The sequence below is a fragment of the Vibrio sp. Of14-4 genome, assembly GCF_022347625.1.
Lineage (GTDB): Bacteria > Pseudomonadota > Gammaproteobacteria > Enterobacterales > Vibrionaceae > Vibrio > Vibrio pristinus.
Genome location: NZ_JAKRGI010000016.1, coordinates 1 through 57671 on the forward strand (window position 1 = coordinate 1; position 57671 = coordinate 57671).

General features: G+C 41.6%; 46 protein-coding genes (1 of these 46 running past the window's edge). 33 read left to right on the top strand and 13 right to left on the bottom strand.

Annotated features, from left to right (window positions below; genetic code table 11):
• Nucleotides 1-536: 536 nt before the first annotated feature.
• The gene (locus MHN79_RS15130; protein WP_239173566.1) at nt 537-1718 is read left to right on the top strand and encodes a hypothetical protein; all 1182 of its coding nucleotides are present in this window, start codon (nt 537-539) and stop codon (nt 1716-1718) included.
• A gap of 75 nt (nt 1719-1793) precedes the next feature.
• Nucleotides 1794-3284, top strand: a complete 1491-nt coding sequence (locus MHN79_RS15135; protein WP_239173567.1) for a hypothetical protein — start codon at nt 1794-1796, stop codon at nt 3282-3284.
• 31 nt (nt 3285-3315) lie between these two features.
• Here the strand turns inward: MHN79_RS15135 and MHN79_RS15140 are convergent, their stop codons facing one another.
• The 3 genes from MHN79_RS15140 to tssH form a co-directional block, all read right to left on the bottom strand.
• The gene (locus MHN79_RS15140; protein WP_239173568.1) at nt 3316-4077 is read right to left on the bottom strand and encodes a rhodanese-like domain-containing protein; all 762 of its coding nucleotides are present in this window, start codon (nt 4075-4077) and stop codon (nt 3316-3318) included.
• Nucleotides 4078-4267: 190 nt separating this feature from the next.
• Nucleotides 4268-5926, bottom strand: a complete 1659-nt coding sequence (locus MHN79_RS15145) for a sigma-54-dependent Fis family transcriptional regulator (protein ID WP_239173569.1) — start codon at nt 5924-5926, stop codon at nt 4268-4270.
• Nucleotides 5913-8567 (bottom strand): type VI secretion system ATPase TssH, encoded by a 2655-nt coding sequence (gene tssH, locus MHN79_RS15150; RefSeq protein ID WP_239173570.1) that lies wholly within the window; start codon nt 8565-8567, stop codon nt 5913-5915. Before tssH ends, MHN79_RS15145 begins: the two co-directional genes overlap by 14 nt.
• Before the next feature lie 457 nt (nt 8568-9024).
• On the opposite strand from tssH, the gene MHN79_RS15155 reads away from it, so the two are divergent.
• The 13 genes from MHN79_RS15155 (at nt 9025) to tssG (ending at nt 24509) form a co-directional block, all read left to right on the top strand.
• The gene (locus MHN79_RS15155) at nt 9025-9543 is read left to right on the top strand and encodes an Hcp family type VI secretion system effector (RefSeq protein WP_239173571.1); all 519 of its coding nucleotides are present in this window, start codon (nt 9025-9027) and stop codon (nt 9541-9543) included.
• Between the two features lie 71 nt (nt 9544-9614).
• Complete coding sequence (gene tssI / locus MHN79_RS15160; RefSeq protein ID WP_239173572.1) at nt 9615-11693, top strand: type VI secretion system tip protein TssI/VgrG; 2079 nt, start codon at nt 9615-9617, stop codon at nt 11691-11693.
• Between the two features lie 60 nt (nt 11694-11753).
• Nucleotides 11754-12239 carry a hypothetical protein gene (locus tag MHN79_RS15165; RefSeq protein WP_239173573.1) on the top strand — a complete coding sequence of 162 codons (486 nt, stop codon included), beginning with the start codon at nt 11754-11756 and terminating at the stop codon, nt 12237-12239.
• 19 nt (nt 12240-12258) lie between these two features.
• Entirely contained in the window at nt 12259-13581 is a 1323-nt protein-coding gene (locus MHN79_RS15170; RefSeq protein WP_239173574.1) for a hypothetical protein, read from the top strand.
• Entirely contained in the window at nt 13562-14545 is a 984-nt protein-coding gene (locus tag MHN79_RS15175) for a DUF2169 domain-containing protein (RefSeq protein ID WP_239173575.1), read from the top strand. Before MHN79_RS15170 ends, MHN79_RS15175 begins: the two co-directional genes overlap by 20 nt.
• Nucleotides 14542-15516 carry a hypothetical protein gene (locus tag MHN79_RS15180; protein ID WP_239173576.1) on the top strand — a complete coding sequence of 325 codons (975 nt, stop codon included), beginning with the start codon at nt 14542-14544 and terminating at the stop codon, nt 15514-15516. Before MHN79_RS15175 ends, MHN79_RS15180 begins: the two co-directional genes overlap by 4 nt.
• 175 nt (nt 15517-15691) lie before the next feature.
• The gene (locus tag MHN79_RS15185; RefSeq protein ID WP_239173577.1) at nt 15692-17686 is read left to right on the top strand and encodes a protein kinase; all 1995 of its coding nucleotides are present in this window, start codon (nt 15692-15694) and stop codon (nt 17684-17686) included.
• A 2-nt stretch (nt 17687-17688) separates the two neighbouring features.
• Complete coding sequence (gene tssA / locus MHN79_RS15190; protein ID WP_239173578.1) at nt 17689-19254, top strand: type VI secretion system protein TssA; 1566 nt, start codon at nt 17689-17691, stop codon at nt 19252-19254.
• Between the two features lie 26 nt (nt 19255-19280).
• Complete coding sequence (gene tssB, locus MHN79_RS15195; RefSeq protein WP_152432683.1) at nt 19281-19790, top strand: type VI secretion system contractile sheath small subunit; 510 nt, start codon at nt 19281-19283, stop codon at nt 19788-19790.
• 9 nt (nt 19791-19799) lie between these two features.
• Complete coding sequence (gene tssC / locus MHN79_RS15200; protein WP_160928291.1) at nt 19800-21275, top strand: type VI secretion system contractile sheath large subunit; 1476 nt, start codon at nt 19800-19802, stop codon at nt 21273-21275.
• Between the two features lie 61 nt (nt 21276-21336).
• Entirely contained in the window at nt 21337-21747 is a 411-nt protein-coding gene (tssE, locus tag MHN79_RS15205; protein WP_160928289.1) for a type VI secretion system baseplate subunit TssE, read from the top strand.
• 18 nt (nt 21748-21765) lie between these two features.
• Nucleotides 21766-23514 (top strand): type VI secretion system baseplate subunit TssF, encoded by a 1749-nt coding sequence (tssF, locus tag MHN79_RS15210; RefSeq protein WP_239173579.1) that lies wholly within the window; start codon nt 21766-21768, stop codon nt 23512-23514.
• Nucleotides 23511-24509: a type VI secretion system baseplate subunit TssG gene (gene tssG / locus MHN79_RS15215; RefSeq protein ID WP_239173580.1), complete on the top strand. Its 999-nt coding sequence runs from the start codon at nt 23511-23513 to the stop codon at nt 24507-24509. Before tssF ends, tssG begins: the two co-directional genes overlap by 4 nt.
• An 8-nt stretch (nt 24510-24517) precedes the next feature.
• On the opposite strand, the gene MHN79_RS15220 is transcribed toward tssG, so the two are convergent.
• The 4 genes from MHN79_RS15220 to MHN79_RS15235 all read right to left on the bottom strand — a co-directional run bounded on the left by MHN79_RS15220 (nt 24518) and on the right by MHN79_RS15235 (nt 30444).
• Nucleotides 24518-25000 (bottom strand): GNAT family N-acetyltransferase, encoded by a 483-nt coding sequence (locus tag MHN79_RS15220; RefSeq protein ID WP_239173581.1) that lies wholly within the window; start codon nt 24998-25000, stop codon nt 24518-24520.
• 225 nt (nt 25001-25225) lie between these two features.
• Nucleotides 25226-25678 (bottom strand): Lrp/AsnC family transcriptional regulator, encoded by a 453-nt coding sequence (locus tag MHN79_RS15225; protein WP_114783690.1) that lies wholly within the window; start codon nt 25676-25678, stop codon nt 25226-25228.
• A 33-nt stretch (nt 25679-25711) separates the two neighbouring features.
• Nucleotides 25712-29107, bottom strand: coding sequence for a type VI secretion system membrane subunit TssM (tssM, locus tag MHN79_RS15230; protein WP_239173582.1), 3396 nt, complete (start codon nt 29105-29107; stop codon nt 25712-25714).
• 2 nt (nt 29108-29109) lie between these two features.
• Nucleotides 29110-30444, bottom strand: coding sequence for a type VI secretion system ImpA family N-terminal domain-containing protein (locus tag MHN79_RS15235; protein WP_239173583.1), 1335 nt, complete (start codon nt 30442-30444; stop codon nt 29110-29112).
• A gap of 484 nt (nt 30445-30928) precedes the next feature.
• Between MHN79_RS15235 and MHN79_RS15240 the strand changes: the two genes are divergently transcribed.
• The 11 genes from MHN79_RS15240 to MHN79_RS15290 all read left to right on the top strand — a co-directional run bounded on the left by MHN79_RS15240 (nt 30929) and on the right by MHN79_RS15290 (nt 41952).
• Complete coding sequence (locus MHN79_RS15240) at nt 30929-31531, top strand: hypothetical protein (RefSeq protein WP_160928275.1); 603 nt, start codon at nt 30929-30931, stop codon at nt 31529-31531.
• Nucleotides 31532-31543: 12 nt separating this feature from the next.
• On the top strand, nt 31544-32875 hold the full coding sequence (gene tagH, locus MHN79_RS15245) for a type VI secretion system-associated FHA domain protein TagH (RefSeq protein WP_239173584.1): 1332 nt from the start codon (nt 31544-31546) through the stop codon (nt 32873-32875).
• Nucleotides 32868-33368 carry a type VI secretion system lipoprotein TssJ gene (gene tssJ, locus MHN79_RS15250; RefSeq protein ID WP_239173585.1) on the top strand — a complete coding sequence of 167 codons (501 nt, stop codon included), beginning with the start codon at nt 32868-32870 and terminating at the stop codon, nt 33366-33368. Before tagH ends, tssJ begins: the two co-directional genes overlap by 8 nt.
• Nucleotides 33369-33378: 10 nt before the next feature.
• On the top strand, nt 33379-34704 hold the full coding sequence (tssK, locus tag MHN79_RS15255; RefSeq protein WP_239173586.1) for a type VI secretion system baseplate subunit TssK: 1326 nt from the start codon (nt 33379-33381) through the stop codon (nt 34702-34704).
• Nucleotides 34701-35492: a type IVB secretion system protein IcmH/DotU gene (gene icmH / locus MHN79_RS15260; protein ID WP_160928258.1), complete on the top strand. Its 792-nt coding sequence runs from the start codon at nt 34701-34703 to the stop codon at nt 35490-35492. The genes tssK and icmH overlap by 4 nt, the downstream gene beginning before the upstream one ends.
• Nucleotides 35493-36204: 712 nt before the next feature.
• Entirely contained in the window at nt 36205-36945 is a 741-nt protein-coding gene (locus MHN79_RS15265) for an SDR family oxidoreductase (RefSeq protein ID WP_152432697.1), read from the top strand.
• A 12-nt stretch (nt 36946-36957) separates the two neighbouring features.
• Complete coding sequence (locus MHN79_RS15270; RefSeq protein ID WP_239173587.1) at nt 36958-38166, top strand: acetyl-CoA C-acetyltransferase; 1209 nt, start codon at nt 36958-36960, stop codon at nt 38164-38166.
• A 54-nt stretch (nt 38167-38220) separates the two neighbouring features.
• Nucleotides 38221-38568, top strand: coding sequence for a phasin family protein (locus MHN79_RS15275; RefSeq protein ID WP_114783670.1), 348 nt, complete (start codon nt 38221-38223; stop codon nt 38566-38568).
• A gap of 74 nt (nt 38569-38642) precedes the next feature.
• Nucleotides 38643-40424: a class I poly(R)-hydroxyalkanoic acid synthase gene (phaC, locus tag MHN79_RS15280; protein WP_239173588.1), complete on the top strand. Its 1782-nt coding sequence runs from the start codon at nt 38643-38645 to the stop codon at nt 40422-40424.
• 237 nt (nt 40425-40661) lie between these two features.
• On the top strand, nt 40662-41363 hold the full coding sequence (locus MHN79_RS15285) for an aspartate/glutamate racemase family protein (protein WP_239173589.1): 702 nt from the start codon (nt 40662-40664) through the stop codon (nt 41361-41363).
• 124 nt (nt 41364-41487) lie between these two features.
• Nucleotides 41488-41952 carry a TrmO family methyltransferase gene (locus MHN79_RS15290; protein ID WP_160928250.1) on the top strand — a complete coding sequence of 155 codons (465 nt, stop codon included), beginning with the start codon at nt 41488-41490 and terminating at the stop codon, nt 41950-41952.
• Nucleotides 41953-42057: 105 nt separating this feature from the next.
• Here the strand turns inward: MHN79_RS15290 and MHN79_RS15295 are convergent, their stop codons facing one another.
• The 3 genes from MHN79_RS15295 to trpS form a co-directional block, all read right to left on the bottom strand.
• A complete protein-coding gene (locus tag MHN79_RS15295) occupies nt 42058-43299 on the bottom strand; it encodes an SGNH/GDSL hydrolase family protein (RefSeq protein ID WP_239173590.1) in 1242 nt (413 codons plus the stop codon).
• Nucleotides 43300-43607: 308 nt separating this feature from the next.
• On the bottom strand, nt 43608-46364 hold the full coding sequence (locus tag MHN79_RS15300) for an immune inhibitor A domain-containing protein (RefSeq protein ID WP_239173591.1): 2757 nt from the start codon (nt 46362-46364) through the stop codon (nt 43608-43610).
• Between the two features lie 567 nt (nt 46365-46931).
• Nucleotides 46932-47963, bottom strand: a complete 1032-nt coding sequence (trpS, locus tag MHN79_RS15305; protein WP_239173592.1) for a tryptophan--tRNA ligase — start codon at nt 47961-47963, stop codon at nt 46932-46934.
• A 448-nt stretch (nt 47964-48411) separates the two neighbouring features.
• Here trpS and MHN79_RS15310 point away from each other — a divergent pair, with 448 nt between their 5' ends.
• On the top strand, nt 48412-49335 hold the full coding sequence (locus MHN79_RS15310; protein ID WP_239173593.1) for a DMT family transporter: 924 nt from the start codon (nt 48412-48414) through the stop codon (nt 49333-49335).
• Nucleotides 49336-49517: 182 nt separating this feature from the next.
• On the opposite strand, the gene MHN79_RS15315 is transcribed toward MHN79_RS15310, so the two are convergent.
• On the bottom strand, nt 49518-50462 hold the full coding sequence (locus tag MHN79_RS15315; RefSeq protein WP_239173594.1) for a LysR family transcriptional regulator: 945 nt from the start codon (nt 50460-50462) through the stop codon (nt 49518-49520).
• 273 nt (nt 50463-50735) lie between these two features.
• On the opposite strand from MHN79_RS15315, the gene MHN79_RS15320 reads away from it, so the two are divergent.
• The 3 genes from MHN79_RS15320 to MHN79_RS15330 all read left to right on the top strand — a co-directional run bounded on the left by MHN79_RS15320 (nt 50736) and on the right by MHN79_RS15330 (nt 53948).
• Nucleotides 50736-51932 (top strand): glycine C-acetyltransferase, encoded by a 1197-nt coding sequence (locus MHN79_RS15320; protein WP_160928244.1) that lies wholly within the window; start codon nt 50736-50738, stop codon nt 51930-51932.
• The gene (gene tdh, locus MHN79_RS15325) at nt 51932-52963 is read left to right on the top strand and encodes an L-threonine 3-dehydrogenase (protein ID WP_239173595.1); all 1032 of its coding nucleotides are present in this window, start codon (nt 51932-51934) and stop codon (nt 52961-52963) included. Before MHN79_RS15320 ends, tdh begins: the two co-directional genes overlap by 1 nt.
• 262 nt (nt 52964-53225) lie before the next feature.
• Nucleotides 53226-53948, top strand: a complete 723-nt coding sequence (locus MHN79_RS15330) for a carbonic anhydrase family protein (RefSeq protein WP_239173637.1) — start codon at nt 53226-53228, stop codon at nt 53946-53948.
• A gap of 69 nt (nt 53949-54017) precedes the next feature.
• Here MHN79_RS15330 and MHN79_RS15335 read toward each other — a convergent pair whose 3' ends face one another.
• Complete coding sequence (locus tag MHN79_RS15335) at nt 54018-54467, bottom strand: exoribonuclease R (protein ID WP_239173596.1); 450 nt, start codon at nt 54465-54467, stop codon at nt 54018-54020.
• Nucleotides 54468-55001: 534 nt separating this feature from the next.
• Between MHN79_RS15335 and MHN79_RS15340 the strand changes: the two genes are divergently transcribed.
• The 3 genes from MHN79_RS15340 to MHN79_RS15350 all read left to right on the top strand — a co-directional run bounded on the left by MHN79_RS15340 (nt 55002) and on the right by MHN79_RS15350 (nt 56730).
• The gene (locus tag MHN79_RS15340) at nt 55002-55469 is read left to right on the top strand and encodes a DM13 domain-containing protein (RefSeq protein ID WP_239173597.1); all 468 of its coding nucleotides are present in this window, start codon (nt 55002-55004) and stop codon (nt 55467-55469) included.
• A 124-nt stretch (nt 55470-55593) separates the two neighbouring features.
• The gene (locus MHN79_RS15345; RefSeq protein WP_239173598.1) at nt 55594-56448 is read left to right on the top strand and encodes a mechanosensitive ion channel family protein; all 855 of its coding nucleotides are present in this window, start codon (nt 55594-55596) and stop codon (nt 56446-56448) included.
• Between the two features lie 93 nt (nt 56449-56541).
• Entirely contained in the window at nt 56542-56730 is a 189-nt protein-coding gene (locus MHN79_RS15350; RefSeq protein ID WP_239173599.1) for a DUF1289 domain-containing protein, read from the top strand.
• Nucleotides 56731-57009: 279 nt separating this feature from the next.
• Here MHN79_RS15350 and MHN79_RS15355 read toward each other — a convergent pair whose 3' ends face one another.
• On the bottom strand, nt 57010-57671 hold the 3' portion of the coding sequence (locus tag MHN79_RS15355) for a cation diffusion facilitator family transporter (RefSeq protein ID WP_239173600.1). 232 nt of this gene lie beyond the right edge of the window; only the last 662 of its 894 coding nucleotides appear in the window; its start codon lies beyond the right edge, outside the window; the stop codon is at nt 57010-57012.

The following is a 57671-nucleotide window of genomic DNA, read 5'->3' on the forward strand; positions in this document are numbered from 1 at the left end:
TGTATATTGGCTTTTTAACCCACATTCTATTCGTATTGATTAAGTTTCTTTGGCTCGATAAAGATACCAATCAGCATGATTAAAGTGTATCGCCAGTCTAGGAAGTAACCAATTGATTCAGCGTATAAAAACCATCTTAGCCACACTAAGCATAAGCTTAGTGCTGGCCGGGCAAGCCTCGATTCTCCCTTCGCTTGATTTATTTTAGGCTTTTTGACCTTTTTTACTGCGCGTTCAAGCACATCTCTAATGTCGAAAAATCATCCAATAAATGGCAGTTATTAACGATATGATTCATATGATTAATATTTTTTAAGCTATTTTTTACTCTACTTGCCTGCTTTTTGACCGAAAAAATCGTTTTATATCAAACTATCAATTAATTTGGCAAAGTCTGAAAGCACATGGACTTACTAGGATAATCCCTTATTAAAAGTGGGTTATCATGAAACCATATTGTGCCGCTGAAATATTAGGATTAAGTTGAAAAACACGTCAGTTTAATGATGCCATCCTAATAATATACAGAGGTAATTATGGTTAACGTATCGAGCCACTCCGGTGTGAACTCTTCTTCTTTATCGTCTCAGTCGAGTGATTCGGCCTGTTCTGACAGCAAGCCGCTGCAAGTAAAACAGGTGCACCAATCTGCTGATTTACAAGCTAGCCCAGCAGTGCCTAGCATGGAAAAAGTGGATCCCGCCATTCGCTCACAACAAGATAAGGCGACCGCCGAGCTTGCGAAGAAGCAGTCTACCGATGCACGAGCTTTACTCAGACAGCCAAACGCGATTGCCAAAAGTCAGTTAACCCAAGCATCCAAGTCACTGCTAGCCATAATCAACCAATTAAGTGACGAAGGAAAAGCGCATTTCTTTGCTAGAGCCAAGCGAGGGGTGTTAAAAGAAGTTGGCATCGACAAGGGCTTAGTGGGCATTGATAGACTCGCACACCACAGTCACTTATCTACCGCAGATGACCATAACCTAGTGATTTCTTTATGTGGAGATTTAGGTGCATTGATATCCGATAATTTGGGGTCTGCAAGTAATCCGGCACCCGCGGCGAAAGAGATCATTGATAAGACCAATCAACAATTTCCTCTAATGCAACCTTCGCTTGAAAAAAGTAAACAAATAGCGGGTTCGCAGAAAATTGGGCCATACAAAAAACAACAACGTGAAGGGGTGAAAGATGGCCAACCCAGAGTAGGCATTCACAATACGGGTAAGGCGACAGACTTAACAGCAGGTATGTCTGGTCTTGGTTTTGGTCACCGAGATTATCTTTCTCCCGTTTACCCCATGAAAGCATTGATCACTAAAAACCGAGTCGATGCCACTCAGGAACCGCTAGTCGGTCATATCTCGGGTTCGTTGAACGAAATCGTCACGACTATGCTGGTGCTTAATGGTGAGAGCCTGTCCGAAGAGGTTGTAAGAACCGAGGATCAGATGGCACGGATCGCTCTTGCGAACGGGTTTTTAATTGGCAATGGTCTTCACTCTGCCGTGGAAACCTTGGAGGCCAGTTTGAATTTAAGCAACAGCGATGTATTTAAACAAGGTCAGGGCAGAAATGAAGACTTCTTCCTAGAAACTCGCCAAGGCATGAGCCAAGCAAAAGATATGGCGGTCATTGCTCACGCCGGCGCCGCAACCAACCTTATTAGCGAAAGTATGCGCCATTATACCGCCACGCCAGCTTCGCAACGCTAATCAAAAAGCCACGGAGAGAGGCCTCTTCGTGGCGTTAACTGACAAATCCATTCATCAACTTAGATAGGAATACGTATGACTTTAGCCGCGCAATCTATCGCTCCCAGCACGGGCGCTTCCATTATTAATTCCTCTAACAGTAAGAACAATCCACCTTTAGAGGTGCGTTCGGTTAGTCATCCAACCCCCCATGATTTAACGACTGATGATGGTAAGAAAATACAACTGGAAGATCTGGAATCAAAGTTTGGTTCTCCTGTTAATGGCAAAATAGCGATTAAAGTGACTGAAAAGCATTCAAAGGAAACCATTGAGCCAGGCAGAGCGACGCTAAAAGATGGGGCATTGAGCCTAGGTAACCCGCGTTTTAGACAGCCTGACGGTCAGCGGACCAAAACTCAGGAGATCCTACGTTCGGGCCAAGATTTGACGACTCTGATTACTAATACTGATAACGAGCTTGGTCAGTTGGATAAGGATGCAAAATTTCGAATGATCAATGATCCGGCTCGACGTGTGTTTGAAAGTTACTATGCCAAATTTGCTATTGAGGACATGTTTAGCAATAAAAATAGTCTGATGGCCGAGCGTTTATTAAAACATTCACAAGATCAGGCAAGCTATATCAAAACGCTTCTACCCAAAGACGTGTTAGAGGTTTTCGAGCAAGCCTTTAGCGGCAACTATGACAATATCATCAAAGATGGCAAAGAGGTCTTTGTTGGCGCAAGACAACTTGCGGGTTTCAATCAACGGGTTGATAAGATGATAAGTGAGTTAGACGTGCCTAAGGAGAGGCGAGCTCAAATCAAAGAGATATATCAAAACCGTTACTTAGATTACACATTAAAAAATGATACAAATGTGTCAAAGCTTCTCGCTCAAGACCATTGGGATGATATGTTCGATTCTGTCAAAGCGCCCGGAAAAGGAAGGATTGAGCTCAGTGTAAAAGAAGGTAATTTATTCCGCGTTCAAGACAGCTATGCGATGGGTATTTTACGAAGTCATGACGCTTCTCCTAGTGATCTTAGGGCTCAATATGATATTGAATATAAGACAGACTATGACGGATTACTTGGTGCAGGTGAGAACACACGTTGTCCTGACCGATTAGAAATACAGGACCCAGAACATAAAGATGCGCAGCAGGCCGATTCTTTTATGAGCGCGTTATTTCGCTCAGGCACTGGAACCTATGTCAATGGGCCATCTGGCTCCATCATGATTCAGCATGGGGCCGCCAGAGCGTGTAAAAAGGTTCACGAAGGGCGCTCTGCTGATGATATCAGCCGTTATATTGAGTTGCAGGGGTTAATGTTCATACTCTTTGATGGTGGGCATTCAATGGATGAAATTCGATACCCGCTGAACACAGACACTGCTCAGCAGCGTATGAAGAAAGATTTTGATGATAGACCAGGCTTTGATGCAATTGGTGAACGCTTTTTCACCAATGAAAATATTCTAAATAAGTCCAGAGAAGCTACATCGGCGTTTTCAGAAGCGCTTGTCAACAAAGACGCGGTTCATAACGAGTTGTTGTCTCCAAGAAAGAGCAAATAAATGATGGTAGGGAGCGTTACGCTCCCTTTGATTACTGACTCTTCATGTACCCTTCGACACCACCTTTCAAAAACTGATAGTTAGTGTAGTTTTGTCCATCGAGGATATATTGAAGCCACTGTACTTGTTTTCCTACCGCATCAAATACCATGATCTTGGTGGAAGGTTTCTGCTGTTTTAAAAAGGTCTCAAACCGCTCGACGGGGACGTTACGCACAGGCTTACCTTTAAAAAGTTGTTTTTCCCTTTGGTTTGGGTCTCGCACATCGACAATCACCACATTGGCACCGCCTAACATGGCTTCAAATTCTTTGGGAGCCAACACGTGCGCATTAAAATCTTCTTTACTGATCAACTGCGAGCTGTCTTGCATGACTTTACCCAACAACACACTGTTTGCGGGGTAGTCTGATGCCCAAAGAAAAATACCGGCATCATAGGCAACGACATTACTGACACCTGCTTTCATTGCTCGCTGCGCCGCTTTGTACGACTTTTTACATGTGATGCCGTTACAGTAAAACGCGATGGTTTTGCCATCTTTAGACAAATCTTTAACTTTATTCTCAAAGCCCTTGTTGGCAAGGGTAATATGTTTGGCACCATCTATATGCAGTACATCAAATTCAAGTTTTGAGCGGACATCAACGATGTTGAATGTGTCCATAGTTTGTTTTAAGTCGGCGAGTTCTATGGTCTTCACATCGGAATAGTCGCCTCGATAGGGGAAATCGATACTGAAAGCCGAAAAAGAGACGCAAAAAAGCAATAAAGTGGAGAGTCTAGGTAACATGGTACTTATCCTTGTTCATTCTCATGTAAACAGAAGTCTAGTACCTATTGATAATATTGCTTATAGCCTTTGTTGTATAAGAATATTATTGAATTCTTATATAACAGTTAAAAGCAAAGACAAACTGTTTATTTGCCGATAGTTGGTAGTCTTTGCTTTAAATAACTTGCTTGATAAAGGGTTAAACTCATTAAGCATTTTGACTGAGCTTACTTGATTCACCTGCGGCGGAAATATCGTATTTTTTCATTTTGTGGCTGAGCGTACTAACAGGCAAAGAAAGCTGCTCTGCGACACGTTTAATTTGCCAATTGGCGGCGTGCAGGCAATCGAGGATGACGGTCTTTTCATACTCACTTACCGCCTCTTTAAGCCCTTTTGAATAGTCAGTCGTTTCTTGGCTGGGCTGCTGATTGTGTACGTTGGGTTGTGCCATCTGCACGGGCTTTGATTCTGATAGTACTGGTTCATTGACCAGACTGGTTTCACCAAGTTCAATGTGAGTGATGGTTTCAAAATCTGACAGCAATAAGGCGCGTTCCACGATATTTTTTAACTCGCGTACATTACCTGGGTAGGAATATAAGCTTAATTGTTTTTGTACATTCGCACTCAGTCCTGGTGCTTGAGCAAGCCCGAGGTTTGCAGCGCTGTGTTTGACGAAGTGCTCAGCCAGCGGAAGAATATCCGCTTGTCGTTCTCTAAGCGGGGGTAGGGTGATGGGGAACACATTCAGTCGATAGTAAAGATCGGCACGAAATTCACCGTTTTTGATCTTCTCCATTAAATTGCAGTGAGTGGCGGCGACGACGCGCACATCGACTTCTACCTCTTTACTGGCTCCGACTGGGCGTACTTTACGCTCTTGCAAAACGCGCAGTAATTTAGCTTGAAGCAAAAGTGGCATATCGCCGATTTCGTCAAGAAACAAAGTACCGCCGTGAGCCGCTTCAAAAAGGCCGATTTTGTCTTTATCCGCACCAGTGAAAGCGCCTTTTTTATGACCAAACAACTCGGACTCTAACAGTTGCTCGGGAATAGCGGCACAGTTTTGTACTATCAGGGGCTGGTCGGCACGATTTGAATTTTGGTGAATGTACTTGGCAATCACCTCTTTACCCGCGCCTGTTTCGCCTCGCAGTAGCACATCGACTGGTAGAGCCAATACTTTGTCTAAACGCTTCAGTACTTCAAGCATTTGTTCACTTTCTGCAATGGGGCCTTGATAGTGGCTTTGCTTGCGCCGTTTAAGGTGTTGGTTTTCTCGAACCAACGCCGCATTATCTGCGCTGAGGTTTTTGATCATATGACCATATTCTTCCAGCCACACGGCTTGGCGAATACTGTTTGCCGCCATTTGGCAAAAAGCGGTCAGGGCCGATTCATTGTCGATCACACTGAGGTCGAACAGCGCGAGTAAGCCAATGGTTTTACTGCTGTCGTCAACTAAAGGCCAAGCGAGAAGATTTGCGCTCTTACTGCCCAGCACAAGCTCAGTTTCATAAATGGCTTCACAATCGTAACCGTTGTATTGATATAGCTCATTCAGCAGTACGACCTCGCCATTTTGGATGGCATAGTTAAATGGGTCGGTTGGACTTGTGTGATCAAAGGCTAATGCAGACCATGGATGTGACGAAAGCGGCTTCTCATTATGATGGACGATACTGGGTATCAGCGCTTGCCCTGTTTGGTCTAGGACATAGATAATGCCGTGTTTAGAGAAGGTCATTTGACGCGCTGCTGTGAGCACCGCGTCGAGAGTTTGTGCCATTTGAGAGCGATCAGCCAAAGACTGGCTGATCGCAAGCAAAGCATTACTCAAATCACTGGAGTTAGCTGAACGCATAAGACAGCGTTCCTTGCTCATCGACGCAAACAGTGATTTGGCTATGCGAATCATCCTTGTCATGAACTAATAGCTGAGTCGAAAGTTGCGGCAGTAATTGACGGTTAATCACCGCATCAATGTTACGTGCGCCGGTTTCGGCTAATCGGCAGTTACCCAGAATAAATTCAACCAGATTATCATCGTAGCTTAATGTCAGTTTGTGATGATTTTGTAGGCGCTCTGACACTTTGCCAAGTTTATGGTGAATGATCTCTGTCATTGCCTCATCAGATAGTGGAACAAAGGGCAGCACCGACATCCGAGCCAGCAGTGCTGGTTTGAAATGCTGATTTAATGTCGGACGAATGGCCTCAGCAATGGTGCTCGCATCAATATCTTTAGATTGTTGTACCAAAGACTCAATCTCGTGTGTCGCTAAGTTGCTGGTCATAATGATGAGTGTGTTCTTAAAGTCGATGGCACGACCTTCCCCATCATTGAGTGTCCCTTTATCAAAAACTTGATAGAAAAGGTTAAGTACTTCAGGATCAGCTTTTTCGACTTCATCAAGTAAGACGACAGAGTAAGGACGTTGGCGAACGGCCTCTGTGAGCATACCGCCTTCACCATAACCAACATAACCCGGAGGCGAACCGATAAGTCGAGACACGGTATGTTTCTCTTGAAACTCTGACATGTTTATTGTGGTCATAAAGCGTTCGCCGCCAAACAGCTGATCAGCAATAGCACGCGCCGTCTCGGTTTTACCGACACCGCTTGGCCCAACGAGTAGGAAAACGCCCGTTGGAGCATCTGGATTACCTAAACCCGCTTTGGCGGTTTGAATACCTTCGGCCAGTGCGTCAATGGCATACTCTTGACCTTTGATGTTGCTGGTTAAGCTGTCTTTTAGGTTAAGCGTTGTTTCTGCTTCATCTTGTAGCATTTTACCCATGGGAATACCTGTCCAATCAGAAATGACATGGCTTATCTCATCAGGACCGACTTCAAAATGAACCAATGGGTTATTACCGCGAATAGCGTCTAATTGCTCTTGACAGGCAGAAATGGCAATACGCACCGCTTCTTCATCCAGTTCCAAATAAGGGGAGTCGCTCTGTTCGTCCTCTTGCTCCTCTTCTGCATGACTGACTAATTGGTGCAACCTGCTACGAAGGGCGATCATTTCTTCAATTTGCTGCTTCTCTTGTTGCCATTGAGCCTCTTGCACTTCAAGTTCAGCTTGGGTTTCTTCCATTCGTAACTTGAGTTCGGGAATGGATGCAAGACTGTGTTTATCGCCGGTTTGTTGCAGTGCATCACGCTCAAGTGCTTCAAGCTCACGGGTTTGCGCGGCAAGTTGCTGCTGAAGTGTTTCAACCGATGCTGGAATGGCGTTCAAGCTAATATTAACTCGTGCACAAGCCGTATCGAGCACATCAATGGCTTTGTCGGGCAGTTGTCGGCCTGAAATATAGCGAGCTGAAAGTGCCGCTGCGGCAGTAATGGCATCATCGCGTACATAAACATTATGAGACTTTTCATAAGCAGGACGAAGACCACGAATAATAAGCGCTGCCTGCTCTGGAGAAGGCTCATCCAGTTTGACGAGTTGGAAACGACGTGCAAGCGCTGGATCTTTCTCAAAGTACTTTTTGTACTCTGACCATGTGGTTGCGGCAATGGTTTTCACTTCACCGCGAGCAAGCGCTGGCTTGAGCAAGTTTGCTGCATCACTACCGCCTGCTTGATTACCTCCTCCAACGAGCGTATGTGCTTCATCAATAAACAAAATGATAGGGGTAGGAGAGTTCTTTACTTCGTCTAATACCGCATTAAGGCGTTTTTCAAACTCTCCTTTGACGCTTGCTCCGGCTTGAAGCAGTCCCATATCTAAACCATACAGCTCGACACCTTTTAAGTTATCGGGCACTTCACCTTGAACGATCTTAAGCGCAAGTCCTTCAACAACAGCAGTTTTACCTACACCTGGTTCACCGACTGCAATAGGGTTGTTTTTACGCCTTCTTGCCAAAATATCAACGATTTGGCGAATTTCTTGATCGCGACAAAATACAGGGTCAATCTCTCCTTTACGCGCTTTCCCCGTAAAGTCAGTGGTGAATTTACTCAGGGCTGAACCTTCTTCACGTGCCTGCGTCTTTTCAGAGTTTGCCACTTGAGCTTCAAGAGACTGACTGGTGAGCTCGGCAAAATTTCGTTTAAGGCTGTCTTGATTGACACTCTCTAGTAACGCAGCGTAAGCGTGCTGACCATATCTCAGAGGATTACTCACAAGCGTTAATAATAGAGCCCCTGAGCGAATTTGAGATTGGGAAAGATCCAGTGATGAGACTAACCAACTTTCCTGTAGCCATTCGATTAGCAGTGCAGAGAAAACAGGTTTCCCACCATTGCCTTTGGGGCTGGTGTCTAATGTTGAGCGAATTGATTGGCGTAGAATATTTTCCGAGCAGTCAAAATGTGCGAGAAGAACATCAAAGTCACTATTTGGTCTTTCAAGTAAGCTAAGCAAATAGTGCTCAATTTGTACTTCATTGGCCTTTTCGGAGACAGCCAGAGCTGCTGCGTCTTCTAGCGCGACCTTGGCGATAGGATGCAGACGCTGAATTAAGGAGGATAGATTGATGTTTATCATTGTCTTTATCGAGCTTATCAGTTGTTTGGAATTGGCCAGAATTATACTAAATAATATCGAGGCGTTTTTTTTATCGGCTATTTTTATCGGTCTTTTGTAGTTATTTTGATGGTGGTAATGACTGTATCGAAACCATAATTATTAGTCTTATTAGACAGTATGATTATTGTTTTAGTTAATTTGACTTCAATGCCCGTTAATAACGCTTTTTTTGCATATATGTGAGCCATTGTTTTATCAATTAATATGAGTGACAATTAATTGTAATTGCTCAACAAAAACTTGTTTAATTTTTCAATTTATTGAAGTGTTAAGATTATAAATATAAGCCCATTTCCGCATAACTTATTGTTATTTATGGGTTTTAAAAGTTGGCATGGTGTTTGTATTAATGGTTTGGGTCGCGGTAATAAGCGATTTGGTGAATTTAAATAAAAAAGTTTAGAAGGAATATAAGATGCCAACTCCAGCGTATATGTCTATCACAGGTGAAACACAAGGCAATATCACAGAAAGCGCGTTCACAGCTGAATCAGTAGGTAACACATGGCAAGAAGGTCATGAAGATGAGTTTCTAGTACAGGAACTTGATCACGTATTGACTATTCCACGTGATCCACAAAGTGGTCAGCCAACAGGTCAACGTGTACACAAGCCAGTCGTGGTAACTAAAGCGCAAGATTGTTGTTCACCACTACTGTTTAACGCTCTTGTTTCAGGCGAGAAACTACCTGAGTGTAACATCAACTTCTACCGTACTTCTGTTCAAGGTAAGCAAGAGCACTACTACACGATCAAACTTATTGATGCTCTATTGGTTGATATGCAAACTCGTATGGCTCACTGTCAAGATGCACACACATCTGACCGTGTAACTGAAGAAGTTCTTAGCTTCACTTACCGTGCAATCGAAGTGACTCACGAAGTTATGGGCAAAGGCGGTAACGACGACTGGCGTGCTCCACGCGAAGCGTAATCGTCAACACGTTAGCGTTATGGGCCAGCTTATGTTGGCCCTAATTTTATTATTTGTATCAGGTAAAAGGTATGACAACTGACGTAGAATTTAAATTTGAAATTCAGGGCACTGGTCATGAGTTTCGCGTTGAAAGCTTTCAAGTAACAGAAGAAGTGTCTAAACCATTCCAAGTTAGCCTTTCATTACTTTCACTTGATGCTGATATTACATTTGATGAACTGATTCGCAAACCAGCCTTGCTTACCCTTTATGGACAGGGAATGGGATCGGCGCGTGTGTTTCATGGCATGGTGAATGAAGTGCGCTTTGCTGGTCAGGGACGACGTTTTGCTCGATATCAATTAGTGTTGGTGCCGCAAACTTGGTTTATGACTCAAAGGCAAGATTGTCGAATATTTCAGAACCTTTCGGCTCCTGACATTATTTCTCAAGTATTAGATGACGCATCTGTTACCGATTATAGACTCGATATTACCGGTACTTACCCAGAAAAAGAGTATGTACTTCAGTACCGAGAAAGTGACAGTAACTTTGTCCAACGTATGCTTGCCGAGCATGGTATGTGGTATTATTTTGAACATACTGACGCAAGCCATACTATGGTGATAGTAGACAGTAATGATGCGATACCCGAACTGCTGAGTACACCGCTCAATGCCTCTCATCTTGGGCCTCTTGTGTACCACTCTGAAGCGGGTGGTGTCGCCGATCGTGAGCATATCTTCGATCTCGCGGCGATTAATCGGGTGAGAACAGGCAGTACCACATACAGTGATTACAATTACGAGCAGCCGAAAATTCCGCAAGAGATGGGGAGCGATGGCCCACTTGACCAAGATCTTAAGCAGTTTGACTACCCAGGACGCTATGTTGACCCTGCTATGGGACAAATCAGAGCGTCTGAATGGATAGCAGACCATCAGGTTGATAACCAACAAATAGAAGCCAGCTCAAACATTATGCGCATCATTCCTGGTTATAGCTTTAGTATTAGTGAACACCCACGCAGAGCGATCAATCGTGACTATACCATGCTATCTGTGGTTCATAGTGGCCATAATCCTCAAGTCCATGAAGATGAAACCAATGGTCTGCCAACGACCTATGAGAATCAGTTTGTTTGTATTCCACGTGACGTGATTTACAAGGCGCCTAAGCTGCCTGCACCTATGGTTGATGGTCCGCAAACTGCGGTTGTCGTTGGTCCTGATGGGGAAGAAATATACACGGATGCATTAGGTAGAATTAAGGTTCAGTTTCATTGGGACCGCTACGGTAACAATGACGAGCACGCGAGCTGTTGGATCCGAGTCAGCCAATCGATGGCAGCACCCACATGGGGAGCAGTGTATCTGCCTCGTATCGGGCATGAAGTTGTGGTGACTTTTTTAGAAGGGGATCCTGATCGTCCACTGGTTACCGGCGCTGTATATAATGGCTTGCATTACCCTCCTTATGCTTTACCGGAGAATAAAACTCGAACCACTTTTCGTACTCAAACCCACAAAGGCACTGGGTACAACGAGCTTAGTTTTGAAGACGAAGCCAATCAGGAAGAAATTTATATCCATGCGCAGAAGGATATGTCGACCAAAGTTCTCAATGATCGTTTCCGAGATATTGGCCAGGACGAATTTTTGAAAGTAGGCCGACATCAAACCAATGAAGTTCACGGCGATCATCAAGAAACGATTGACGGTCACAAAACTACGCAGGTCAATAGCACCTTCACGGAAACCGTCGAGCAAGATGTAACCGTGACATACAATGCCAATGAAACTCAAACGGTTAAGAACGATTCTACGCTTTCGATTAACGACAATCGGACCACTAAAATTGGTTTAAATGACGATCTGGATGTGGGTGAAAATAGCAACCTTACAGTAGGTGCTTCTCGCTCGGCCGATGTTGGCGCTGATGATAACCTCAGTGTTGGCGGTAATTTAACCGTTGCGGTTAAAGGAAACACTTCCTACAAAGCAGATGCGGCAACTCAGGTTATTAGTGGGGATAAAATAGTGTTGAAGACTGGAGGCTCATCTTTAGTCATGAACAGCGATGGGACGATTAAACTCTCTGGGAGCTCGATTACGGTTGAAGGGAGTGACAAAGTCATTATCAAAGGTGGTAATGTGGCGATTAACTAAGGCCTGTTTACCTATTACCTCAAACGCAATGTATGTATATAACCATAGTTCGCAGGCCCTATGAAGCAACAAACTTATATAGAGTTATTTGAGCATGAAACGCAGCAAGTCGACCAACCGGCTTGCTTTTCCCGTTTTGGTCGAGTGGTGGATTTTAACCAAGTAACCAATAGTGTAAGAATTAACTTTGCCGACAATCCGCTTGAACAACCTATCTGGGCAAGATTAGAACGTCACTTTGAAGCATCGGAACTTAAATTGTCCGTCGACAGTCAAGCGCGCTGCTGGGTAGAGTTTGTTAACCATGACCTAACCTTGCCCGTTGTTACAGAAATCTATTTCGGAGTATCTGGTGACGGTAAAGAATTGATACTCAGTGCTGATCAGTTGACAGTAGAAACTTCGAATGAACTAGCCATTATCAGTGGCAATGCTGAGACTCATTATCGGGGCAAGGAAGGGAGTGTCACGACCGATGCTGAGCATGTAACGTCAAAAGCCTGCATGGCTCAGAAAATTTTGGGTGGCACGATCGCGATAAATTAGTGATGGTAGATGTTTAACCATGAGACAAAGAATAACCCCAGAACAACTCGAACAGGAGTTCAGTCAAGAAGATGTTGATAAAACGATTGAATCCTTAAGTAAAATTATTGCAGATTTACAGCATATTAAACCTAGTTGGCTGTCATTTTGTCGCGAAAAATCACAGCTTGCTAGCGACTCTTTTTCATTTCTATTTAAGCAATGGGTGCGCCTGCACCGTAACGGTTATCCAAGCGTTAAACAAGACTACTTGAGATTAGTTGAACGTCAAATGATGGAGCTAAAGCAAGTCTATATTGCTTTGTTTAACCTCCATCCAGGGTTGATTTACGAGCAAAGAGACGCTTCACCAGAGCTTTTTGTATGGCTGATGCTTGAGCCTGAGTTTTCCGATGATCCGTTTCACCTTGATGCGGCTTTATCTTCAGTGCAAGATATGCACTCAGATATCGCCATGCTAATGTTTGTGCAAGCAAAAGTAGCCAATTTAGATAAAGTGGTCGCTCAGTACATAGAAGGCGGAGTGGATAATAAGCAATGGTGCTTTGAGCTACTAAAATGGCGCCAAACATTGAGCATTGGTCTTACCAAGTATTGGCTAAAAAACAATACCCTCAATGAATCGACGTTACATGAAACCTTAACTAGATTTGATGTTTCGGAAAGTACGGAGTGGTTGAGCCAACAAAACAGAGATGAAGATTATCTGTTTGAATTGTTGCTAGCCAAGCACGACAGAGGTTCTTGGTTTAGAAAACGTTTTGGTACGCAAGAATCTGCTCTCTCCAGCAGTAAGCTGATCATTTACGCAAAATTACTCGATCTTAAGGAGTTCGATCAGTTCGACCCCACCAGCCATAAGGCGCCAATTCAATTGTTTTTGTCAGCTCATCCTAAATGGATAGATATCACGATCAACCATTTAATTTGTTTAGACGATGAAGATGAAGCGACCGAGTGGTTGTTTTCACTCTACACCATTTATGGTGATGCTTTTCCTTTAAAACCGAACGAACTGGACATCGAGTATGACTTGGAAGAGGCAAAAAAAATCATACAAGATTGGTATGAAACGCAAAGTCACTTACCGAACAAGCAATTACGATGTGGTGAGGTCATGAGTTATCAAACGAGCATACGAGCGATGCAAGATCCCTTAGTTCCCAAAGACTATCGAGAGTGGATATGGCGTCAGCTTTGCATTAATGGTCGAGTCTATATGCCTTGGCATTGGATTATGCCTTGTTACCAGCAAGATTGGGTGTTTGACAAAATGCAGCAGCAGACGGCTGCTTCAGAAAGATTTGACTTAAGGGATCAGAATGCAACTGTGGGATATTGAGCAGACTGAAGGTGTGCTTGTCAAAGGGCGATTTCAACGAGATGAAAATGGACATGAGGTATGGGTCCTAACGGCAAAGCGCCAATGGAATTTTGTTGACACCCAATGGCAAGAAGTAGAGGCGGAAGAAATCTATGACGATCCTGTACAGCTTGCCGAGCCTAATTCTTCAGTAATGAAAATAGATCATGAGTTTGCCGTTACTAAGCAAAATACCGATGTACTCGTCTATGGTAAAGCGCGAAGCTACGCAAAACGTCCAGTGACCTATCATGAATGCCGAGTTCTCATTGATGGTCACATTGATAAAACCATCTCGGTTCACGGAGAGCGCCAATGGATTCGCCACGGTGGTGCGATAACCGTTTCAAACCCTAAGCCTTTTATTGAAGCAGATATCCACTATGGTCATGCGTTAGGAGGGGATGAACGCAACCGTGTTGGATGCGGCATTGCTTCAAGCACCGAACAGTTATTGGAAAAACCGGTTCCTAGCGTATTTTTTCCGAGGGAAAATTGGGCACCAAACAGCAAAAATGTTCGAGTAGCAGGACTTGGGCCGATCGCACCTTTTTTTGCTGAAAGGGCTCAGTATGCAGGCACGTTTGATGAGCATTGGCTTGAGCATCGCCGTCCTCTATTACCCGAAGATTTTGACCAGAAGTTTTATCAATCTGCCCCTTCTGATCAGCAGTGTTGTGGCTTCCTAGAAGGCTCTGAACGACTAATGATGAGTGGTTTCAATCACGATGATGTGATTACATTTCGTCTACCGACAGAAAAATATGTCGCGCAAGTGCTTATAGGAGAGGATAGCCTGATAGCTCCAATGCAGATATACACTTTGTATGTTGATACTGAGCAAATGACACTGACATTGAGCTATGGTACGTCGTTTCCATGCCAAGGGAAAGAGCACTTATTAGTCTCGTCCAAGGTGTCCCAGTCAAAGGAGAAAGCATGAGTCAGTTATTTGGTCGGTATGTGTTAGATACGGAAGTCGTCACTCCTATGGGAATGAATCTTGAGCTGTCATTGGCTATCGCTAAGGCCGATTTATCACGATTCAATCAGCATCAAACCGATACTGGAGAGAAATATATCTTTTCTAAGATAGATTTTCTGGATGCAGAAGATAGATTTGAGCGTTTCATAGAAATGATTGATTTATTGATAAATTCACTGCTGAACAAACTTCCTAAAATGCTCAAACCTATCCCTGTCATAGTGTCGGTACCCGAATCGGTCGACGACAAGAAAGTGATGGCTTGGTTAGAAGAATGTGAACACTCTAAGTGGTTGTCAAAATTTGAAATAGTGCACTCTAGTGGACCTAGGTTTATTGAGCAGTCTTTACAACTGCTCGAGCACCATGACGCTATCATTAGCGTTGCTGCCGATTCATTGTTCGACCAGCTTGAAGCCTTTATTTCTCAATCTAAAGTAATGGGAGATAAAAACCCTTGGGGAATGATTCCCAGCGAAGGTGGCGCGGGTGTCATTTTAACTAGAAAAAACATCATTGAGACACTTAAACTCAAACCTCTCGCTATGCTCGAATACTTTATTTCTGAAAAGGACTGCAATGATAGACGAGGTATGATGAAGTTAGTGCGAAACGCAGCGCTCACCTACCAACATTTAGGCCGTGTTTATACGGATATGCAGAACTCTCGAGACCACACTGAAGACTATGGTTTTGCACTGGGAGCAAAAGCAGAGAAATTTGATAACCCTCAGCAACCGTTTTTAATTAATGACCTCTGGGGTACTTTGGGACAAGCATCATCTTTGGCCTTACTTGCTGCTTTCACTCAGGTCCACTCAAGTTCTGACAGTGCTTCATTGCTGATGTTTGGTAATAATGGTGACCGAGGTTTATTAACAGTCTCCCTTTGTACAGACAATAAAGTTAATTCTTTAAACTTTAAATAATAACTATATCCATAAAAAAGCGTCAAAAGAATCATGTATTTTACCTAGTTCACCGTCATTCTGACTAAATTACTAGATATAGTGGGCTTTTTATTTTTACCTAGTTGAAAAGTAATATTCAAAATAATTAATATGCCCATCTAGTAAATATTATCAGCTGGCTAAAGAGTAGAACGTGTCTGATCAAAATGGGTCAAGTGATAGCTATATCAATCAACTAGTGCATAAAGCGATTGAGAGAAAAAAACACTTAGAGCATCAGGAAGCACAGCGCAATAAGCCTAAGTTAGAATATGTTTTATTCTCCCAATTTGATGTTCTGGAATCATTTCCATCAAAGAATGGCAATACAACGCTTTATCATCTAGCAAAACAGGGTGAACCTGAGAAGCAGGTTTGCTGTAAGGTGGCGAATGAAGGGACGTCTAGTCACGAACAGTCACTCTTGATTGGTGAAGCAAGTAAACTGGAGATATCTCAGCACCCTAGTGTTGCTGACTTTATTAAAGTCGGTAATGAATTTGATCGCCCATATATCATGTATGAGTGGATACATGGCGAATCGCTAGCGGAAAAAATTGAAAGGCACAATAAAAAGGGTTTTCGACACGATCATATTGCTTGGCTCATCTACCAATTAGCTGGCGCGCTTGAATATATGCATACTCGTGGTGTTTGCCACCTTGATATTAAGCCTGCAAATATTCTGGTGGCCGAAGACGATAGCATCAAGTTGATCGACTTTGGTGCTGCTCGCTATTCAGATGAGGAACAGAGCCCTACTGAAGTTAGCATGAATTATGCGTCTCCAATGTATGTAGAAAGCGGCATCGCCAAACCTCAAGATGACGTTTATTCGTTAGCATTGCTAACGGGGCACTTATTTTTAGGTTCTACTTTTGGCGACGTTTGGCGTCACCTTTTGGGGCAAAAAAAGCGCTGTCGTTTGATTCCCAAGCATGTCTGGCTGTTAATTAAAAGTGTAATTAACAAGCCTCGATCGCATGGCTATACCGCAATTTCATTTGCTCAGGCACTGGCGAGAATCGATACACAAGCGCTCAAAACAGACAATAGTGCTCCTTTGTTTTCTAACCTGAGGAATGCTGATCTTGTTCTTACAAAGCATAGTGCTGCCGACAAGTTTTCATTTGGCCGTTTTAAATATCTAGAGGCTGCACTAGTCGCGTCAGTGCTTTTGGCGAGCGGAACCTATACCTATGATTATTTGCAGCCCGAGTGGAAACCTTCTCCCAAATCAGGCTTTACCGAATCAGTGACATTGGCGAAAACGATTAAACCTGCTCAAACGGCCTCATTTCTTGCTCAGCCACCATGGAAAATTGAATATGCGCTAGAGAATATGTCAGATGACCTTGTGTTGATGGCGCCATATCAAGAAGCTTATCAGGTTCAGCAGGGTAAGTTGCTCGATGTATACCAAGATAATCAAGACAATCTGATTGAGAGAAGAAATGTTGCTTCTGCCTTGCCCCAAAACTTACAGGAAATTCGTTCCGACTTGGTTACCTTACAGGCCAATTTAAATAATGACGGCGTTCTGTTTGCGAAAGCTCAACGCTCACTGAATAAAGTGATGGCGAATCTCAACCGTCTCAACGTTCAAGCGCAGGAAATGGCTAATTTTATGGGGCGCCAGGACAACGAATTAGTGGATCTGATCCTGAGCGGGCAAGCGAGAGCTGTTGATGACTACATGAAAGCAGCATGGGCTAACCATCAGGCTGAATCTTACTACTATAGCCAAGTTCTTCCCGGTGCTTTACTGGACAAAGTGTATGCGGCGATCGATACCAATGCCGAGCAACATTACTATTCGCGTGCTATTGAGCAAGCGCAAGTGGCGAAGCAGTTTTACGGAAATACGCCTGAATTGGCCGCTAAAATTAGAGCGCTTAAAGTCGCGAGAAGTGAATATATCCTATTTAGTACAGTGACGGAACAATCCATATTTGGCAATGCAAAGTTGAATGCTTCGCTGCTGGAACTTGAAAAGAACGCACCGAAAAAGTTCGGTGAAGTCACAGAGTTGCTCAACAGTATGGCCAAGGATGCCATTCGTAAAAGTCATCAACAATCCAAGCCTGCCCGAGGTGCGCTAGCTGTTCAGAGGGCAATCAGTGATTATCATCCTGATGTAAGGAGCTAACTTTGGTCCAAGATATTCAAGTACTTCTCAAGCCTATCAACGCCACGTCTCCTGTTGGAGAAGATGCGCGCTATGAGTTTAGCTATGAAATGATGGAATCTGAAGTAAAAAAGTTCGGTTCATTGTTTGGTGAAACTGTGGATTGGAAAGTTGTGGAAGATCATGCGACTCAAGTTTTAACTGGGTATAGTAAAGACTTCAAAGCTATGTGTTACCTGACTCGCGCTATGGTGGAAGCGGATGGATTAGAGGGATTAGACAAAGGGCTTAACCTAATTGGTGAGTCGCTTATTTGTTTTGGCTCTGATCTATACCCACGTCGTAAACGAGGCAGAGATGGCGCTATTGAGTGGCTCAATCATCAGATGAAACTTGTGCTGCCTAAGTTGGAAGCCAAACAGCTAAGATGGGAAAGTGTCTCCGCTTGCATTGATAGTGTTGAGAATATACAACGGCATTTTGACGAGATTTTTCAGGATTCAGAGGCTGATTTTTTCGAACTCAAGAACGAATTAACTCGGTTATCACAAACTCTTTCTTCGGACGAAAAACATTCGGCAAATTCTAATGGGCATGAGCCGCCATGCTACAATCAAAGCTCTCAGGTAGAAGAGAAAAATCAGACCAAAACTGCATCAGTAGCGACTTTAGCTGAGCCTTTGAACCAAGAAATATCTGAACCTATTGTTCATGAGAAGAAAGAGCTGGACATTGATACCGACTTTTCGTCTCCCACGGCCTCCAAAAGGACGTTGAAAAAAGTCGCGGAAACTATTCTTAGCGCAGAGCCAGAGCTGCCTTTGTCTTATCGTATTCATCGCCATCTTACTTGGTCTGATATCACAGAATTGCCAAGTCATCAGAATCAAGAAACACCGTTAATTCTTGCTGTATCGCAAGATAAACAGGCTGAATATAGTGATAAAGCTAAGCAAGAAAGTGATATAGACACAATAAAGCGCCTTGAGCGTACCTTAACCGATGCCCCTTTTTGGCTCACTGGGCATTTCTATGTTTATCAAATGTTGAAAAACCTCAACTTGGAAGAGGCAGCGCAAGCGGTTCATGAAGAAGTGAATCAGTTTGTTCAGACGCTGTCGGGTATAGAACAGCTTTCATTTAAAAATTCGATACCGTTTGCTAATGAAGCGACGGTGGAGTGGCTCAGTAAATTTGGTCGCTCTAATAAAGGTTCAGATCAGCAAACCATGCCTCAGGTTGTGATTGCTGAAGATGACCTCGTATCGATGGACGATGTAACTCTCGAAAATTTGGGAGAGCGCGTAGCAGAAGTGGCTCAAAACCTAGCGCTAGATAGCTCTGGGAGAGGGCAATTTATGCTGCATTTACAAATCGTAAAAGCTTACCAAGCTGTTGGTCTTTACGCTCTATGTTTACCTTATCTTGAAAAGTTATGGTCAGTTAGAGATGAAATGAACCTGTTCAGCTGGGAACCACACCTCTCTTTGCAATTAGATGATTTTTCCCAAAAGATTCTTAAGCAGCTTTATCCATCCAGGGAGCAGCTGCCAGAAAAGTTTGAGGCGTGGGAGTCAATCTACAACTAACAATACAATTAGATAAGGAACTAATTATGTCACGCGATGGCTCGGTAGCTCCTAAAGAGCGAATTAATATCCGTTATGTTCCAGCGACAGGTGATGCGCAAGAAGACGTTGAACTGCCGCTGAATATGATGGTTGTCGGTGATTTCACCGCTCGCTCTGACGACACGCCAATTGAAGAACGTACGCCGATCAACATTGATAAAGACAATTTTAACGAAGTTCTCGAAGGTTATGCTCCTAACCTTAAAGTTAACGTTGAAAACCGTCTGACTGATGAAGAAGGCGCACAGCTTGCCGTTGACCTAACGTTCAAGGACATGAAGGACTTTTCACCAGAGTCCATCGCTAAAAGTGTCCCTGAATTAAACAGCCTTCTTGAACTGAGAGAAGCTCTGGTTGCGTTAAAAGGTCCGTTAGGCAATGTACCTGCTTTCCGCAAGAAGATCGCTGCGGTTCTTCAGGACGAAGAAGCTCGCAAGAAACTACTCGAAGAACTCAGCATTGGTGAAGATCAAGACGCTGAAAAGGCTGAATAAGAGGATAATATGACAGCAGAAGCACAAGCTCCGGAACAAGAAGCGGCCTTAGCTGACTCTGGCTCCCTTCTGGACAGTATTCTAACTGAAACAAGATTAAAGCCAAGTGATGAAGGTTTTGACGTTGCCAAACGTGGCGTTGAAGCATTTATCGGTGAGCTACTGAGCAGCAGCACGACTGAAAAAGTTGATCAGTCATTAGTCGATCTTATGATCAGTGAGATTGATCAAAAGCTTTCTAAACAAGTTGATGCCATCCTTCATAACGAAGAAGTTCAAGCGATTGAATCAACATGGCGTGGATTGAAATATCTTGTTGATCATACTGATTTCCGTGAAAACATTCTGATTGAATTGATTTCGGCGAAAAAAGATGAAGTTCTCGACGACTTTGAAGACGCGCCTGAAGTGGTTAAGTCTGGTCTTTACAAGCAGATTTACACTCGTGAATACGGTCAATTCGGTGGTAAACCTGTTGCCGCTGTAGTGTGTGACTATCAGTTAACGTCTTCTAGCCCAGACATCAAACTGATGGAATATATGGCTAATGTTGGTGCCATGTCTCATGCGCCATTTATTACCTCAGCATCTTCTCAGTTCTTTGGCTTAGATAGCTACGAAGAGCTACCTAACATGAAAGATCTTAAGTCTGTATTTGAAGGTCCTCAATATACTAAGTGGCGTGGTTTGCGTGAACATGAAGACTCTCGCTACCTTGGCTTATGTACTTCTCGTTTTATGCTTCGCAACCCTTATTCTGTTGAAGATAATCCGATCAAGGCCTTTGACTATGATGAGTCAGTTGCTGATGACCACAACAACTTTTTGTGGGGTAACTCAGCGTATGCAATGGCGTCAAAGATCAGTGAGTCGTTCGCTAAGTATCGTTGGTGTCCAAACATTATAGGTCCTCAAAGTGGCGGTGCAGTTTTCGATCTACCTGTCTACAACTTTGAGTCTATGGGACAGATCGAAACTAAAATTCCAACTGAAATTTTGGTTTCTGACCGCCGCGAGTTTGAACTTGCTGAAGAGGGCTTCATTGCTCTAACCATGCGTAAAGGGTCTGATAATGCGGCCTTCTTTTCCGCAAACTCAATCCAAAAGCCTAAGGTTTTCCCGAACACGCCGGAAGGGAAGAACGCGGAGATGAACTACAAGTTAGGGACTCAACTGCCTTATATGTTCATCATCAACCGTTTAGCCCACTACATCAAGGTGTTGCAACGTGAGCAAATTGGTTCATGGAAAGAGCGCACGGACCTTGAAATTGAGCTGAACAAATGGATTCGTCAATACGTTTCTGATCAAGAGAATCCACCAGCAGAAGTACGTGGTCGTCGTCCTCTACGTGCTGCTAAGGTTGAAGTATCGGATGTTGAGGGTGACCCAGGCTGGTACAAAGTATCAATGTCTGTGCGTCCTCACTTCAAATATATGGGTGCTAGCTTCGATCTTTCTTTGGTTGGTAAACTAGACCAGTAATCTAAGTACGTTACTAATAGCGAACGGCCAGTTTTTCTGGCCGTTCTTTTTGAGGTTAAACATGGAAAAAGGTTACCGCTTACTTGAACGTATCGAATTAGGTGAGCCCAAGAGTTGTTATGAAAAGGTGGTATCTCATAAACACTTGGTTGACTCAATTCATATTCATCTTGCAGATCTGCTCAATACCCATGCGGGGAATGCAATGATAGACAATGATTATGGCCTTCCTGATTTTAATGATGTACTGGCCAGTCAATCAAACTTGATACGCCATATTCAGCAGAATATACGCACGACAATAAACAAGTTTGAACCTAGGCTTGGCAATATTGAAGTGACTTATCGTCAGGACTTTCATAATCCCTTACAACTGAGTTTTGGTATTACAGGTGAAGTAAACCATAACGGTGGTCAGGTTCCAATGTCTATCAATGTGTTTATGGGCGTTGATGGTCAATTCAACGTCTAAAGTCAGGAGTAATACTTAGTGAGCAGCAGTAAATATTTTCAAGATGAACTTTCTTACCTTCGAGAAGCCGGAAGTGAGTTTGCTAAATATCATCCTAAATTGACAAACTTCCTAGGTGAAGGGGTTCATGATCCTGACGTAGAGCGCTTGCTTGAAGGGTTTGCATTTCTAACAGGTAGAATTCGAGAGAAAATCGATGACGAATTGCCAGAGCTGACTCAGTCACTAATGACCCTGCTTTGGCCTCATTATATGCGTTCGATACCTTCTATGTGCATTTCTGAGCTCACGCCACATGTAGGAAGCCTGACAGAAAAAACCATAGTCGAACGTGGGATTGAAATGGCGAGTGAACAGGTAGAAGGGACCCAGTGCCTATTTAGAACTTGTTATGATGTCGCTTTATATCCCATCAATATTACTAAGGTTGAACAGTCTAATAGCCGAACCAGCTCTAGTGTCGATGTATCTATTGCGGCTGAGTTTGGTCAAGATTTATCAAGGTTGAAGATGGATTCATTACGTTTCCACCTTCATGGAGAGCTGCATATTACTCGTAGTGTTTATCTGTGGTTGTTTCGCTATCTAGACTACGTCGAACTTGATCTTGGAGGCGGTTTTACACATAGGCTACCCGCTTCTTGTATTAAACCTGTTGGTTTTGGTGATGACGAGGCTATCCTTCCATACAGTAGTAACTCTTTTGCTGGCTACCGTTTATTACAGGAATATTTCTCTTTGCCAGAGAAGTTTATGTTTTTTGATGTCACAGAGTTAGGTTGGCTGTCTGGGGTTCCGCAGCGCTCAACAATGAAAATATCTTTTGTGTTTAAGCGTGCTTTACCTTCGGAAGTTATCCTTAAAGATAAACACCTGAGATTGCACTGTACACCAGCCGTTAATTTGTTTAGTAAAGACTCAGACCCTATTCGTTTAGAACACCGTCGAAGTGAATACAAAGTCAGACCCCAGAGCAGTAACCAAGATCACTATGAAGTGTATTCGATCGGCAAAGTAGAAACATGGAGCAAAAATGAGCGTAGCCGAAAGAGGCTGATTGAGTTTGAGTCTTTCGAACATCAAATTAACCAGCGTGATAAACGAGAATTTTTTAAAACAAAAGTGTCAAGTCGCATCAGTGGGAGAGGCCTTGAGCGCTACATTTCATTCCATACTCACAACAGTGATATTGCTGAACTTGGGTCTGAAACGGTATTAATGAAGCTTACCTGCAGTAATGGTGACTTGGCTGAAAGGTTATCAGTAGGCGACATTACATACACATCGAGTAATTCACCGACGTACGCTAATTTTACCAATATCACCAAGCCAACCCAGTCTGTTAGCCCACAAGTTAATGGTGAATTGCAATGGCAACTGATTGCCAACATGTCACTGAACTATTTATCCTTGGCAAACATTGATGTGCTTAAAGTACTCCTCTCGACTTATGACTTCCATTCGCGCGTAGATCGCCAAGCCCATCGTGCCTCGATACATAGGTTAGATGGGATCAAGAAAAGTGAAATGCAGCCCGCCGATAGAGTATTTCGTGGTACAGCAGTCAGAGGAACTCAGTTTAATCTCACCGTAGACTCCTCCTACTTTGTTAATGAGGGTGATATGTTTTTATTAGTCAGTGTGTTGAATGAGTTTATACGTTTATATTCGAGTTTGAACTCTTTCACCGAGCTTGAAGTCTTTGATGAAAAAACGGGTGAAAACTATCACTGGCCGAGTCTTGTAGGGCAGCAGACAGTATTATGATTGAGCAGATTGAGAAACGGACGCATGAGTTTGGTTTTTTCCAAGCAGTTTCACTACTGGAGAAATATTATCAGGCTGAAACGGACTTTAGTTATAAAGGGATTGGCCTAAATAAATATATTTCTGATGAACATATACGTTTTAGTGTTTCCCCAAGCCTCGCTTTTCCGAAAAGTGATATTGATTACGTTGCTCATTTTGAGATGGAGGGAAACGCTTATACTCGAGTGGAGGTTAGCTTTCTTGGGTTACATGGTTCTAGCTCTCCTCTTCCATCATCGTATACAGAGAAGCTGACTGGTCGTGACGATGAAGACAACCCAGTAAAACTGTTCTTTGACTTTTTCCACAATCGGCATTTGTCTTTAATTTATCGTGTTTGGAAAAAGTACCGATACCATATTCAATATCAAAGTGAAGCGAAAGATCCATTTTCTGCTCGTATGTTGCATCTTCTTGGTTTGTCGTCAGTTATGCAAGATGCGAAAGTCAGCGAACTAGATAGAGCCAAACTGCTATCTTACGTGAGTCAACTTTCCACAAGGACACGCTCCCCTAAACTGATATCTGGCATTGTCGCGCATTATTTCAGTTTAGAAAGAGTGTTTGTTGATGAGTGGGTTTATCGGCGAGTTGAAATACATTACTCTCAGCGAAATCAGTTGAACCAAAGTAACTGTGTACTAGGTCATGATCTTCATTTGGGTAAATCCCTGCCAGATTTAGTGGGCAAGTTTAATTTACGTATAGAAGATATAGACTTCTCAACCTATCAAACATTCTTACCTGGCAGAAGCAACTATAAAACGCTGGTGGGCTTAATGCAGTTTATTTTACGTGACCCTTTAGCTTGGGACATGATCATGAAAGTAAGGCTTGAAACTATTCCGAAAAATACCTTAGGGAAGGGAGAGGGAAATTTACTTGGACAAACGTTGTGGCTAGGCGCCCCCGCGAGAAAAGATGTGTCGATAAAACAAATTGGGCAGTTGTGATGCTGTAGTTATAACCGGATTTCCATTCTGGTTGCTGGATAAGTGTAAAAATACTCCTTGCCAATTATATGGCCACCAAGATTTTCGTAGTATGCATTCATTGAGGCTTCTAACGTTGTCAACTGCATAAAATCAGCCTTATAGGTGCGACAAATTTGTTTCGCTAGTTCTACTGTTTTGGTGCCTATGCTTGCTGAGCGATATTTGGGTGCAATATACAGATAATTCAAAAATAGCGTATTGTCTTGAGACTCACAATGTTCAATTGCAAACATACCAACAGGGGAGTCCTGTATGAATAAACCGTACATTTCAGGGATACCATCAGACTCTATGTATTGCTTAAATAACTCTGTGCGAAACTCGACGCCTTTATTTCTTACATAGCCCCATTCGCTCTCTGCCCATTGAGCAAAAAGAGAGAGATATTCTGGATAATGGACTAAATTAATCGCAGAAACTTCGCCATGTTTTTCGCTGATAAACTTCATGATTTAATGGATTGTGTTGAAGATTGCATAGACAGAAAATATAAGCAATCATAGCATTTAAATAAAGAAAATTTCGTGGATTTATACAGTTAAACGCATTGCTATTGCCTTAGTAATACCTAAACTATATTCTATAGAGAAAGCAAAAAGCCACATAAAAATATGTGGCTTTAAATTTATATTTACGCCCAAGGTTAGAAAGTGTCGTAATTGTGTGTATGGGCCTTATCGTCGAATCGGTTCGTGCAATACCACAGTGTTATTTAAGGATTCAATACCATTAAATGACTCTATTTCATTGCACAGGGTATGTATCGACTGAAGATCGGGTGCCTCAATGAGAACAATAATATCGTACGCGCCACCGACGATACTGGTTACTCTCACCTCTGGAAGCTCTTTTAGCGCTTCCGTGACATTATTCTTCTTACCTTTTTCACAAGAAATCAGTAGGTAGCTAGACGCCGGCCTATCATCTTTCTCTACTCGGATTTGAGCGGTATAGCCTTTTATAATACCGGTTTTTTCCAGTCGACTGATTCGCTCAGCGACTGCGGTACGTGATAAGCCAATATTTCGCGAAAGATTCGCTATTGACTCTCGGCCATTTGACAAAAGACTCGAAAGTATTTTCCTATCTAATTTGTCTAATCCTTGAAGGTTAGTAGTTGACATTATATCCTGCCTTACGTTGTTTTTATTAGTCTGCTTTTATAAATTGATGGTTTCGGGTAGTGAGAAGTTATACAGCTCAGCTAAAGTAAATGGGTTCTTTTGCGCGAGCGGCTTTATTCTCAGTTTCAAGTCTCGACCTGAAACAGTTATATCACTAACAAAGCTACCATCATGCTGATTTGTTAGTGTTGATTGGCCCAACAGTCGGTAGATTGCCCACTGACCATCCTTGCTCAATACATATTGTTTACCTTCATCGGTAACGTCTTGAATTGTTATACTTACGTTGAACTCACCACTTTTTGGTGGCCATTCCAATTCTTGAATTCGACTCGGCCCATGGTAATAGCTCATTTGTGAATCCGCGACTGACACGGTCGCGCGTATTGCACTTGAGTCTAAGTCAAGCACTTTGGTCGTAAATGGAATAGACACACGGTTGGTACTCTTATTAATTAAGGTGTCTCGTATTACATTATAATTTTTAAGTTGTACCAAAAGCTGCGGTGTAAGAGGCATAGTTTCACCTTCAACACGCTTTGGAGTCCAAAGGTTAGTATCGTAAAACGAAGCTAGATTTTGTTGGACAAAAGTATCAATGATCCCACCTTTTGCAAACAGTAGCTCAAAGTCTTCTAACGTGATTTCTTCTTCAGCGTTTAGGTCGAAAGGATATTTGTTAAGCGCTAACTCTGTATATTTGGTATATACCTCGCTATACCATTGGTCTTGCACACCTTTTGCTGACTCTGCGATCATGACAGACCAACTTTGTTGAACCAAGCCTGATAGCCAACTGCGCACAGGTTCAGGTGACTTCTGAGCGATTTGTTTTAGACGTATGATGGGATCGGCTTCAGAGCTTTGCATACGTTTTCGCGCAGCAAGTAAAGAGGCCATTTTCGGGTCTGGTGAGTCGGCAATGTCCTTCATGTATGTGCGTAGCTGACTCAATGCTGTTACGATTTCATCCCATGGAGTAGGGGAGTTTGGCGTTTCGTTAATTTGCAATTGATTCAGTTGATAGAAAGCTTGTTCTACTCGCTGCATGAGCAAGTAGTCTGGTTGTACAAACTCTTCTGCTGAATCGGCAGCCTTGTCGATGGCTTCTGTTGCTAGTTTTGGCAGTTTATTAGCAAACAGTTGTTTATCACCTGTTGGTGAGAAATGTGTATTCGAGTATACCTGCTTCAGCACGGTGGTAAGGGGTGATGATGGTCCTGATACGAGATCAATCGCGTTAGTAAGGTCACCAATGGAGTCATACTTTTTAACTTTTAACTCACTCAGTGCGTTGCGCCAATAACTGACATAATCATCAGCATATCGCTTACGGATTTTGTCTTTAAAGGCAGCGAGCTCCTTTTTACTTGGAATCACATTTTTAGACAGTCCTAATACCCAGTTATTGGCGATTACATCTTTAGACATAAGATCAACTCGTGGACGATAAAAAGTGCTGAACCCAGTCGCAGTGTAGACTTTACTGATATCAATTAATTGCTGATCAACTTTGTCATTGAAGACATTATTGAAGTCAAAGCCCACGGCACGCTCTAAATTAAGAGTTCCAAGATCAATAGCTTCAGCCTGATGAATTAATTGAGCATAGACAAGATCGATATTCGATTGTGCGAGCAATGTTCGGCGTGTAGCTCGTACAATTCCCATATTAATATCGACGGGAGGGAAGTCAGTTCTGAAATATGCCTTCAGGTATTTCATGGTAGTGCTGACTTGGTCTGACTCGCCAATTACCTTAGATAAGGTTGAGTTGGTTTGTGCAGTCATATAAGCCAAATCACGTTTATTTGGCTCTTTTAACATCAGGTAGCCTTTCAAAACGGGTAGAGCTTTAAGTGGCTGATCTTGATATTTGGTTAACTGCACACGATATGTTTGCTCGATAACCGGTACTAACTCTTTTTGTATTGAGTCAATGAGGACTTGATACGCCATCTTAGTTGTCGGCTCTAATCGGCTTACATGAAGCGAAAGTATCTCTTCATCCATGGCCTTGCTGCCTTCTAACCAAGCATCGTATATGGGGTTAATCTTCTTAATCGCATTTGCCAAGCTTTCGTCTAATTGTCGACTGGAGCTCAGCTCAACAGTTTCTGCTTCAATATCTAGCAATTGGTATATGACCTTTAAATTGCTATCAAGAGTTGTTCCTAAAAGGTAAGCACCTCCGGAAAGAAACAGAATAGAAGCAGCCATGGCTAATCGGCTTTGCCTAAGTATACGCTTAAGGTAATTCTTGTTTTCGCCTGCAAAATCGGCTTCAGGCAGTATCTGAGATTCGACTAAGAAACGAGTAAAATACGATGTCTCAGAGAGTTGAGTATGTTCTGAAGCAATGATTGGCAAATTAAAGTAACTGCTGCAACTTTTAGCAAGTAAGTTGTACTTGCGTCCACCCTGAAGGCATGAAGCGAAAAATAGTTCTCGAAGATCGAGGTAATATGCTCCACGATTGACGTCACACAGACGTTGTACGACATACTCAATTTCCTTTTGGCATATCTCTAGCTGTTTAGGAAAAGACAGAATAGCCTGTTTTTCTTTTGTGTCGTTTGAGGCAGAGGTAGAGTCCAGTGCGTTACTTTCGATCACTCGAATAAGGTTTTTAAAACTATCGCGATAGTAATCGACAAGAACACCTTTAGAGTCTTTTAGAGCAATTGATAAGTACTCGATGTTATGCTTAAGAGGACTCTGCTGAACATATTCTTTGAAGCCTTGAAGCTTGTCTAATTTAGAAATCACCATATAGATGGGAAGCGCTGTACTTGTTCTATCACAAATAGATGAAATACGTTCGATAAGCGCGGTAAGAGTATAATCGATCTGCTCTTCTTCAGAAATAATCAAAAACTCGAGATCGGTGAAAAACATGCAACCTGCAAATGGTTTACGTGGCCGACTTTTTAGTATTTCTGCAATAAGTGTTGTCCATAGTGACGAGTCGGAAGCTGACACTTCTTGAAAGACTAAACGCTGATCAGGTTTTAAATAGACGGCATCATCAGATTCATACCACTCAAAGAAGTCATTTTTCTTCGTCTTTGAATTGTCTAAGGCTTTAATTGCATTTGAACTAAACAGGAATTGTTTTTTGCCAGCCGCTCGGTTGCCCAACATCAAATATATCGGTTTAGCTTTAGAGTTATTAAGCAGAGGTCTAATGACCAGGCTTAATGCCTCCTCTTCTGTTTCAAGCTGCTGGTCTTTATTCTGCTTTCTTTTTCTAACAAAAAGAATGGCTTGATAGGCTAGAAAAATGAGTGCTATAACACCAATGCCGATAAACCAAATAGTCTTTGTTACAGTATCGGGTGCCCAAAAGTGTGCTGCTGAGAGTCCACCAATAAACACTATAGCGAGTACAGTGGATAGAAATATAGGATGACGTATGATATTTTTTAACATGATTATTCAGCCACAACTTTATCGAGTGATGTTTGGGTTTGTGTCGCTTTGAGTTGAGCGATTTTATGTAAATAGACGTTGATTAAATTCAACGAGCGATCGAGTTCTTCTGGGTCATTGGTTTTTTCTGCATATTCAATTCTGCCCAATAAAGGGAATAAAGAGTTGCTGTATTGATATGCGAGTTCGGTTTCGGAATCGTTGGTATCAAGCTTTAAGTTCGCTATCGCGGTACGAGCACGTGCAAAGCGACGACTTATTTCTCTAAAATCCCTTTGCATTTGCTCGTCATAGCGAGCCAGTTCTGCTGATAAAACTTGCACTGAAGAGGAATCTGAATAAATTGTTGCAAGATTTTCAATGATTTCTTTTAATGTTTTAAGCTTGGTTACTTTTTCTGGGGATTTATTCAAATCGAACACCATGGCATCAATCACCCCAATGAGAGGTTGTTTTAACCTTTCGATAGTATCTTTATTTTCAGTGCTAAGATCATGAGTGACTTGCAACAATATGGAGACGTTGTTTGATGCTATTTTTTGTTCGTAACCTGCAAGTAGCAGGCTTTTTTGCAGATAAAAAGCACTTAAAGCTAAGATAAATACGCTTACGGCAATAGAAACAGCCCATACGGCAGAGTGACTTTTTTCAGGTTCAGTATCGGCTACAGGCTGCGTTTGTTTGGCTGGGGGATTTACTTTTACTGTGATTGCCCCAGCCACTTTATCATTATGTGCTTTGACCTTTTCTCTTTGCTGTCGAGCCTTTTTTTGTGCTTGTTCTCGCTTATCTTCTAACTCTTTTACATCGTCAATGAACTGACTAAAAATACGTCTTATCCCTCCTAGAGAGGGCGCTTTATGTCCATAGTGAAGTCTCAGTTCTTCCTCTATTCTCAGACATACTCTGTGTCCCGCTTCTAGAACAGCCATGTCATCGACGGTGACATTGAATAGCTTGACTCTCTTTTCGCCATGTTCGACTAGCCACTCCAACGCGCCCATACGAGCACTCGATTTGGACACTTCTGGGTAACATGATGACCAATAAACCACACATAAATCTAAAATAACATTTAATGCGTCTACAAACCCGTTAAGACCATCGTTATGAGCAGACGCAACAGCATAGTAGCAGCCACAGCGTAAGTCTTTACTTTCATTCTTTAGTATATCTTTGGAGAGTTGTTGTACTTTTTTCCATGAGACGCGCCCTGTTACCTTATTGATATTGTTTATCTGTCGCTTTATCTCCTCAAAGTCTTCGAGGTTATTCGGGTTGACACCGCAAGGAGTCTGCTCGTTTATTGGTCGTCGAGCGAAGTCTGAAAAGTACATTAAATCCTACCCAAGTGACGCTAGTTACAAAGACTCAATCAATTTTATAAAAATTCTTAATTAAGACGTTTCATTATCAAGGGAGGATTTTACGTGGGAGAAAAGTAATTTGTAGATAGAATATTAATTAAACTTGATTAAAAATCATTAAATGTGAGCGCCACCTGTTACTACTAAAGTTTAATTGATAAAACTATAAATTAAAAATCGAATGACATAGGTAATATGGTTAAATATACACCATGCTATAAATCTGGTTGATTATAAAAATATTTACACATGATGGTGTGCTATCTAAACATCCTGTTTGAAATTTAATCGGCCAGTCGAAATGTTCATTTTTATAGGGAAAAAGAAGGTAATACTAGGAAAAAGGAAATATTTATGTGGGTTTTTTTTTTCGCTATTGAATTTGTAACCTACCCTGCTATTTTGCTCTCTCTTTCATTTGTATTTTTACTTTAGACCTTTTGAGGATAAAAGGATGAGTAAGTTAAGTCAGTGGAGCTTATTGGCTCTAGCATTTACCGTATCCGCAGTGGCCAATGCGAAAGGAGAGCGCTACGGTGGCTCTGTCAGTATGCTGAGCATCGATAACATAGAATATGAGCAGGGAGAGAGTGGTACTGCAGATGCTATCCGTTATGGCTTAGTGCATACTCGGCCGATCGATGAGGACAATAATCGTTGGCGATGGTGGTTAGGTTTTAACTATTTAAGTGAGGCTGTTGATGCTCCGTCAAATGGTATATATCAGGAAGTGACCAACTATGAAATAAGGGTTGTCCCGCAATATGCATTAGGAAGTTGGTCTATCTTTACTCCTTATATTGGTGCCGGCATTTCTGCTGCTTATAGTCAATATTCGAACCGTTGGCCTGTCGACGGTGAAGGCGTTAAGTATGGTTCACAGCTTGATGATATTGATCAGTTTGAAGCAGGAGCTGTGGCGACTATAGGTACGGTCATTAAGTTAGGAAGTGACCCAGATGCGCATATTCAGATCATCCCTCAAGCTTCATATATTTTACCTGTCTACAACGATGGTTTAGGTGGGCTTGAACTTACCGTGTCACTTCTGTTTTAGAGGGCAATAGCTTTGTTGGAACGATTAGTAATAGTTATATCAAAGCACCCTGAAGAGTATACGGGGGCTAAATTTATTGAGCTGCCAGAAAATGGCGGCTCCATTGGCCGTAATCCAGGTTGCTCAGTACCTTTGATTGATCACAATCGTTATATATCGAGTACACATTGCCTTGTTAGTATTTATGGCGATGCTTACTACATTAGTGATGTTAGTACTAATGGACTAATTGTAAATGGTAATAAGCTACTAAAAAACCAGCCTATTCCCATTCATGAAGGGGACTGCATTTCGCTTGGTCAGTATGAACTATCGGTGAGTGTTGAACGAGAATCAAGCCGTTTAGATATTGCCTGCGATATTACTCCAGATAGGGATAATAAAGATCCATTGGCCAATTTAGATGAGATAGAGTTTGAGTTGGAGCAAGAGGGGCCTTTAGAGGAAATTTTCCTAGAAACTCAGTTAGAAGACTCTGACATGTCTGATCCTATGGCACATCTTGAGTTCTCGTTAGACAAAGATGATGATCATCTAATTAGGTCTGAAACAAGTGAGATTGAAAAAGCCCCTTCAATCGAAAAGTCTATGCGCCAGCTTGTAGATGATAGCTTAAATGTATATTCAGAATTTGATGCACCTAGTTTAATTCCAGAAGATTGGATGTCAGGTGATGAAACTAGGACTGTTGAGAAATCAATAGCCAAAGAGCCGATTTTAAAAGAGTCAAACGACCGCACGATTGTGCAGCCCGCCTCCACTAAGCTTTCGACTCAAGAATGGGAAGAAGTCGCTCCTAGACAACAAACAACAGAAATAGAAGCCGCAGTTCCCTCAGATACAGTAAATATTATCGATGCTTTTAGAAAAGGGTTGGGCATATCAGATGATTCACTGTTGAAAGAGGATCCGCGCCTTTTCGAACAAATGGGCATGTGTTTACGTTTGTGTATGACTAAATTGCAGCACGAGTTAGTTGAAATTGAAGAGTTGAAACAATCCCACGCAGCGACAGATACTGACTTAATAAGTTTAATGTTGGATCTCAACAAACAGAGCATGCTTTCGCCGAATGAACTAGTGGAACAAATGCTTGATGAAATCAGCGAACATAAATCACTCTATGAACAAGCTCTCAATAGTTATGTTCAGCAAAGTATTAGTCAATATGATCCCATAGTGTTCGAACAAAAACATGAAAATAAGGGTTTTTTGATCAAACAGAAGTTGTGGGATTCATACAAGTTACACTATCTAGAGAGCTTGAAGGGTGTACATGGTGTTGGCACAAAGAAACTCGTACAAGAAAACTACAATAGGTTATTAAAAGAAAAGCATGCGTAAACTTACCTATCTGCTAATCCTGCTATCCTTGTCAGGTTGCTCAATGTGGGAGCAATTTAAAGAATCAAGTGGCATTACGCCAGAAACCTCTTCGATTGAACTCGTTATTGAGGCATCTCCCCAGCTTAATGTACGTAAAATGGGCCAGCCTTCACCTGTTATTTTGCGAATTCATGAGCTTTCATCTCCTGTACTGTTTCGCAACTTAGACTTTTTTGCATTATTTGACAACGACAAGGCATCCCTTGGCGATGAGTATATTAAGCGCTATGAGTACCAACTAAAGCCTGGTGAGCAAATTCATCAAGTATTGGAACTTGATCCTGCAACAAGAGCGCTAGGTTTTTCGGCTGCTTTTCGTGACATCAATGGTTCATCATGGAGAAAAATCGAGCTAATTGAAGAAAAATCAGAGTATTTCCTAAAATTGAAGCTAGATGAGAACGAGCTATCGTTCGATTCGACGCGTGGAATTGAGCAAACCTATTTTTAAGGGGCACGAGATGTCGCTATATAATCCAGTTGTGTGGCAAGATGGTATGTTCATGAAGCCACAACACTTCCAACAGCTAGACCGCTCTCAGTCTAAGCGGAGTAGTATGCTGTTCTCGAATAGTTCTCCATTAATGTGGGGAGTTAATCGAATAAAGATTAATACAGAGCTTTTGACTCAAGGAAAGATTGCGGTAACAAGTGCGGCGGGTGTACTTCAAGATAAAACGCCTTTTGATTTGCCAGCTCTTGCCGATGTGCCCGATGTTAAAGAAGTTGATCCATCGATAACCGATAAAGTGATTTACTTGTGTTGTCCACTACCCTCGGAACGCGAAGAGTTGTTCAGTTCTGATAGAAGTGATGCACGTTATATAGTGAGTTACCAAGACGCAGTTGACTCCTGTTACGATAGTGAAGATACCGCAAATATTGCCATAGGTAAGCTAAAGTTTTGTCTGATGTATGAAGATGAGGACCGCAGTGCCTACACTGGTATCCCTATTTTGAAAATATCAGAAGTGAAGACGGATGGCAGTATTGTTCTCGATGAACGCTACATTCCTACTTGTATCGATATTAAGGCATCTGAGCTACTTTCTAAGTTTACCAATGAATTTGCTTCTATGTTAAAGCACAGAGCAGACTCTATTGTTGAGCGCCTTGGTACGGTCGATCAGCAGGGAGTCTCTACGGTGTCTGATTTTATGCTTTTACAAGCACTCAATCGCTACGAACCTTTATTTTGGCACTTTTCTAGTGTCGAGGGTGTGCACCCAGAGTCTTTATATCGAATCCTTCTTCAAGTAGAAGGTGAACTCTCGACTCTATGCTCCACTTCACGCCGACCACCAGAATTTGTTGAATACAATCACAGCGATTTAACGGTTTGCATGTCAAAAGTATTAGAGCATACCAAACGTACTCTGAGCGTAATGTCTGAGCAAAGAGCAATACCATTGACACTGCAGGAACAAAACTTTGGTATTCGTACTGCGGTCATTCCTGACAAGAAAGTGGTTGAGTCCGCCACCTTTATTCTTGCAGTTAAAGCCGATGTTACGCTGGATATACTTCATACTCAGTTTGTCAGCCAAACCAAGATCGGTTCTATTGATAACATACGAGACCTTATTAATCTCCAGCTACCAGGAATAGGAATTAAACCTATGCCTGTCGTACCAAGAGCATTGCCTTATCATGCAGGTTATACCTATTTTGAATTGGAGAGAGCCAGTGAAGAGTGGGCAGCATTGGAGCAGGCGTCGGCTATTGCGGTTCATGTTTCCGGTGATTTTGCTAATTTATCTCTACAATTATGGGCTGTAAGAGTATGAGTTACGTAGATAATGATGTAACGGTTGTTTTATTCCAACCCGACTTGGGCAAGCCTATGGAGGTTATGCCCGCTCCTGATTTATCCCGCAACATAGCACTTAAAGATCCCAGTATAGAAAAAATGGGTGTCAATCCACTGGTGGATCAATTTTCATGGCTAATTGCTAGCCTATCTTGCATGTCTTCCATTCCTTGGCTCGAGGACCCTCAGCCATTCAGGGAACAGATTGCTCGCGAAATTCGTAAGGGCGAAAGAAAGTTGAATGAAATGGAAGTTGATCGGGCATCGGTATTAGTGATTCGGTATTGTCTGTGTGCTGCTATCGATGAGGCGGTATGCCGCCAAGAGTGGGGGGCAAACAGCAATTGGAGCCAAAATAGTTTGCTCGCGGAGTTTCATAATGAGACCTCAGGTGGCGATAAGTTTTTTACCATTCTAGAACGGCTTAAGGCTGATCCTAGGCGCTATCGGTATGTGATTGAATTGCTCTATTTGCTAATACAGTTAGGTTTTCAAGGTAAGTATGGTATAGAAGAACGTGGGCAGGAAAAGCTTTCTGACATCGCTAATACCATCTATCGTCTAATAAAAGACGAGCGAATGGTGGAAAACGAGAAAGTTTCTCTAGTTAATTTGAAAGCAAAGTACCTCAAACAGCCTTTAAAACGGGTTATTCCACCTAAAGTGACACTCGGCATATCAGCATTATTGTTTTCAATAATGTATCTTATTACCTATGTGATTATTGACACCAATTATCAGAGTCTTCTGAACAGTTTTCAATAAAGTCTGCAAATTGCAGACTTTTCCTTTTAAGTCTTTTCATTGACATCAACATTGCCGATTCTTAGGTTAACAGCATGTCAGATCCTCTAATCAGGGTGACTAACTATTTAGTTAGGTATTATTTAAATTCTTATCACAGACTAACATTCCCTTATTTTTTGATATTAATGACACTAAAAGATCCGCTTTATCTTTTCTCTTAGCATTTTTATTGAAATATATTATTAATTATAAATGCACTTAAGCCAAGATATTAATTATCTGCAAATTATATAATTATAAATTGAAATCGATTTCATTTTTGATATGAAGTTTAATGATAAAATTAAACCATCGAACTATTAGGTATAACAGAGTGAGTTCAAAGATAAGATCTATGTAATAACGAATTAAAATAAAAACCTCATAAAAAACATAGATTTATAAATTAAAATCATTCCTATCATTTAAATAAATTCCTTTTAAAACAAAAAGATGAAGTGATTTAACACTAGAGTAACATTTCATTCTATATGAGATCTCCTTCAACATTATGCAACTAAAGTCAAAAAGTATTTGAACTGAAATATTAAGCCTTTACTTTAAAATAATAGAACGGGTACAGATGTTTCCTGATTCATATATAACTAATAACGTCACTTGGCTTTTATTTTTAGCATCGGTTAATAGCAGATAAACAAATTATCGAGCTATTACTAATGGAGTCTCATCAATGAAAAAACTTGCTTTGGTCACAGGATCAAAAGGTGGAATAGGTTCTGCAATCTCTTCGCAGCTAGTTAAGGAAGGTTACCGTGTTATCGCAACTTACTCTACGGGCAATCATCAGAGTGCTCTGGATTGGTTTAATGATAAAGAGTTTAGTCAGGATCAGGTCCGCTTATTTGAGCTTGATGTCACTAATACTGAGCAGTGTGCTGAGCGCCTCATACAGCTAATGCAAGAAGAGGGAACATTGGATGTTGTGGTGAACAACGCGGGTATTACTCGAGATTCAATGTTTAAAAAGATGAGCGCTTCTGCTTGGAAGGAAGTTATTGATACCAATCTCAACAGTGTATTCAATGTCACTCAGCCTTTATTTGATGCAATGTGTGAGAAGGGTAACGGCCGAATCATTAACATATCATCAGTAAATGGCTTGAAGGGCCAATTTGGTCAAGCCAACTACTCAGCGGCTAAAGCAGGAATGATTGGCTTTTCAAAAGCGCTTGCTGCTGAAGGTGCTCGCAGCGGTGTTACGGTGAATGTTGTTGCACCAGGCTACACTGGTACGCCTATGGTCGAGCAAATGAAGCCAGAAGTGCTGGAGTCGATTAAAGCTCAAATTCCGATGAAACGCTTAGCAACACCAGAAGAAGTTGCTCAGTCTGTATCGTTTTTAATTAGTGATGCTGGCGCTTACATTACAGGTGAAACCTTATCTGTAAATGGCGGCTTATACATGCATTAATCTGAGGTTGTTATGGAAAAAGTGTATATTGTTGCAGCAAAGCGTACACCTATTGGTAGCTTTGGAGGCACTCTCAAAGATATATCAGCAGGGGATTTGGGAGCTATAGCAATCAAAGCGGCTCTGGAGTCTGGGAATATAAAGCCCAATCTTGTTGATGAAGTTATCGTTGGCAATGTGGTTGGTGCTGGCCAAGGTATGGGGGTTGGCCGTCAGGCGGCTGTTCATGCTGGCATTCCAGTAAATGTGCCAGCCTACACTGTGAATATGGTTTGTGGAAGTGGTATGAAAACTGTAATGGATGCAGTGAGTCATATCCGTAGCGGTGATGCTTCAGTTGTTGTGGCTGCAGGTGTTGAAGTTATGTCGCAAATTCCATTTATTGTTCCTAGTCAAGTTCGTGATGGTCATAAAATGGGCCATATGAGTGTGATGGATTTGCTAATCAGTGATGGTTTGACCGATGTATTTAATCAATACCACATGGGCACAACGGCAGAAAATATTGCAAGAAAGTTAGACATTACCAGAGAGCAGCAAGACGAGTATGCTCTTTCAAGTCAAATGAAAGCCGCTGCTGCCATTGAAGCGGGCCGCTTTGAAAATGAAATAACTCCAGTTGAAGTTAAGCAGCGCAAACAAATCATCAATTTCATCGCAGATGAATATCCTAAAGAAGATGCTTCTATCGATGGGCTATCAAAACTTCGCCCTGCGTTTGAAAAAGATGGCACAGTTACGGCCGGCAATGCATCGGGTATTAATGATGGTGCAAGTGCGATTGTGGTTGCTAGCCAAAGAGCGGTCGAAGAATATGGCCTTGAGCCGATAGCGGAAATTATCAGCTATGCACAGTCAGGCTTAGAACCTGAAGTCATGGGGCTAGGGCCTGTAGAAGCGGTGACACAGGCTTTAAGTAAAGCCGACATTTCAGCAAACGAAGTTGATCTCTATGAGCTCAATGAAGCTTTTGCCGCTCAGGCTCTTGGAGTAATACACCAGCTTGCTGATGTCCATAATGTTCCCGTTGGCTCCATATTGGAAAAAGCGAACGTAAATGGTGGTGCGATAGCACTTGGCCATCCACTTGGAGCGTCAGGCAACCGAATTCTCGTTTCTCTAGTTCATGAACTTAACAGACGAACTGGAAGCTATGGTGTTGCTTCTTTGTGTGTTGGTGGTGGTATGGGAACGGCAGTAGTCATCAAGTCAATTGCTTAAATTCAACGTAGTGAAAATAAGCCGAAATAATGGAATTAACCTAGGAGCATTATTATGTATACCGATTTTTTCAAATCTTTCACAGACCAAACAGAGAAAAGCTTAGAACCATACCTAAAGTTTAATAAGCTTGTGACTAAAAATGTTGAAGTGTTAACTGAGCTTCAATTAAACGCAATTCGTACCTACAGTGAAATGGGCCTAACCCAAATGAAAGCGGCTAGTGAAATTAAAGATGTGACTTCACTTACAGCCTTCAACAGCCAACAATTATCGGTTCTTTCTAAGTTGTCTCAGCAAATGATGGATGATAGCAACAAGCTACAGTCCATTGCGAAAGAATTTAAAGATGATGTTGACCATTTGACAACGGAAAACCTCAAGACAGTGACTCCAGCATAACACTGACTCCAGCATAATATTGACTATGGTGCCGCCTGACTCGCGGCACTTTTTCCGATCATAGGAGTAGCAACATGTATCAACACTTCTTCTCGGACTACCTTGTGAAGCTTCAAGAAACCAATCAAAAATGGTGGGAAGATCTGGAACTAAGCAGGGCAGCCGTTAACTCCCCTCTCAACAAAGCAATGCAAGAAGTTAACTTTGAAGATACCTCTAAACTTTTTGAAAGCGCGGCCAATCAACCAGCAGTGTTACTACAGATCCAAGCTGAATGGTGGCAACAACAATTACAAATATGGCAAAACGTTGCGTTAGCACAAAATGGTGAAACTGTTGTTGAGGCAGAAAAGGGCGATAAAAGATTCTCTGATGAAGAATGGAAAAACGATGTTTTCTATAACTTTATTAAGCAATCCTATTTGCTGTTTAGCCAGACTTATTTGAAGACAATAGATAGCATCGAAGGTCTAGATGAGAAAGCAAAAGAGCGTATCAGCTTTTTCTCTCGCCAAGCTATCAATGCGGTTTCGCCGAGTAACTTTATAGCAACGAACCCAGAATTGCTCAAACTGACACTAGAGCAGAATGGTCAAAACTTGTTGTCAGGACTTGAGCAATTGAAAGAAGATGTAGAATCAAGTGCTGACATCTTAAAGATCAGAATGACGAACAACAACTCATTTAGACTTGGTGATGATGTTGCGAATACAGCTGGTGATATCGTTTATCGTAATGAGTTATTTGAGCTTATTCAGTATCGACCATTGACTGAAAATGTTCATTCTACACCTTTGCTGTTTGTGCCTCCTTTTATCAATAAATACTACATTCTTGACTTGCGTGAGAAGAACTCACTCGTTCGCTGGTTACTTGAACAAGGGCACTCAGTATTCATGATGTCTTGGCGCAATCCAGGTGAGAAGCAACGTGAAGTTGAATTTGGTGATTATGTTACAGAAGGCGTTGCTAAAGCGGTATCGGCGATTGAAGATATTACGGGTCAAGAGCAAATAAACGCGGCTGGATACTGTATTGGTGGGACGGTACTTGCAAGTACCATTGCCTATTATGCAGCCAAGAGAATGAAAAAACGCATTAAGAGCGCGACCTTTTTCACCACGTTACTTGATTTCTCTCAACCGGGAGAAGTTGGGGCTTACATTAATGACACCATCATTAGTGCTATTGAAGCGCAGAACAATGCAAAAGGCTATATGGATGGACGTTCATTAAGCGTAACTTTTAGCTTACTCAGAGAGAATAGTCTTTACTGGAACTATTATGTAGACAACTATCTCAAGGGACAAAGCCCGGTCGACTTTGATTTACTCTATTGGAATAGTGACAGTACAAATGTGAGCGCTTCATGTCACAACTTTATGCTGCGTGAGTTGTACCTTAACAATAAATTGGTCAAGCAAAAAGGCGTAAAAGTAGGCGGAGTGTGGATAGATCTTAATAAGATTAAAATACCGAGCTACTTCGTGTCTACAAAAGAAGATCATATTGCTTTGTGGCAAGGTACTTATCGTGGTGCTCTTAATGTGGGTGGGAATAAGACCTTTGTTTTAGGTGAATCTGGCCATATCGCCGGAATTATCAACCATCCCGATAAAAACAAATATGGTTTCTGGACTAATGAAAGCTTAGATGATAATGCAGATGAATGGCTAGCGAATGCAAACCATACTGAGGGCTCTTGGTGGACACATTGGCATCAATGGCTCTTAAACTTTAGCTCCGAAGAACAGCGTAAACCGTTTGATGTTGGTAGTGAACAGTTCCCTGCTATTGGCGCAGCCCCTGGAGACTACGTTAAACAAGTACTTCCAGTCAAAGAAGCGACCAGCTAGCATGGCCTTATTATATTTAGCCCTGATAACATAACTCAGGGCTTTTTTATTTGCCTAAAACTTACTACTACAACTCAATTCATCACATAAATATCACTATTTATTTTCAAAAATCATTTCATTTAACACATAGGCTAATTCTTACTATCGAAAGCCTATCTTTGTTTAATAATATCGATTGTATTTTTGCTAAACATCTGATTATGATGTGATTTATACCTAGAGAAAGGAATCGATATGAAAACAATTGGTGTGATTGGTGGTATGAGCTGGGAGTCAACGGCAAGCTACTACAAATTAATAAATCAGGCAGTTAATGATGAAAAAGGAGGTCTGCACTCAGCCAAAATGATTGTTTATAGTGTGGATTTTGCGGAAATTGAATGTTTACAAAAAAGTGAAGAGTGGGGCGAAGCTGCTTTAATCTTGAGTCAAGCCGCTCAGTCATTAGAAAAGGCTGGCGCCGACTTTATTATTGTTGCAACAAATACAATGCATAAGGTTTTCCACGAGATTGGGGAAAGTGTTACCATCCCGCTGCTTCATATTGCTGACCCAACTGGCCAATGTCTTGTTGATAAAGGAATTACAAAAGTAGGTTTGATCGGAACGGCATTTACCATGGAACAAGATTTCTACAAACAACGCCTTAATAGCGAGTTTGGTATAGAAGTCATCGTTCCCAATGGTGTACAACGTAGGCTTGTCCATGATGTGATTTATGATGAGCTTTGTCTTGGAAAGATAAGTGCTCGCTCAAAGCAAGACTTTAAAACAATTATTGAAGATCTAACAGCGGAGGGGGCTCAAGGCGTCATTTTGGGATGTACTGAGATTGGTTTACTCATCAATAATACTGATACCGATATTCCGGTGTTTGATACAACGGCAATACATGCTCAAGCAGCGGTAAAAGAAGCTTTGCAAAAGAGTAGATAGTGCATATTCTAACTTGCCTACCAGGCTGCTTTCTCGATTGAAGGAGCGGGTGATATTATTTATCTTGATAATACATTGATTTATATGATAAAAATAACTAAAGCATAATGTGGGGATATAAGAAATGATCAGTATTAAACCTATCGCAACAGTTAAGAATAGTATTGATGCTCCTCAAGATGACTGTTGGGGTAGTGTTATTTCTGACATTGTACTTGAGGATGAGATACCTGAGGAAACCTTGATAGGGCTAAGTTCATTTTCTCATGTCACTGTTATATTTTATATGCATAAAGTTATCGATGAGAAAATCTGCTTGGGTGCTCGACACCCAAGAAACAATTCTAACATTGAACCTGTAGGCATCTTATCTCAAAGAGGGAAAAACCGTATCAACAAAATTGGTGTCACGGATTGTTCAATTGTTAATGTTTCAGGCAATACTCTCAGAGTAAAAGGCTTGGATGCAATAAATGGGTCACTGGTCGTCGACATTAAACCAGTGTTTAAACAATTCCTAGTCGATAAAGAAGATGTTACCCAGCCTGTTTGGGTTGATAGTGTCATGAGCGATTACTTTAACGTATAGGATAATAGGTCGGTATATAGAGCCCATCTTAGTCTAGGCAGAGCTTAGCTAGGCATTAAAAGAGATGAAGTCAATGGTAACTTCATCTCTTTAGACGGGTAGTATTTAAAAGTTAAATTGGTTTAACTTGGTTAGAATGATGTCGTCGGCGATGAATTTGTGAGTGGCTGTTGTTGGATGAGTCACTCCCCAGAAAACATATTTATCTGAGCCGTGGTAAGCACATTCATTAGTTAGTGAATGACTTTTTAGATAGTCCGATGCTGAGTTTCTATTGATATTCAAACACGAGTCGGTCGCATTCTCGAACCCATATGAACTAGGATCAGATGTGATTTGGTTAAACCTCTCGTGAGCATCATAGAGGACAATAGTAAGCCCTTTGCTTTTATAGAGTTCAGCTTGCTCTTTGATAAAAGCGTTGAACTCAATAATGTTGGCTCTTACTTTATTTATTTCTTCGACGGTTGAATACTTAAACTGTGGCGCTTTAGTTGCATCGGGCAAAGTAAACAAAAGAATGTTCGTTATCCCAGACTCGGTTAAACGAATCAGAGCACTACTGAGATCGGCTTTTACATCAGCGACTGTGCGATCATAATTCATCAAGTCGTTGAGGCCGAACTCTAATGTTACTAGGCTGTTTTCTGGTTTGTAGTTTTCTGCTCTATCCACGTATTTAAGATATGATGTGACTTGCTTGTATACACCAGTTAGCACTCCATATTGGTTCACTCCCGCAGCCCCTCCGACTGCCCAGTTATATAATGGGAGGTGTTTATGTTTAGCAAGATATTCAGTCCATACAAAACCATTTGAAAAATGTCCTAAATACCATGAACTTCTATTTGGGAATACCCATTGCGATGCATTATACAAGTTGCCAGTGTCTGACAGGCTATCGCCAAATGTAATGATTCTATTGATTTTATCATTATTAACGGGGTCATTGGTCCAAATGCTGTGATTGTATGAAACTTGGCTGTCTGATGCGTAGTACATTAGGTCTGCCGCATCATGAGTTACACCCAATGTCTCCTTGCAGCGTTGTTCAATATCAGTCTGAGCGGTACTGGTATAAAACATATTCTTAACCGATATAGAAGAGCGCCAATAACCCTGTATTTCATAATATCGACCGTATTCATCTCTTGCCCATTCCCAATCGGCATCGGTGTCATTTCGATTGTGAGAGAGTCGGTACCAACATCTGACATAGGTACTGGTTTGCCTACCCTGAATTGTTTGGTCGTATTCCATCTGTCCAAGCTTCAGGTTGGTTGACGTTTCATCTGCGAGTGCTGGCGCCGCCAAAATGCAACCAGCTAAAAGTAGAATTTTATTCATGATCCTTCACTTATTATTCTGATTGTAGAGTGTTTGCTCATCTTTGATCGCATGGCATGCACTAAACAGTCAAAATATTCATGAAAAAAATCAATCAAGATTCGATTTAGATCATACTTTATACAGGATTCTTTAGTTATCGGGGTGTTAAGTTTGTTTCATTTTGGTGCTTGTTTTGTTTCTAATATGAGATTTGTTTCTTATTTTGTTAATTAGAGTTGACTTAGGGGATATTTACTATTCGAACTGGTGGTTTTGGGGTATAAAAAAAGCGCAACTTTTGTTGCGCTTAATAGGTAAAATTTGAACTATAGTTCGACGTCTATTAATGTGCTGACTTTGTCACCTTTGTCATCCATAACGGTTAAGCGAACTTGATGTTCTCCATAACTTGGGAATAGAGCAGTGAACATACGTCCTCGTTTGATGTCACCGTTTGGTAAAATCCATTCAGTATCAACAATACGTCCGTCGTCATCTGTACTTGTCGACCACATAGTCACTAGTCGGCCTAGATGTATATATTTAGCCGTTGCCTCTGGCAAAATATTGTCATCTTCAGCAAAAATCGTCTCTGTTGTTGTGTGCTGATCGCCACGGTCATCAGTAACGGTTAAAGACACTGTATAGCGACCATCATTGAGGTAAGTCCAATTAGGAGATGCTTCTTTGCTCGTTTCACCATTACCAAAGTCCCATAAGTAATCGACAATACTGCCGTCAGGATCTGAACTCATGTTACTTGCTGTCACCGTCATTCCATCGACCGTTAAACTAAATGCAGCAATGGGAAGCTGATTAGGCTCCGGCGTTTTTGATACTCGAATCACGCCGTAGGTATTATCAGCCGCTTGCTCGATAACTTCAATTGCAACACCGTGTTCGGCAAGCAATCTACCAGCATCTGGTGCTTGAGGGTTAGAGTAGTCTTCGTTGTCAGCAAAGTAGGCATTGCCTAGAAGACTAACATCACGCAGTATATCTCCTTCTTTATTCTCAAGAGTCATAGGCGCCTGATCTTGAAGTGAGAAGCTTGCATCACGCAATTGATAGCGAGTTTGAGCAACCGAGCCCGAATTTTCCCAAATCATTGCATTTTGGTCTGCATCGACAACGCCTAGCCAGCCTTCTCCTGGGTGTTTTCCGACCCAGTTATCTGTCATTGAATTGTCAACGTACCAGACGATAAGGCCAGGTTCAAAAGACATTAAGCTTCCAAAGCGCTTGATATTATTAAGCCCTTCATCAACATCATTGTGACTGCGCCATTGCAGCAAATAGTAGTGGGGTGACTCGTTGAAGCCGTTATTTAATCGATAACCATTGAGTGCAAAACTAGATTCAGCTTCTCCATCATCAATTAAGGTTGCTTCGCCATCGGCAATGATTTCAATGTTATCGATATGTAGCCCTTCCATTGCTAAGCCACCATCGGTAATGTAATCAAAACCGAGTGTGATGGTTTGTCCAGACCAGTTTGAAAGATCGAACTCTGCATCGACCCAACCATCAGATTCACCTGAAATAGCAGGAACGAGATCAGTGGTATTAGGATCGTCTAACGTGGTGATACTTCCTTCAATTTGCTGATCGTTGATCAAAACCCTCGCAAAATCATAGTCTTTCTCAATCTGATACCATGCTTTGAATACCAGTTTTATATTGGTTGCTTCTGGTAGAGCCACTTCACGCGACATTGAGTTTTTGAGGTCATCTCCTTTGCCCGAATGAAAACCATAGCTACCAGAGTAAGGTTTTTGCCCCGTAGTGCGTTTAATCGGAAGATCAATACGAACCATGTTTTGTTTGTCATTGTCTATGGTTTGATGAAGTGTGATTTCCTCTCCTTCATCTGTTAAATCATCAACGGAAATGGTTTGATTTATGAGCCACTTTCCTCCGATTGACTCTTGTAAGTATTGTTTTGCCCAAGAGCTAAATGCGGTAGGTTGAGTGCCGCCAATTTTACCTGCCCAGCTGCCGGATGACATAATGGACCAGTAGGATACAGGCTCACCTTTACCTGTATATTGAGTATCATATTCATCAGGTAGACCTAGGTCATGGCCGTATTCGTGAGCACAGACACCAGCGGCGGCATCAATGGGCTGAATTGTATAATCGAATGCAGCATAACTACCCCCAAAACGGCTTGGTACAGTGCTGCTGGTACCTTGTAAGACATGATACTTTCCGAGGTTATATCTGTGCGACCAAATGGCATCGTCTTTTAATACGCCGCCACCTGCTTCTTCACCCACGGATGAATGGAAAACCATTAAATGGTCTATTACGCCATCTGGTTCACGGTAGTCACCATCTTGGTCATAGTCATATCTGTCTTCAATGTCATAATCGGCGAGGTTAATACTAGGATCTTGAGCGAGTTGATTGAGAGCTTCACGAACTAGCTCTTGAGCATTGAGATCGTTGTCTGTAGAGGGGGAGTTTCCGCCATAAAATGCGGCTTCCTTTGATGCTCGATACCAACCTGCAGCTTGTCCAGCTACGCTGTAACTTTTACCTGACTCACTTTCATAGTATTGGCGCATTGAGATAAGGTTTTCTCCATTCGGGCCAGTATAACCAGTATCGGAGAAAAGTAAGCTTTGGTAGTGTTCTGGCTGATAGCTATCGTAGAGCATATCAGTGTGTTCAGAAGTGAGTCTGTTTTCATTCCAAGGAAGATCCGGAAAATCGACCAGTACAGCTAAAACTTTATCAGTACGTTTATCTGATAGATCAAAAGCAAATACATGTGCTTTATGTGGACCTTTATTGGTTTCTATTGACTTTAATATCTTCGCTCTCTGTGCAAGTGCTTTTTTGCCGAACTGAGCATCTCCCTGAAAATTATTACCGAGTTTTTTGTTTAAGTAATTATTAAGAGCAAGCTTCTGCTCTTCGACTGAAGAATTTTCATCAAGAATGCCTTTTCTTTCTAGCATCTCGATAATTTTTTCTTCGTTAATTACACCTAGATCAATAGGTGTTTTCGCGCTACTACTGGCACTAAATAATGCCATCACTGCTGTTGCTAGCAATGTTTTCCTTATGCAAGCCATATTATTTCCTTATTATATTTTTATTGCCAACTCCACTTTTAGTCGTGGTTATTACGTTGCGTGAACAACTCTCCTGACGGTGAGAGATTCTTTGATGACATTCCAGCACCTAATCCTTTGGGGCTGAAATACATTGCCTATTCTTCATGTGCTCATGAGTAGTTTGTTTGCTGCTATTATCAATCTTGTTGGTTTTGCTATTTTTTTTCGAAAGATAAATCTGGAGAGACTTAAGCTTCTGATCATAGGATTGGTCTTTACATATGACGTTACTTTCGACTAAGGAAGCCATTAGTTTTTCGTCATCAGGAAGCGGATTCGCAATAACGGTAAAAGACATCAATGTTAACAAAAAAAACACAACATTCATTTTTATTTTATAAACTACTTATATTTTTCAACAAAATATAATCATAAATAATAAAATGCAATGGTTGTTTTTTGCACGGCAAGACTTTGATCTAACCTTCAACATAATATGTAAACACCCCAATTGCTTTATTTGGGGTGTTATTCTCAAAATGTTTGTTCTAATGATAATTTAAATATTAATGTTTGAACTGAATATTATTCGAGGTTAAATAAATTCAACCCAAATACATCTTTTATTCTATGTAATGTGCGCTCGGTTTTATTCTTGGCTGCTCTGCTGCCTTGCTCTAATACTTGTAAAAGATAACTTGGCTCAGAGAGTAATCTAGCGCGCTCTTGCCGGATTGGTTTCAATATTTCTTGTAAACATTCATCTAAAATACGCTTGGTTGTAGCGTCTCCCAAGCCACCAGTACGATAGTGCTCTTTTAACGATTCGATATAAGCGCCATCAGGGTGAAAAGCATCAAGATAGGTAAAGACGACATTGCCTTTAACTTTACCTGGATCTTCAATGTTAATGTGTGCTGGATCGGTATACATAGATTTTACAGCAGCAGTAATTTCATCAGGGCTAGAGCCAAGATTAATTGCATTGCCCATGGTTTTTGACATTTTTGTTCTGCCATCAGTACTTGGTAACCGTGGGGACTTACTGAGTAATGGCTGACATTCACTTAGTACATTCTTTCCAGCCAGCGAATTTACTTTTCTGACGATTTCATTGGTTTGCTCAAGCATGGGTAACTGGTCATCACCTACAGGTATCAATGACGCATTAAATGCTGTTATATCAGCTGCTTGAGATATTGGATAGGTCAAGAAACCTGCGGGGACCGATCGATTAAATCCTTTGTTGTTAATTTCAGCCTTTACGGTTGGATTGCGTTCAAGTCTCGCGATGGTGACTAAATTGCTGTAGTACATTGTGATTTCGGAAAGTGCAGGGAGCTGTGATTGTAAACAGATAGTGGTTTGTGCTGGATTGATACCTACGGCTAAGTAATCGGCGACAACATTAAGAATGTTGGATGAGACTTTAGAAGGGGTGTTGGCATTGTCGGTTAAGCCCTGCATATCTGCGACAAGTATTGTTTGCTCGTTATGATTTTGTAGTGTAACTCTTTGCCGCGGCGAACCAACATAGTGACCTAAATGCAGAGGTCCTGTAGCTCGGTCGCCTGTTAATATGATCTGGTTTTGAGTGTTACTATAATGATTTGTCATGAATTTATTCTCCTATCTTGAGTGATCGCTACTGGAGATAATTCATAGAGCTTGACGCCTGTATGCTGTTATTCCAGCAGCATACAGACGAAACAAGTCTTGGCCGCTCTAGAGAGAGCGCCACCAACAAGTTTGAAATGATGAGTGTGTGTATAAGTTCATATTGAAGAAGCTAACATAGGTAGCCGTTAGGGGCAAGATATTAAAAGTGATAGCCATCAGTAGAGTAGCTTAAATCCTCATTATAAATATTGTTATTTGGTTGTGGGCTTTTATAGAAAATATTTCTCCAAAATGTTTTTTTGTAGTTCCTATTTTTAAAAATTTATTAATTGATAGATAACAAAGTAAAATTATTCTCCAGTTAAATTTGTATACTGTGACACGTCTTAAGTTTGCTACAAAGTAGTGTTTTACCGAGTAATTTTGTCGTTAGGTGAATGGTTTCATGAATTCAAAATCCGTGTCTTGTCTGCTTTTTATTTCTGTCTGTTTAATTTGGGGAACGACTTGGTTTGCCATGGAAGTTGCACTGGAGACCATTCCTCCTATTTTTGCAACCGCAATGCGATTCTTATTGGCTGCCCCGTTATTAGCAGCATTGGCAAAACTGTTTAAACAACCGCTGCTATTTCCAAAGGGCAAGGGACAATGGGTATTGATTGTTGCTATGATGTATTTTGCCATTCCATTTACCCTAATGATCTATGGTGAGCAGTACATATCATCGGGTTTGGCGTCGATAATCTTTGCTAACATGCCAGTTGCGGTCATGCTAATGTCTGGTTTGTTTCTTGGACTACGTTTAGCAAAGCATCAGCTACTCGGTCTTGTCGTTGCAGTGTTAAGCTTGTCGCTAATTCTTGGGACTGAGATGCAGTTAGGCGGTACAGATTACGTTATTGGTACCGCTTGTCTTGGGATGGCTGTGGTAATTCATGCGGTCATGTACGTATTGGTGCAAAAACATTGTAAAGATATTCAAGTGCTCACTTATAATGCGTTGCCATGTTTTGTTGCTTCTATTTTACTGTTTTTTGTTTCTTTAATGGGCGAGAGTATTGATTATCACGCTTTCAGTAGCGAGTCGATGTCAGCAGTTGCTTACTTAGGCTTTGTTGCAAGTGTTGGTGGAATTGTCGCCTACTTTAAGTTAGGGCAGGTGTCTACTCCATTTCAAGCATCTATTTGCTTTTTAATTTTCCCTGTTGTGGCTCTGTTTATCTCTGCTTATGTTAATGATGAGGTCCTGTCTGCCCGATCATTGGGGCTTTTAGTGCCTTTATTAGGTGGGATCTTGTTAACTAAAATGCCAAAATCCGCGTTTACATTGAGATTGACTAGAACCAACCGTCAAACAACAAGTATGTAGGCTTGTATATTGAGCCAATTCTGATAAGTTCAAGCGACTCTATTCCCTTAAAAGGTAACAGTATTGCGCCATGGTGATTGTATATAGACTGATTAAGCTTGCTATTATATGTGGTGTTTTTTTCACCATTTATGATCTGATTGGGCAAGGCCAAATAACCTGGCCAGCCCGTTTGCTTGGTATTACATGGTAGTTTTTGGAATGACTGGATTCAGTTTTTCGTTCAAAGCTTTAGTGATATAGTCGATAAAAACACGCAGACGAGCAGGCATGTACTTTGTTTGCGAATACTGCATTGCGACAACGCCATGGTAGTTACTTTTGATTGTCCAGTCTGGCAAGATGGGAACAACCTCGCGTGACTCAATGGCTTGTGTTATCACAAAATCATGGAATATGCCTATACCGAGTGCTTGCTTTACACCGTTGAGGCGCATTTGTGAGTGGTTAACGGCGTAAGGTCCAGAAACCGCAACGGAGTGGAATTCATCATCCCTAAAAAAATCCCAGATGTTATCGGTTGCTGTTTCGGCAAGGTATAGGCAATCATGGTTAACTAACTCTGTTGGATGAACCGGTATCCCTTTAGCCTTTATATATTCTGGGCTGGCGCACAACACAAGGTTAGTTTTTCCAATCTCTTTCAGAACTAAGTTTTCATCCGGTTTATCAGTGAGCTTAAAAGCGACATCTATACCGTCTTTTAGTAGGTCAATTTTTCCGTCAGCGACACGTAACTTAAGTTGTATGCTTGGGTACTGTTGCAGAAAAGGGATTACAAAAGGCTGTAGGACTGAGTTAAGGAAGGCTTCGGGAGCTGCGATCGTTAGGGCTCCTGTTGGTTTCGTGTGATCCGTTGTAGAAAGTTCCCACGCTTGCTGCGCTGCATTAACCATTACAATGGCTTGGTCATAAATCTGTTGACCTGTTGGTGTAATGATCAATGTTCGTGTTGTACGTTCAAATAGCTTGACTGACAGCGCCTGCTCAAGCCTCGTGACTAGCTTGCTAAGTGCAGATGGTGTCACGTTGAGTTTCTTCGCTGCGGCGGTAAAGCTACCTTCATCAACAATCAAAATGAATGAAGCCAGATCAGGAAGTAGTGCAATAAGTTTCGAGTTGACCAAATTAAGCCTCAATGTTTTGTGACACAATAACCGCGTATTGTGATTCAGCCTACCATTTCAATCTATCCATCTTATCATGTGATTTAGGTCATAAAAAAGTCTTATTTGTTCCTTGGATTCATTAATGTTTTTCCAAAAGACGGGATAATGAAAATGGTGAGCTTGGATTACACTTACGCACTGAGCTCAATGTCGTCCAAGTGCCGAGACTTTTTCTGGCTAGATACGGCTTATAGCGCAATGGCTAATATTATAATTAACAAGGAATTGAACATGGCGTCTGCATTTTATGATCAAATAAAACAACAGATTGAAGAAGTAAAGGCGGAAGGTCTTTATAAATCAGAACGCGTTATCACCTCTCAGCAACAAGCTGCTGTGAAGATCTCAACTGGTGAAGAAGTATTAAATTTCTGCGCGAATAACTACCTAGGTCTAGCCAATCATCCAGAGTTAATCGAAGCAGGTAAAGCTGGCATGGACCAGCATGGCTTTGGAATGGCATCTGTCCGGTTTATTTGTGGTACTCAAGATATCCATAAAGAGTTAGAGCAGAAGCTTTCAACGTTTTTAGGTAAAGAAGATACGATTCTTTACACTTCTTGTTTTGATGCGAATGCGGGTTTGTTTGAAACGATTCTTGGTAAAGAAGACGCCATCATTTCTGATGCGTTGAACCACGCTTCTATTATTGACGGCGTTCGTTTGTGTAAAGCCATGCGTTTTCGTTACGCGAACAACAACATGCAAGAATTAGAAGAGCAGCTGATAGCTGCGAAAGAAGCAGGGGCACGTAACATCCTAGTTGTTACAGATGGTGTATTCTCAATGGATGGTGTAGTGGCGAACTTGCCTGAAATTTGTGATTTGGCTGAGAAGTATGGCGCACTGACTATGGTTGATGACTCTCATGCTGTCGGTTTTATGGGCAAAACTGGAGCAGGGACACACGAATACCACAATGTCGTTGAACGCATTGATATCATCACAGGTACGCTTGGTAAAGCTATGGGTGGTGCTTCAGGTGGCTATACGTCAGGTAAGAAAGAAGTGATTGATTGGCTGCGTCAGCGCTCACGTCCATATCTTTTCTCTAACTCAGTCGCACCGGCGATTGTTAATGCATCAATTCGCGTTCTTGACTTGTTGCAAGAAAGTGGTGACCTTCGCGATCGTCTGTGGGAAAATGCCAAGCACTTCCGTACTCGTATGACTGAAGCTGGTTTTACTTTAGCTGGAGCCGATCACGCTATCATCCCTATTATGCTTGGTGACGCAAAAGTTGCTGCAGAGTTTGCTGAAAGAGCATTAGCAAAAGGTATTTATGTTGTTGGTTTCTCTTTCCCTGTTGTACCAAAGGGCCAAGCCCGAATCCGCACTCAAATGTCAGCCGCGCATTCTCATGAGCAATTAGACCGTGCAATTGATGCTTTCATCGAAGTTGGTCGAGATATGGAGATTATTAAGTAATGAAAATCAAAGCCCTGTCGAAGCTGAAACCTGAACAAGGTATATGGATGACTGAAGTGGACAAGCCACAGCTTGGTCACAATGATATCCTTATTAAGATTAAAAAAACCGCTATTTGTGGTACAGATGTCCATATCTATAACTGGGATGAATGGTCGCAAAACACGATTCCTGTTCCTATGGTTGTAGGACACGAATATGTGGGTGAAGTTGTCGGTATCGGCCAAGAGGTTAGGGGCTTTGCAATTGGTGACCGTGTCTCTGGAGAGGGGCACATTACCTGTGGTCATTGCCGTAACTGTCGTGGTGGTCGAACACATTTATGCCGCAATACAGTGGGTGTTGGCGTCAACCGCGAAGGTGCCTTTGCTGAGTACTTGGTTATTCCTGCATTTAATGCGTTTAAGATCCCAGATGGCATTTCCGATGATCTTGCCTCTATTTTTGACCCCTTTGGCAATGCGGTCCACACTGCCTTATCGTTTGATCTTGTTGGTGAGGATGTGCTGATAACAGGCGCTGGGCCAATCGGTATTATGGCAGCGGCTGTTGCTAAACATGTTGGCGCTCGTCATGTGGTTATCACAGATGTTAACGAGTACCGCTTGGATCTTGCACGAAAAATGGGTGTGACCCGTGCCGTCAATGTTGCCAATGAAAGTCTAGAAGATGTGATGACCGAACTGGGCATGACGGAAGGTTTTGATGTTGGACTTGAAATGTCTGGGGTTCAGGCTGCATTTAGCAGTATGTTAAAAACCATGAACCATGGTGGCCGTGTCGCGCTTCTAGGTATTCCACCATCAGATATGGGCATTGACTGGAACCAAGTCATTTTTAAAGGCTTAGTCATTAAGGGCATCTATGGTAGAGAGATGTTCGAGACTTGGTACAAGATGGCGTCATTGATTCAATCAGGCCTAGATCTAACACCAATCATTACGCACCACTTCAAAGTTGACGACTTCCAAAAAGGCTTTGATGCAATGCGCAGTGGACAGTCTGGCAAAGTTATTCTTGATTGGGAATAATGATTGATTTTGTATTAACTTTTAACCGAGTTTTAATTTAATACAAAAGTTGAATACGCGGCTGAGCCTTGGTGCTTGGCCGTTTGCTTTTGTTATCGAGTTTGCAACGGATAAAAGCATACATTTTATTCCTTCCTCTTCATCCCTCATATTGATATTTAATTGCTTTGTTTTACGATCTTTTACTGCCTGTAAATTTTATCTCCGACTTATGATACTTCGATTTTAATGCTTGTCTGATTAAAGGAAGAGGAAGAATATGATCAAGAAGACAATAATGGCAATGAGTCTTATGATGTCAATGTGTAGTATTACTCAAGCTGCAGAGTGGGGATATGAGGGAAAGACTGGTCCAGACCACTGGGGAGAGTTTGCTAAAGGATGTGCTCTGGGAAAAAACCAAAGCCCTATTGATATTAATGATACGGTGGAGGCTGAGCTAGAGTCACTAAACATCCAATACAAGGGCATGGTCACAGGCTTGACCAACAATGGTCATACGTTGCAAGCAGGTGTTACGGGTGACAACTCCTTTATACTTGATGGTGTTGAATTTAACTTGGTTCAGTTTCATTTCCATACTCCTTCTGAGAATCACATCAAAGGTCACACTTATCCTCTAGAAGCACATTTTGTCAATGCTGACAAAGCGGGACATCTAGCTGTTGTATCAGTGATGTATGATCTTGGAAATGGCAAGAATGCAGAGATAAGTAAGCTTACTGAATCGATGCCTAAACTTAATCAGACTATTTCTTTGAAAGAGTCATTTCCTGTAGCGGATATGCTGCCTAAGATGACCAAATATTATCGTTTTAATGGCTCGCTAACCACCCCTCCTTGTTCAGAAGGTGTACGTTGGATCGTGGCTAGATCGCCACAGGCATTGACCTTTGAACAAGCGCAACAAATGCAGAAAGTCATGGGTGAAAACAATCGTCCGCTGCAAAATCAAAATGCTCGGGTTGTACTTGCAAGTGATTAGTAGACGTTAAAAATGAATGAGGTTCTATGGTGTGAAGTAAACATCATAGAACCTGCTTTTAGTTTCTGACTATTCTGATTTGCTGGCAATTGTTGCGTATTGCCGAAGCAAGTCTGTTAAACTTGCAACCCATTCTAATGTATTACTCGGGGCTTCATCGAGCAGAGTCTCAACGTGCGCGCAATGTGTTTCAAGTGCAATGGCTTGTTCCAATTTGAAAGATACAGCGTAAAAATGCCACAAAAGCAGTCTTTGCATACGCCTAATGTTCTGCGCGGAGTGTTCAGATTCACTGAAAAGAGCAGGTAACTGACTCAATGCGATCGCATTCATTCTCAGCAGAGCATCAAATTGTGCTTGCTGGAACTTATCTTCAGAATCTGTTTCCTCACTATCAAATGTAAAAAGCTCTGTCATTGATTGTTCATCGATCAGTCGATGTATCATTCTCAGACTGAGTTCCTCTAGCTCATCGCTGGAAGTATTTTCCAAATAAAATAGGGTGTAATCGTGTTCCACAAGGTATCCATGGTAAGTGATTTTCGATTGTTATTTTATAACATTACAATGAGAAATCTAGCTTAACTTACGAGGCCTTGTTATGGGTACAAAAATAGAACCCGAACAAATAAAGAGCCCCACTCGAGAGTGGGGCTACTCTATATTGTTGTGTTTGCGTTGTGTTAGCCTCTGACGCTGTTCGCGAATACTTGGTTCACGAGTACGTTAGTTGATACAGTTATAAAGCTAGATGCCTGATAACATTTTGCAAACATAAAATAGAAATGTGTTTTGTTTCATAATTAATTTTGTGATCTTTGTCCATGGTTTTATATTAACTCGATGCATATTTCATTAGTGTAAGTAGGAAATAAATGATTGAATCAATGCACTTATAAATCGTAAAAAGGCATCGATATGAGTAGTTTGACTTGTTAACATTGTGATTTATGTAGGAAAACACTACCAATTTGAGAGCAAATATATAGATGGTATCTATTATCTAGTGGTTCACTCGGTTTTCTTACAGATAAATTGATCATAGGTCTTTGAATGAAAAAAATTGGCTTACTGTTTACACATCTGGTTTGTGGTGTTTTGGGCTTTGCGCTCGGTGTTTATGCTTTACCAATACTTATCCAGCCAGATTCACCCTCTATGAACTCTGTCGAATTGGTGACTAATAACGCGATTTATACAGCGACTTTTCAGCGTGATCGCAAAGACAGCGACTTTCTGCATTGGGGGGAAGGATCAGTATCGATAAGTGACCAACAAATTGCTTTTGTTGGTGAACTTGCTCCCGGTCCTGACTATAAGCTTTATTTATCCCCTAATTTCATTGAAACAGAAAAGGACTTCAATGAACAAAAGCACACTATGGCAAGAGTGGGAGACGTTAAGACATTTGATAGGTTTGCCCTTAATCTGCCTCATGAATTAGATTTGTCTCAATACAATACAGTCATAGTCTGGTGTGAGACGTTCGGCGAATTTATTACCTCTGCGCGCTTTAAGTAGTCAATGTGGTTCCAAGATTGGGTTGCGTCAGCCAATAAATATTGGCAGTCTCGGCCCCTTGCTATAAAGTGAGTTTTTCTTGGGGTTTACCCTAGTGTTATTTACTTGGATGGGGGAGCTGGGGATGAATCATTTGTATCTTGTTATCGACTTTCTACTGACTCATAAATTTATCTTTACGCTGCTTATTATTGGGCTTATTACGATTGTTCGAAAAATTGTATTATCCAAAATTCGTGGTGATGTGGCGTTTATCACTGAAAAACAGCGCAGCTGGATGTCGAGAACAAAGAACGGGACTTTTACTGTCACTGTCATTCTCTTGTTCATATTATGGAAATCGGAGATCAATGAATTTGCCTTGTCAGTGACGGCCATCGCTGTTGCAATAGTGGTGGCATCAAAAGAGATAATTTTGTGTTTCACGGGCTCTATTCAGCGCGCTAGTTCCCGCTCTTTTCGAATTGGTGATTGGATTGAGGTTGGCAAATTATGTGGTGAAGTTATCGAACACAACATGATGGCAACTGTGATTCAAGAAATTGACTTGCACCATGGTCAATATCATTACACAGGAAAGACAGCAACTCTGCCAAATAGCATGTTTTTCACCTACCCAGTCAAAAATCTCAACTTCATGAAACGCTATGTTTATCATAACTTTTCTATTGTGGTCGCTGAGTTCGTTAATCTTTATCCTTTGTTGCCGATTATGGTTAACAAGATTGATGAGCATTGTCATTATTTCAGTGATGTCGCCGTTCGTTATAATTCCATGATTGAGAAACATGCCGGTGTTGATTTACCTGGGGCTGAACCTCATATTCATATCAGCAGTGCCCCGACAGGTGAACAAGTCGTTCATTTCATGCTTTTTTGTCCTACGGAGAAAGCAACCCATCTTGAGCAAGACATCAGGAAGGACTTTATGGCCTTGTATGAGGAAACGTTCAAGTCTTCAAGTGAAGTAACGAGTTAATACTACCTCTAGGTATCCTATTCAAATGTATTTATTCGACAGCTGGGTTTTCTCTCACTAACGTTATAGTGGATGTAGAAGAGGAAAGAGCATGTGAATAATGTACCCGAGTCACCGTGTGTTCGCATGTGTTGCCTTGATGAACAAGATATATGCCTTGGTTGCTATCGCACTCTGGGTGAAATTCTGGAATGGAATACCTACGGTTCGCATGAGAAGCTAAAAGTGATTGCACTGTGTAAGCAACGTAAAAAGATTAGATCAAATAAGGGTAAAGACTAGGTCTCTTTACCCTTGAGTACAATGACTAAGCATCTGTGGTTTCAAGCTCCACTCGAATGGGTTGCTCATCAATCATCGCTTATTTGCCTGTTGAAAAAAATCTCTTTACTAACTAAGAATATCAGTTAGTTACATGCCATTTAATGCGTGTTAATGAAAAAAACAGTCGATGATTTTTGACTGTGGGGTCTTTAAGATTTGGAAGATCTGTTTATTTTGATTCTCAATTTGAAAGTATTGAGTAGATAACAAAGTCAATGTAAAACAATTCGCAATGAATTAGCTGGCTATATTCAAGTTCAGCCTGAGGTCAAGCGACAGTTTAGACAGCTTATGCTTTAAAATTCGCTGAGTTCTTTTGATATCGGAAATAGCAAGTTGTTTGTCGTTTGAATGGATGTTCACGCTTATCCTAAGCTCTCGTCCTACTTTTGTTACTGCGTCAAGTTCTATATGTTGCACAGATTGTTTGTCTAAAGCGCAAACCTCTTTATCAACTACCTCAATAATATCTGTGCTGGGGGACATCATGAGCATTTCTCGAATGGCTTCTTTTAGCATATCAGCGGGTACTTTGATGAAATAAAATGACATAAGGATCATCATGACAGGATCAGCATAAACAGAATATTCCTCAAAGGGTGATAGTGTCATTGCCCAGGCAAAGATGAAACCAAATGTCACCGCTACGCTGAGCAATGTGTCCATTTGCCATTGTTTAGCTTCTGCTGTGATTAGGCCAGAAGAGAAGCGTTTCGATTTTTGAGCTATATACCACCATGCGTACCCACACCCTAATACGTTAACGATTCCGAACAGGGTAGCAATGGATGCGTCAACTTCTCGGCCGCCAGTAAAAAGAGCCATGATTGCAGAATACAATGAGTAGCTAACTATGATGAGAATGACGCTACCTTTGATAGCGATCACAACGGGTTCTA

Excerpts from the sequence above, each read along its gene's own strand:
- MHN79_RS15320 (WP_160928244.1), top strand. The coding sequence starts at position 50,736 with ATGGCGTCTGCATTTTATGATCAAATAAAACAACAGATTGAAGAAGTA.
- MHN79_RS15275 (WP_114783670.1), top strand. The coding sequence starts at position 38,221 with ATGTATACCGATTTTTTCAAATCTTTCACAGACCAAACAGAGAAAAGC.
- tssK (WP_239173586.1), top strand. The coding sequence starts at position 33,379 with ATGTCGCTATATAATCCAGTTGTGTGGCAAGATGGTATGTTCATGAAG.
- MHN79_RS15285 (WP_239173589.1), top strand. The coding sequence starts at position 40,662 with ATGAAAACAATTGGTGTGATTGGTGGTATGAGCTGGGAGTCAACGGCA.
- tssH (WP_239173570.1), bottom strand. The coding sequence starts at position 8,567 with ATGATAAACATCAATCTATCCTCCTTAATTCAGCGTCTGCATCCTATC.
- MHN79_RS15300 (WP_239173591.1), bottom strand. The coding sequence starts at position 46,364 with ATGGCTTGCATAAGGAAAACATTGCTAGCAACAGCAGTGATGGCATTA.
- tssC (WP_160928291.1), top strand. The coding sequence starts at position 19,800 with ATGACAGCAGAAGCACAAGCTCCGGAACAAGAAGCGGCCTTAGCTGAC.
- tdh (WP_239173595.1), top strand. The coding sequence starts at position 51,932 with ATGAAAATCAAAGCCCTGTCGAAGCTGAAACCTGAACAAGGTATATGG.
- tssM (WP_239173582.1), bottom strand. The coding sequence starts at position 29,107 with ATGTTAAAAAATATCATACGTCATCCTATATTTCTATCCACTGTACTC.
- tssB (WP_152432683.1), top strand. The coding sequence starts at position 19,281 with ATGTCACGCGATGGCTCGGTAGCTCCTAAAGAGCGAATTAATATCCGT.
- MHN79_RS15290 (WP_160928250.1), top strand. The coding sequence starts at position 41,488 with ATGATCAGTATTAAACCTATCGCAACAGTTAAGAATAGTATTGATGCT.
- MHN79_RS15175 (WP_239173575.1), top strand. The coding sequence starts at position 13,562 with ATGCAACTGTGGGATATTGAGCAGACTGAAGGTGTGCTTGTCAAAGGG.
- MHN79_RS15165 (WP_239173573.1), top strand. The coding sequence starts at position 11,754 with ATGAAGCAACAAACTTATATAGAGTTATTTGAGCATGAAACGCAGCAA.
- MHN79_RS15345 (WP_239173598.1), top strand. The coding sequence starts at position 55,594 with ATGAATCATTTGTATCTTGTTATCGACTTTCTACTGACTCATAAATTT.
- MHN79_RS15340 (WP_239173597.1), top strand. The coding sequence starts at position 55,002 with ATGAAAAAAATTGGCTTACTGTTTACACATCTGGTTTGTGGTGTTTTG.
- MHN79_RS15270 (WP_239173587.1), top strand. The coding sequence starts at position 36,958 with ATGGAAAAAGTGTATATTGTTGCAGCAAAGCGTACACCTATTGGTAGC.
- tssJ (WP_239173585.1), top strand. The coding sequence starts at position 32,868 with ATGCGTAAACTTACCTATCTGCTAATCCTGCTATCCTTGTCAGGTTGC.
- MHN79_RS15130 (WP_239173566.1), top strand. The coding sequence starts at position 537 with ATGGTTAACGTATCGAGCCACTCCGGTGTGAACTCTTCTTCTTTATCG.
- MHN79_RS15180 (WP_239173576.1), top strand. The coding sequence starts at position 14,542 with ATGAGTCAGTTATTTGGTCGGTATGTGTTAGATACGGAAGTCGTCACT.
- tssI (WP_239173572.1), top strand. The coding sequence starts at position 9,615 with ATGACAACTGACGTAGAATTTAAATTTGAAATTCAGGGCACTGGTCAT.
- MHN79_RS15140 (WP_239173568.1), bottom strand. The coding sequence starts at position 4,077 with ATGTTACCTAGACTCTCCACTTTATTGCTTTTTTGCGTCTCTTTTTCG.
- tssG (WP_239173580.1), top strand. The coding sequence starts at position 23,511 with ATGATTGAGCAGATTGAGAAACGGACGCATGAGTTTGGTTTTTTCCAA.
- MHN79_RS15295 (WP_239173590.1), bottom strand. The coding sequence starts at position 43,299 with ATGAATAAAATTCTACTTTTAGCTGGTTGCATTTTGGCGGCGCCAGCA.
- icmH (WP_160928258.1), top strand. The coding sequence starts at position 34,701 with ATGAGTTACGTAGATAATGATGTAACGGTTGTTTTATTCCAACCCGAC.
- trpS (WP_239173592.1), bottom strand. The coding sequence starts at position 47,963 with ATGACAAATCATTATAGTAACACTCAAAACCAGATCATATTAACAGGC.
- MHN79_RS15155 (WP_239173571.1), top strand. The coding sequence starts at position 9,025 with ATGCCAACTCCAGCGTATATGTCTATCACAGGTGAAACACAAGGCAAT.
- MHN79_RS15170 (WP_239173574.1), top strand. The coding sequence starts at position 12,259 with ATGAGACAAAGAATAACCCCAGAACAACTCGAACAGGAGTTCAGTCAA.
- MHN79_RS15145 (WP_239173569.1), bottom strand. The coding sequence starts at position 5,926 with ATGCGTTCAGCTAACTCCAGTGATTTGAGTAATGCTTTGCTTGCGATC.
- MHN79_RS15135 (WP_239173567.1), top strand. The coding sequence starts at position 1,794 with ATGACTTTAGCCGCGCAATCTATCGCTCCCAGCACGGGCGCTTCCATT.
- MHN79_RS15265 (WP_152432697.1), top strand. The coding sequence starts at position 36,205 with ATGAAAAAACTTGCTTTGGTCACAGGATCAAAAGGTGGAATAGGTTCT.
- MHN79_RS15220 (WP_239173581.1), bottom strand. The coding sequence starts at position 25,000 with ATGAAGTTTATCAGCGAAAAACATGGCGAAGTTTCTGCGATTAATTTA.
- MHN79_RS15235 (WP_239173583.1), bottom strand. The coding sequence starts at position 30,444 with ATGTACTTTTCAGACTTCGCTCGACGACCAATAAACGAGCAGACTCCT.
- phaC (WP_239173588.1), top strand. The coding sequence starts at position 38,643 with ATGTATCAACACTTCTTCTCGGACTACCTTGTGAAGCTTCAAGAAACC.
- MHN79_RS15310 (WP_239173593.1), top strand. The coding sequence starts at position 48,412 with ATGAATTCAAAATCCGTGTCTTGTCTGCTTTTTATTTCTGTCTGTTTA.
- MHN79_RS15240 (WP_160928275.1), top strand. The coding sequence starts at position 30,929 with ATGAGTAAGTTAAGTCAGTGGAGCTTATTGGCTCTAGCATTTACCGTA.
- tssE (WP_160928289.1), top strand. The coding sequence starts at position 21,337 with ATGGAAAAAGGTTACCGCTTACTTGAACGTATCGAATTAGGTGAGCCC.